The organism is Streptomyces avidinii, from assembly GCF_045161815.1.
Lineage (GTDB): Bacteria > Actinomycetota > Actinomycetes > Streptomycetales > Streptomycetaceae > Streptomyces > Streptomyces avidinii.
In genome coordinates this window covers 3,499,400-3,555,063 of record NZ_CP108863.1, presented here as the reverse complement: position 1 = coordinate 3,555,063, position 55,664 = coordinate 3,499,400, and the positions used below count along the sequence as shown (strand labels likewise).

Here is a 55,664-nt window from a genome sequence, read left to right as displayed (position 1 = left end):
GGCACGCAAACGCCGCCAGATCGACTCCGCGGGCAACCCGGCCGGCCTGACCATCGACCGCTACGCGGCCCGGCGCGCCGTCTACGCCCTACTCGGCGCGGTCGGGGCCTTCTCCATGCTGCTCAACGGTCAGCTGATCCTGGCACTGCTCATGGTCGCCTTCGGCTTCTTCTGGATCGAGGTCGGCCTCTGGTCGGCGATCCGGATCCGCCGCGACCACATCGAGCGGACCCTGCCGGACTTCCTCGACGTCCTCGCGGTCGTGGTGAGCGCGGGGCTCGGCTTCCGTCCGGCGCTGGAGCGGGTGGCGGAGAAATACAAGGGACCGTGGTCCGACGAGATCCGGATCACCCTCCAGCAGATGGCCATGGGCGTCAGTCGCCGTCAGGCTTTCGACGAGCTGCGCCGACGCAACGACAGCGAACAGGTCGCGCAGTTCGTGACGGCCCTCCAGCAGGGCGAGGAGCTCGGCTCCCCGATCGTGGACACGCTGATCGCGATCGCCGAGGACATGCGCCGGACCGACGCCCAGAACGCCCGCCGCCGGGCGGCGCGCGCCGTCCCGCGTGCCACGCTGGCCGTCACGATGTTCATGCTGCCCGGCACGATGATCCTGCTGATCGGTGGCTTCGTGTACGGGGCGAACGTCGACTTCGGCGCGATGTTCGGGGGCGGTTGATGGCTGCGTCGACGCGCGTCCTGATCGCCGATGCCAACCCGGTCGTGCGGGCGGGCCTGACGACCCTGCTGACCGCGGCCCCGGACATCGAGGTGACGGCCTCCGCCTCGGACGGCCGTGAGGCCCTCCACCTGACCCGGCTGCACGCCCCGGACGTGATCCTGCTGGACGTACGCATGCCGGGCGTGGACGGCATCTCAGCCCTGCCGCACCTCGTGCAGCGCGCCCCCGTACTGATGTTGACGTACAGCCAGGAGGCCGAGGTCGTACGGGAGACCCTGCTCCTGGGCGCGGGTGGCTACCTGGTCCATGGCGAATTCACGCCGGACCAGCTGGTCACGGCCGTACGTGATGTCCGTGCGGGCCGCGCGCACTTCAGCCCGACGGCGGCGAGCGCGGTACTCGCGGCGCTGCGGACCTCTTCGCATCCGCAACGAACTGTGGCACAGTCTGTGGAGTGCCACCGTCTCAACCGTCTTGAATTCGGGCTGAGTTCGCGTGAGGAGGAGGTCATGGACCTCATCGCGTCCGGGATGAGCAACCAGCAGATCGCAGCCACCTGCTTCATCAGTGAGAAGACGGTCAAGAACCACATCAACCGGATCTTCGCGAAGCTCCGGAGCGCGACCCGCAGTGAGGCGATAGCGCGTTGGCTGGGAACCACCCGTCCGGGGGTGGCCGGTCATGGGTAGACGGAGTGCGCAGTGGGTCCGTATTTGGGTCCCGGGGCCCTTTGCAACTGCTGGTGTCCGGCCGTACCGTCCGCGAATCGACATCGGCGCCGGCCCTGGAGGGGACCATCATGCAGAAGCCAAAGCTGCTCAAGGCGATCGTCGAACGGCAGAACAGGCGAGGTGGGGATCAGGGTCAGACGGTCTTCGAGTACCTGGGGATCATCGTGATCATCGTGCTGATCATCGGCGCGATCGTGGGTTCGGGACTTGCCGCCGCCATCGCGAACGCCATCACTCAGGCACTGGCGGACATCACGGCCAACTGATGGTCACGGCGCGGGCGCGTGACGAAGGGCAGGCCTTCCCCATCTACGTCGTGGCGGTGACGGGCCTGCTCTTCGCCGCGTTCGCCTTCGTCGTCGTGGGCATGGCCGGCGCCACCCGCAGCGATGCACAGGGGGCCGCTGACGCGGCCGCGCTCGCGGCCGCACGGGAAGCGCGGGACAACGCGTTCGAGGGCATGAATCCACTCACCCTCACGCAGGGCGATTGGGAGAAGATCCTCAGTGGTGATCGCCTGGTTGCGCTGGGAGCCTGCGCGAAGGCCGACACCTTCGCCGCCATGAACGACGCCACGGCCGTTTGTGAGGCGAACATCCCGGAGTTCAAGGTCTCGGTGACCACCAATGGCACCATCGGGGAATCGGTGATTCCCGGCAGCGAGGGAATCCACGGCAAGGCCGAGGCCAAAGCCGTGATCGAACCTCGCTGCTCGCTGAAGCCAGGGCCGGCACCGAGCCCGACGCCGAGCCCGACGCCCCCACCTGGAGGCGGTGGTGCCGGAACGCCTCCCTCCGTCGAATTCCGCTGCAAGGGTGGTGTGGCACTGACGTTTGACCCGACAAAGCCGGGCTCGTTGACCCAGCTGGCGAGAAGACTCTTCAGCGTGCGACTGGCCGATTGACAGCGATCTAGAGACAAGGAAGCGGCGTACATGAGCATTCGGCAGAAGGTGGAGGTCCGTGGGGGAGCGGCCGTTGCGGTTGCGGCGGTCTTGGCCCTCACGCTGGCCGGATGCGGCAGCAATGAGAAGCCGAAGGACTCACAGAAGCCGCCGGCTTCGCAGAGCCAGGGTAGTACGCCCCAGAAGTCGGCCCCGGCGACGGGCGGCAGCGCAGCGCCGGCTGAAGTGATCGCGACGACGCAAGGCCAGTCCGGCATCGTGCTGGAGATCAATTCGGCTGAACGCGACCAGGACGGCTACCTCACCGTCAGCGGGCTGATCAAGAATACCGGGTCCACGCCCTTCGCGCAGACAGCAGCCTGGCGAGGCGATGAGAAGACAGCCAGTCCCGCATCGGTCGCGGGGGCCACCATCGTCGACAACGCCGGGAAGAAGCGCTACTACGTTCTGCGTGACACCGAAGGCAGGTGTGCCTGCACCACCGGCCTCATGGTGATCAAGGCGGGCGAGTCCGTGCCCTTCTTCGCGCAGTTCCCCGCACCGCCGACCAGCACGACAGAGGTCGTCTTCGGTCTGCCGACCTTTGCCGCGGCCACCATCAAAATCTCCGGGTGACCCCATGACCACACGCCATCGCACCACTGCTGCCACGGTCGTCGTCGGTCTCGTCATCGCCGGCGCCCATCTGATCGGCGCGACCAGTGCCCACGCCGACGACGTCACTCCGTCCGTGCCCCCGGGCACAGAACCGTCCGCCTCCGCACCGATACCCGTCAAGGCCGACTCGCCCCGGCTCAAGCTTCCGCAGGGCGGCACGCTCGCGCCGCCCAAGGTGCTCGACCTGGTCGAGGTCGTCGAGGATCTGGGTGGGGAGCAGCGGCGGCAGGAGACCAATCAGACCGTCATGATGGCGCTCCAGTCCGAGGTGCTGTTCCCCGAGGACAGCGCCGTCTTCACCGCCCAGGCGGCCGCCCGGATCCAGGCCATCGCGCAGGAGATCAACCAGCAGAAGGCCACCCGGATCCGGGTGTTCGGGTTCACCGACGACCAGGGCAGTTACGAGCACGGCAAGGAGCTCTCCAAGAAGCGGGCCGATGCCGTGCAGGCCGAGCTGGTGAAGACCGTGACCAACCCGAGTGTCGTCTTCGACGTCCGCGGCTACAGCGAGGACTACCCGATCGCCGACAACAGCACCGAAGAGGGCCGCAAGAAGAACCGCCGCGTCGAGATCACCTTCCCGCGCAGCGACGGTTAGTCAGCTCGCTCGCGGCCGTCGGCGGAGGCGGCCGCGCGAGGCCTCCACGATCGTTCCGAGGACGAGCGACTGGGCCAGTACGCACAGGACGAGCTCGGTGACGAAGACCCACGTCTCGGGTTGGCCCTCCCCGCGGATCGCTCCCTCGACCAGTGTCACGAAGAGGAACAGCGGGAACGCGCCCATCGCGGGGAGCACCCATACGAATCCGGGGTCCGGGGCGAACAGCGTGACGGCCGTCGCGAAGGCCACGGCGGCGCCGACGAGGCCCAGGTAGATCGCCGAGGCGGGGTTCGCGAAGGTCAGGCGGACGAGCGTGCGAGCGGTCATCGGTTCTCCCGGGCGCTGGACTGTCTCCATGGTCGGGAGGATCCGGGGTCCTGTCGTGAGTACGCGTACCCAGAAGGTGCACCCGGCCCGCGGGACAGTGGCAGGACCGCGAGGGTCCGTCCGCCGCTACGTCAGTCACGACGGCCGGTGGGCCCGGAGGAGGACCTCGGCGATCTCGCGCGCCCTGTGGGCCGGCTCCGGGCCCGGCTCCAGGGCTGCCACCACCGTCGCGCCCTCGACCAGGACCAGGAGCTGGTCGGTGAGGTCCTCGCAGCCGGGGCCGGCCAGTTCGGCCAGCAGGGCCCTCAGTTCCGCCTTGTGGCGGCGTACGACGTTCAGCACGGCGGGCGGGCCGTCGGCGCCCAGTTCCCCGTACGCGTTCAGGAACGCGCAACCGCGGAAGTCCGGCTCCGAGAACCACCCCGCGAGCCAGTCGAAGACGGCCAGGACCGGGTCGGGGGCTCCCGTCACCGCTCCGCGGAGGTCGGCCGTCCAGCGCCGGTCGCGGCGTTCCAGGTAGGCCGTGACCAGCGAGTCCTTGGCCGGGAAGGTCCGGTAGAGGCGTTTGAGGGGGACGCCCGACTCGGTGCGGATCCGGTCCATGCCGACGGCCTGGATGCCGTGCCGGTAGAACAGCTCCTCCGCCGTGTCCAGGAGCCGGGTGCGGGCCTCTTCGTCGTCCATGTGGGCAGGGTAGTCCAGATTCCCCTTGCGTGGAGAACGCTCGTTCTCTAGTGTCGAGAACGATCGTTCTCGCCATCGAGAGGTGACCGTCATGACCGACGCCCCCGCCGTACGTCCGCCCCTGCCGCCCTTCACCGAGGAGTCCGCGCGCGCCAAGGTCCAGGCCGCCGAGGATGCCTGGAACAGCCGGGATCCCGATCGCGTCGCCCTCGCGTACACGCCGGACTCGGTCTGGCGGAACCGTGACCGCTTTCTCACCGGCCGCGCCGCGATCCGCACTTTCCTCGCCGACAAGTGGGAGCGCGAGCTCGACTACCGGCTCCGCAAGGAGCTGTGGGCGTTCACCGGCAACCGCATCTCGGTCCGCTTCGAGTACGAGTGGCACGATGCGACCGGCCAGTGGTGGCGCAGTCACGGCAACGAGCAGTGGGAGTTCGCCGACGACGGCCTGATGCGCCGCCGCGAGGCCAGCATCAACGATGTCCCGATCGCCGCCGGGGACCGTCGCCTCGTCTGAGGTTCCTGCCGTGCGGCACACGCCGGGCCCCCCGGCGTACGCGAGTGGCCCTGCTTACACCGAGGCGGAGCCGTGCAGCACCGGTGTGGTCGGGCCGGTGATGCCGACGCTCAGGCCGCCGTGGTCGGCGCGAGCCAGCTGGGCGGCGACCTCGTCGGCCGGGTTCAGGGCGACCAGGCGCCCCGGGACACTGCGCACCCGCCAGCCGGCCCCCTCCAGGTAGCCGTGCGCACGGGCCATCGCCCGGGCCGCCCGGTCTTCGGGGAGCGGTTCGGTGGACCAGGCGTGGTGGACGTAGGTCGTGCCCTCGTGCTCGACCGTACGCAGCTCCGCGCCGCTCGCCGTGGCGTGCCGGACGCGCAGGGAGTCGTAGATTCGGCTGGAGTGCCCGAGCACGCGCTGCAGCGAGGCCTCGTCGGCGGACAGGGCCTGCGGGGAGGCGGAAGCGGACCCTCCGGATGTCGGGAAGTAGCAGGGGGAGGTGACGGTGAGGACGGCGGTGCCGTCGCCGGTCGCCCGGTCCGTGACGCTGTTGGAGATGGTCAACCAGTAGTCGTCGGGCACGGTGGCCATGTGGACCGCCGTGCCGGGATCCGACCAGTCGCCGTCGGACGTGTCACTCGTGAACTTGAAGCCCCGTTCGACCCATGCGTCACGCGCCTGGCGGACAAGCTGTCGCCCGGCGGAGCCCGGAACGCCTTCGAGCCGGTAGCTGATGTGGACCTGCTGACGATCGCTCTTTCCGGGGTCCGCCAGGCAAGCGCCGGCACCGTACCGGCCGTCCCTCTTCGGGGTCGGCTTCGGTGACATGGCGCCGAGCGTCTGCTGAACGATCTCCTCGGCACGGGCAAGAACCTGCTGATCGTCCATCATCACTTTCTTCTGCTCTCCCGGTCCCGCACAGGCCGACAGGGCGAAAACGAGCCCCGTCAGCGCGACAGCCATCCTCCTGCGGCGACTCATTTCGCCCTTCCTGCCACTATGTTTCCCATGTTCGTGAGGGACTCGCCCTGCCAGTACTGCGAGTGCGCGGGCATGGGCTCCCCACCCTCGCCGAGCGATTTGCCGGGAGCCACACCGAAAGTGCGGCCGCCAAAATCGTCCGTGGTCGGGTCCGTCCCGTACAGGATGGAGTGGTCGTCGAGCAGCTCGATCACCCCCGGGGGCCACAGTGGCCCCAGCCATGCACCGGCGACCGCGTTCGGCGACGGAGCGATGTTGATGTAGTCGTTCTTCGCCGTCGCGGCCCACACGTGGTCCGGGGGGACGCCGAGCTCCTTCGCGTGGTCCACGCCGACACCCGGGCTGCCCACGAAGATGACGTTGTCCACCGGCATGTCGGGGTGGTCGGCCAGGGCCTTGCCCGCGACCAGAGTCCCGTAGCTGTGACCGAGCACCGTGGAGTTCACGGGACCATCGGTGTGGGCGGTGTCGACCCCCGTGAGGAAGCGGCTCAGAGGCTCCTTCGCGGTGTTGGCCCAGCTCTCGCTGGCGGCCTCGGGCACGATGCTCTGGGGTGCCTCGTAGCCGAGCCACAGGATCGAAGCGGTCTGGCGACTCGGATCGGCGTCGCGCGCAGTCCGCTGGAGATCTTCGGCACGGGTGAGGTCACCCTCTATCCCAGCCAGGTTCGAGTACGTCCCCGGCACGTACGTTACGACGTTGTCCGCCGTGTCGGGGTTGCCGATCGACACGATGGCCCGGCCGCCCTTGGTGTCGGCGAAGCCCAGGAGGTAGCCCTCGGGCCGTTTGCCGGCCTCGGACTCGGTGAGTCGGTTCTGGACCGACTGCATTCCGTCCAGTCGGCCCTGCATCTCCTTGCGCTTCTCGTCCCACTCCTTCCAGGCCTTCGACTCGATCTGTGCGCCCTTGACCTCGCGGCCGGTGATCGGGCTGATGTACTTCTCGTAGCGGGGCGGCTCCTTGCCGCGCCAAGCGTCCAGTTCCACCTGGCGGGCTCCGTGAGTCTCGGCGAGGACCACCCTGTTCGCCGTGTCGCGTATCTCGGACGGGATGCCGTCGAGGGCGCCGACGCTGGCGGGGTAGAGCGAGACGTACTCGTCCCGCTGCTCCTGGTTCAGGCCGTTCCACCAGGCGGCGTTCTCCGCAGGCGACTTGTCGTGCGGGATGTCGGAGTCCTTCAAGTAGCTGCCCGCGGCCTCGCGGGTGTGCTGCAGGTCCCTGGCCGCGTCGGCCCAGACCGCGTCGTCGACACGCAGGCCGCGTTCCGCCTTCAGCTCGGAGAGGGTGGTGCGGTACCGGGTGTCGATCTCGGCGGCCATCCGGCAGGCGGACGCAATGCGCTCCGCGATGCCCTCCGCCTTGGCCCTGTTCGGGTTCACAACCAGACCACCGTTGGCCCCGGGGGCCAACGGCCCCTGCATTCCGGGGCTCAGAAGCAGTGGGCTGCTCGTCCCCGGGCCCAGCAGCAGCGGGCCGCCGGTGTGCGGTGCGGCCGTGCCCGCCTCGGTGGGCTTGAGGTACGGGCTGGAGGGGGTGCCGGCCGGGTAGGAGACCGAGCCGTCCTGGTGGACGGTGAAGCCCAGGGCCTCGGCGTCCTCCAGGGCCGACCTGAGGCGGCTCTGCGGGGTCGCCACCTCGGTGGCGAAGGCGTTCAGGGCCGTACGGACGAGCCCGCACTCGGCTTGGATGTACTGGTAGTTGCGGGCCAGGCGGGACAGGTCTCCGAGGGCCGCGTCGGCGGCCTTCGCCGTCTGGGTGTCGCGGAGCTTCGCGAGCATCTCGTTCTCGACGCGTTCCTTGGCCGCGTAGGCACGGCTGCTGACTTCGCCCCAGCCGTCGGCGGCCTCCTCGTACTCGGTGCGCTTGAGGTCCTTAAGGTGCTGCCAGGTCATCATCGGGCGCTACCGGCCCTTGTTCGCGCGGTGCTCGCCGTCGGGGTGGAGGGCGCCGAACCCGTCCTTCACCCGGTGGTCGACCTCGCCGAACTCCTTGCCCGCAGACTTCAGCGCGCTCTCCAGCCGCGTGCACTCCGCCCGGACGTCCTCGAGGCGGCCCTTCCAGGACGTGCGGACCTCTCCGAGGATCGCGGGCAGCATGAAGCCTTCGAGGGTGGGGACGACGCCTTCGTGCGCACTGTCCAGCCGGGTCAGGGCCGTGTTGGTGGTGACGGTGAGTTCGGCGGAGACGCCGGAGGCGCTGGTCCACGGACCCTGGCTCACGTCGAGGTCCTTGCTGCCTCCGCCGCCCCCACCGCCCCCTGCGGGGGTGTTCGCCGAAGCCAGGTTCATCCGAGGGGAAGCCTCGAACAGCTTCTCCCACTCGGGGCTGAGCCCCATGCTTTCCTCCCACGTCACACACCATCGGATCCCCCGTACCGTACGGGGGATCCGATAGCAGGACATGAGTAGGAATACCTACCCCGTGGGATCGGCCTGCGGGGTCCTACGCCTGGTGGTGGTGGGCCTGGGTGATCAGGTCCGTGGCGACCTCCAGGGCGGCCAGCCGGGTTTCCTCCGGGTCGCCCTCGACGTGCTGGAGGAACATCATCCCGGCGTGCAGCGTGAACAGCGCGCTGACGCAGCGGACCTGGTCCGTCAGTGGGCCGTCCTGCGTGCGGAGCAGTTCCACCAGCGTGAAGAGCCGCTTCTTCACCGTCTGGCCGATGGGGAGCTCACGCGTCGTCGCCTGGTTCTCCTGCATGAACCGGTACAGGACGGCGCCCGCCGCCATCGCCTCGCTGTAGCGGCGCAGCACCTCGCGCTTGGTCTCCAGGGTGCGTGGCTGGCCCTCGGCCCATGTGATCAGCTCGTCGATGGGCCGCGTCAGGTCCTCGAAGATGCTGATGATGATGTCTTCCTTGGTCTTGAAGTGGTAGTACAGCGCCGCCTTCGTGACCTCCAGCCGCTCCGCGATCTCGCGCAGCGACGTCTTCTCGTATCCCTGTTCGGCGAAGAGCTCCAGTGCGACGTCCTGGATGCGCTGACGCGTGTCGCCACGGCGTCGCTGCGGACTGCTGCTGGACATGGCTCTCCTCGATTACTTACTTGACGCCCGGCTAGTTGCGGGTCTACCGTCCCCATTGTAGTGAACTAGCCGGGCGGCAAGTAAGTGCCGGTGCGGGACGTAGTGCGAGTAGTAGGGCCGTAGGGCCAGGGGAGTGGACATGGCGGACACAGTCAAGCCTGCGGGGACTTCGGAGGAGGTGAAGCCGCGCAGCGTGCGGGTCGTCCTCATGGCCCTCATGATCGCCATGCTGCTGGCCATGCTCGACAACATGATCATCGGCACTGCGATGCCCACGATCGTCGGCGAGCTCGGCGGTCTGGAGCACCTGTCGTGGGTGGTCACCGCGTACACGCTGGCCACCGCGGCCTCCACCCCCATCTGGGGCAAGATCGGCGACATGTACGGGCGCAAGGGGGCCTTCCTCACCTCCATCGTCATCTTCCTGATCGGCTCCGTGCTCAGCGGCATGGCCCAGGACATGGGCCAGCTGATCGGCTTCCGCGCGATCCAGGGCCTCGGCGCCGGCGGTCTGATGGTCGGCGTCATGGCGATCATCGGCGACCTGATCCCGCCCCGTGAGCGCGGCAAGTACCAGGGCATGATGGCCGGCGTGATGGCCCTCGCCATGATCGGCGGCCCGCTGGTCGGCGGCACCATCACCGACCACATGGGCTGGCGCTGGTCCTTCTACATCAACCTGCCGCTCGGCGCGGTCGCACTGGCCATGGTCAGCGCCGTGCTGCACCTGCCGAAGAAGCGGGCGCAGGGGAAGATCGACTACCTGGGCGCGGCGCTGCTGACCGTCGCCATCACCTCCACCGTCCTCGTGACGACCTGGGGCGGCACCGAGTACGCGTGGGGCTCCGCCGAGATCCTCGCCCTCATCGTCGTCGGCGTCCTGTCGACCGCCGCGTTCCTCTACGCGGAGACCAAGGCCGCCGAGCCGGTCATGCCGCTGCACATCTTCCGCAGCCGCAACTTCACCCTCATGTCGGTGATCGGCTTCCTCGTCGGCTTCGCGATGTTCGGCGGTGTGCTCTACCTCCCGCTGTTCCAGCAGTCGGTGCAGGGAGCCTCCGCGACCAACTCGGGTCTGCTCCTGCTGCCCATGCTGCTCTCGATGATGGTCGTCTCGCTGATCGCGGGCCGCGTCACCACCAGCAGCGGCAAGTACAAGGTCTTCCCGATCGCCGGCGGTGCGCTGATGGTCGTCGGAATGTTCCTGCTCGCGACCATGGACACCGGTACCACCCGCCTCGTGTCGGGCCTCTACATGGCCGTCCTCGGCGCCGGTCTCGGCTTCCTGATGCAGATCACCATGCTGGTCGCGCAGAACAGCGTCGAGATGAAGGACATGGGCGTCGCCTCCTCCTCGGCGACCCTCTTCCGTACGCTCGGCGGCTCCTTCGGCGTGGCGCTGATGGGCTCCCTCTTCACCACCCGGGTCACCGACACCATGGCCGAGCGCCTGGGCCCGGAGGCGGCCGCAGCCGCCGGCTCCGCCCAGCTGGACGCCGCGAGCCTGGCCAAGCTGCCGGAAGCGGTACGCGACGCCTACCAGCACGCGGTGGCGGCCGGCACGCACTCCGCGTTCCTGCTCGGCGCGGCCATCGCCGTACTGGGCTTCGCGGCGGCCTGGTTCGTCAAGGAAGTCCCCCTCCGCGGCGCGGGCCCGGCCGCCCCGGCCGGCGCGTCGGACGACGGCAAGGCGGCCCCGGCCGCCCAGGAGTCGCTCGCGCACTGACCGAGCCGCTCGCGCACCGACCGCGCACGCAGCACCGCACCTGCCGGAAGGCGGCGCCACCGGGAACCCCGGAGGCGCCGCCTTCCGGCATGTCCGGGCGCCGCTGCTTCGGGTCGTCCGTCTCCCGCCATGTCGGTGAACCTTCCGGTGTGCGTGCGGACTTGGGGGTCGGCGGGCCGGGGGGAAGGGCTTGCCCCGTTTCCGGGGCGTTCGGGTGGGCAGGTATCCAACCCCATGCAGGACTAAAGTCCCATCGGTCCCATGCGTCCCATTAAGGGGAAGTTGGAGGCTATTTGACTGGAACTTCACGACGGTGATGAACGTCCTGATCCACAGAACGCTCGCAAAGCGGATGGGGAGTGGACAGTTCATGAGTTTCTTGGCGCGTGCGAACAAGAAGGGCGTCCGGGCCGGCGCCGCCGTCGTGGCCTCGGCCGCCGCCGTCGCGGCGACCGTGTGGGGAGTGGCCGCCCTGGTCGGACCGGGCGGCCCCGCCGCCTCCCAGCAGAACGTGGCCCGGCCCGGCGGTCCCGGCCGCGGTGACGACGGCCGGCCCGGGCAGCAGCCGCAGGGGATACCCGAGGGCATAGCCCACGCCTCCGAGAGCGGCGGCAACGCCGTCAACATCACCATCGACGACGGCCCCGACCCCCGCTGGACCCCGAAGGTGCTGGACGTACTGCGGCGGCACGACGTCAAGGCGACCTTCTGCATGGTCGGCCCGCAGGCCAAGGCCCATCCCGACCTGGTCAAGAAGGTGGTCGCGGCCGGCCACCGGCTCTGCGACCACACCATGAACCACGACACCGCCATGGACAAGAAGCCCGTCGCCTACCAGGAGCAGCAGATCCTGGAGGCGAAGAAGCTGATCGAGGAAGCCGCGGGCAGCGGCGCGAAGGTCGAGTACTACCGGGCCCCCGGGGGCGCGTTCACCCCCGACAGCCGGCGCATCGCCGCCGCGCACGGCATGCGCCCGCTCGGCTGGAACGTGGACACCAAGGACTTCGACAAGCCGGGCACGGCCGCCATCGTCAACGCCGTCAAGCGCGAGATCGGCAACGGCCCGACGGTGCTCTTCCACGACGGCGGCGGCAACCGTGCCCAGACCGTCGACGCCCTCGACCAGGTGCTGTCCTGGCTGAAGGAGCAGGGCCGGCCCACCGGATTCCCCGTCCGCACCGCCCCCGATGCCCCCGACGCCCCCGACGCCCCCGATGCACCCCGGGCCCCCGACGCCCCGGACACCTCCACCGCTTCCGCCGCCCCCTGACACGCCGTCCGCCGGGCGAACGGGTGACGGTCGACGAAGCGGACCCGCCCGCGTTGTTCCCTGGTCGGGCACGGACGGCCGCAACGTACGTACCCACGTACGGGACGTACGCCCGCCCGCCCAACCGCCCGACCAGGAGGCTCCCGTGGCCATCGCCCCCGCCAGACTGTCCGACCCGGTGGTCGGCGCCCTCGTCACCGCCGTCAACGCGCACGACAAGGACGCCTTCCTCGCGGTCCTCACCGCCGACGCGACCATGTCCGACGACGGCTCCGACCGCGACCTGCACGAGTGGATCGACCGGGAGATCTTCGACTCCGGCGGCCACATGGACGTCCAGTCCGAGTCCGACGGCGGCCGCACCCTGCTCGTCAACTACCGCAACGACACCTGGGGCGAGATGCGCACCACCTGGCGCTTCGTCATCGCCCCCGGCGGCGGCCGGATCAGCCGCTTCGAGACCGGTCAGGCCTGAGCGCAGCCCGGGAGCCCCATCGAAGGATCCAGCCCGTACGGGGCGGCGCACGCGCTCCCGTACGGGTGAATGCGCGCCCGGCGTCGTTCCGGCCCGCCGGAGGCTCCCGTTGGTCCGGGCATGAAGCGCACCCGCATCGCCGCTCTCGCCCTCGCCACCGCCTCGGCCGCCCTCGCGCCCCTCCTGGGGCAGGCCGCCACCGCCGCGGAGGGCGCGGTGTACCTCCAGGACCCGGCAGGCGGCGAGAAGACCATGAAGTCGATGTGGACCAAGGACGAGATGCACAAGGTGGAGGGGCAGCTCCGCTTCCACCCGGGCATCCAGTACAAGACGGTCACCCGCCCCGGCCCCGCGGCCGCGCCCGAGGTCGAGCGCAAGACCGGCGACCCCAAGACCCTGGCGTGGCTGCCCTCGTACGAGTTCGCGTGGGCGGTGTCGGACTCGTCGGTGGTGAAGAAGGCGGTGACGGTCAAGGAGGGCACGCACCCGATCGTCGTGCACGCCGTGCTGCGCAACGCGGACCGGGCCAAGGTCGCAGAAGTGCGCAAGGAGCTGACCGGGAAGCCGCCGACCGGGCGCGAGAAGGTCGCGGGCGGCAAGCGGATCGCGTGCGACACCGGGGAGTACACGGTGGAGTGGTCGGTCACGCGCTCGGGCTACGGAACGCTCGGCGGCACCCTGCGCTGGAACTCCAGCTGCGAGCAGTACCGGACGGCGTTCGCCGAGAGCCACGGGCCGCAGCGCTGAGGGGCGGGGTGAAGGCCGGCCGCCCCGCGCACCTTGTGGGTGCTCGTCGGGCGACTGGGCCGCGGCCTTGGATCAAGTGCCGTAGTGGCCATGATGCCGCACGGGGTGGTGTGCGGCACGGGTCGAAGGTCCCGTGTCGTGGGACTTCTCAGTGCTTCTTGGAGGCCTGGGAGGCCTGCGAGGCGATGTCCTCCAGGACGGCCTTCGGGTCACCGCTCGGTTCGACGGCGCGCCCGATGTTGCGCTTGATGGTGTCGCTGACGGTCAGCCAGGACGGGTCGTTGACCGGATAGAGCTGGGCTCCGCGCAGCGCGTTCAGGAACTGGGTGTCGTTCTTGTCCAGGCCGCCCCCGGCCGGAGTGCGCGAGGCGGTGACGGTGGACGGCAGCAGGTGGTAACGGTCGGCGAAGTCCGACAGGTTCTTGTCCTGGTAGACGAAGTCCAGGAACTTGCCGATCTCCGCGCGCTTGCCGTTCTGCTTGAAGGCCATCATCCAGTCGGCCACACCGACGGTGGGCGGGACCTCCCCGGTGCCGAGGTTGTCCGAGACGGGCATGGAGACGGTCGCGACTCCGATGCCCTTGGAGCGGGCCTCGTGGGCCAGCGACGGGTAGCCGTTGAGCATGCCGACCTCGCCGCGCAGGAAGGCGGCGAAGGCCTCGGCGCGGTTCAGCCGGGACGGCGGGGTCGGACCCGTCAGCCCGGTGGCGACCATGTGTTCCTTGACCCAGCTCCAGGTGTCGATGTTCTGGTCGGAGGCCAGGCTGTAGTTCCCGCTGCTGTCGGCGTACCCGCCGCCGTTGCTCAGCTCCCAGATCAGCGCCTCGGCGTGCGCCTCCTCGGGGCCGAGCGGCAGGGCGTACGGGTACTTCACACCCTTGTCCCTGAGTGCCTTGGCGTCGGCCTTGAGCTCGGACCAGGTCTTGGGGGCCTCCTTGATGCCGGCCTTGGCGAAGAGCGCCTCGTTGTAGAAGAGGAGGCGGCTGCTCGCCACGAAGGGCAGGCCGTAGAGGGTGCTGCCGACGGAGCCCGCGTCGGCGAGCGGCTGGAGGAAATTCGCCTCGGCGGTGACCGAGAGGAGTTCGTCCGCGGGATAGAGCTTTCCCTGGGCCGCGAAGTCCGAGTAGGACCCCATGAGTGCCATGTCCGGAGCCTTGCCGGCCTTGACCCGGCGGGAGACCTCGCGGTCGATGTCCGCCCACGGCAGGAGCTCGACCTCGACCTTCAGCCCGGGGTTCTGCTCGGTGAAATCGGCCGCCATCTTGTCCCAGTAGGGCTTGGAACTCGTGGCCGGGCCGTCGCCGTATTCGGCGGCGACCAGATGCAGCGTACCGGCGTCACCTGCACTGTCTCCGGGGCCACCACATCCGGCCAGAGGTATCAGCAGACCGAGCACGGCCGTGGTGGCGGTCGTGCCGAAAATTCTTCGTCGCACGGGTGTATTCCCCTGATTTTCTTTTGGATCCCGTTATTACTTATGAGTTGCTCCGGGTTGAGGTGTCCCTCGATGGCCCGTTGGCCGGAATTCTCTCCCGAGGGAGGGGCGGTTGATTGCATTGGGGGCGTACTTGTGGTCAATGCTCCAAGTGCGTCTTTTCCGAATGGTGTTTTCCGATATGTGATCCGCAAAGCGGACGCGCGTAGACATGCCGAAAAGCCCGTTCCGGTCTCGGAACGGGCTTCAGGGTTTTTCGGGGGCGCGCTCTAGTCGGCGAACTCGCCGGCGTACGGGTCGGGCTCGCCCGTCTCCGGATTGCGGCCCTCCTGCCAGCGTCGCTGGGCCTTGCGCCAGTGCACGAAGCTGAGGTGGCCGCCGTCCCAGAAGGTGATGCTGACGGGGCTCACGTCGAACTCGTCGGAGCAGAGCCGGTAGAGGAATTCGGCCATGCCGTACGGGTACACCGCGAAGGAGTCGGCGGTGTGCCGGCCGCAGACCAGGACCGGCCACCGGTCCGGATCGGGGTCGGAGGTGAGCCAGCACAGGATGTCCGACCCGCCGGTGACGCCCCAGGCGATGATCGACTCGGGGTCCACGTCGAAGGCGGACCGGCCGCCCTCCGCCTCCCAGGTCTGCCGGGCGTTGTCGGTCTCCTCGGCCATCCCGGCCGGGTCCCACTGGAGTCCGGGCTTGGGCAGCGGGAGCAGGATGCTGGCCTCGCCGTTGATGGAGCCCGCGCCGAAGCGGCCCATGAACGCGATGAAATCGGCCGGGAAACGGGTCCCCCAGGTGGCCTCCACGGCCGGCCAGTCGATGTCCTCGTCGGCGCCGTGCGTCGCCGGCATGATCTGCTCCAGCGCCTTGATGCGCGCGTTCTCCGTCATGCCGCTCCCCTGATGCCCCAGCTCAACCGCCCCAACCTACTGCCAGTGCGGTGCACCGCCTAGCCGCGCGTGAGACGCCCCGGTACATCCACCTCGACGGTGCTTCCGACCCGCAGGCCCCACCCGGCCGTCGCGCCCGCCGCCGCCTCCAGGACGTGCCGGGCGCGGAGCCGGGGGAGGCCGAGGCGGCCCGGCTCCATCGTGACCACCGCGAGCACGCGGAAGTCGCGGTCGAGGTACGCCACGTCGATCGCGAACCGCATCCGGAAGGTGTGCACGCTCGCCGCGGGGGTCAGCAGCATCGCGCCGTCGATCCCGTCCCGCCCGAGCAGCCCGCGGGTCCGTGCCGCGTACGAGGCCGCGATCTCGACCGGGATCTGCGTGGGGTCCGCGCCGACCCGCAGTACCGCGCGGCCGTCCTGCCAGTGCGCCATGGCGGCCACCTTAGGGGGTGTCCTACCGTCGCCGGATGATGGGTGCGCTCGTGATCGTTCTCGCCGCCGGGTACGGCGCGGCCGCCGGGCTCCTGCTGCCGCGTCCCGCGTACCGGCTCTCCGTCCCGCCGGGCGACCCCTGGCGGGGCAGCTGCCCGCAGGGCCACCGGCTGGCGGGCTGGCCCGGCCCGGCCCGCTGCCTGCCGGGCGCGGAGCCGCCCGGGCCCCCGCACGGGTACGGCCGGCCGGCCGTACCCCTGGCCGTGCTCACCGCGGGGGTCTGCGCCCTGCTCGCGGCCGCCGTCGGGGCGCGCCCGGAGCTGGTGGCCTATGCCGGCCTCGCCCCGCTGTTCGTGCTGCTCGCCCTCGTCGACCGGGCCGTGCACCGGTTGCCCGACGTACTGACCCTGCCGCTCGCCGCGGCGGTCGCCGCGCTGCTGGGGGCGGCCGCCCTCGCGCCGGCCTCCGCGGGGTCCTGGCGGCTCGCGCTGCTGGGCGGCGGCGCGCTCGGGGCCGCGTACCTGCTGCTCCATCTGATCAACCCGGCCGGCATGGGCTTCGGGGACGTCAAGCTGGCGCTCTCGCTGGGGGTCGCTCTTGGGTGGTACGGGTGGGGGGTATGGTCCGCGGGAGCCTTCCTCGGCCTCCTCTACGGGGCCCTCTACGGGCTCTTCCTGGTGCTGCGCGGCTCCGAACGGCGTCATCAGGGCTACGCGTTCGGCCCCTTCATGGCCGCCGGAGCACTCACCGGAGTGCTGCTGGGCGGTTTCGGAGCGTAATCGTGGTGCGCCAATGCACGCAGCATGCTTTACGAAGGGTTATGGTGGAACCCCCCCCTCGGGCCGGTCCGTATCCCCCCCACGGACCGGCCCGTTTTTTGTTTTTCCGCTCCCGCGCCGCACGGCGCGGCAAAAGCGCAGGTCAGCCGCGCTGGGCCCAGATGTTGGTGCCGGGGGTGGAGACGGCGAGGGAGTCGATCTCCTTCAACTCGCCCTCGGTGAGCGGTGCGGAAGCCAGCGCGGCCACGTTCTCCTCCAGCTGCGGCACGCTCGACGCACCGATCAGGGCCGAGGTCATCCGGTCGTCGCGGAGCACCCACTTGAGCGCCAGCTGGGCGAGGGACTGCCCGCGGCGGGACGCGATCTCGTTCAGGCCGGTCAGCCGGCGGAGCACCTCGTCCGAGAGCAGGTCCGGGTTCAGGGACTTGCCCTGCGCTGCCCGCGAGTCGGCCGGGATGCCCTTCAGGTACTTGCCCGTCAGCATGCCCTGCGCCAGCGGGGCGAAGGAGATGCACCCCATGCCGGCGTCCTCCAGGGCGTCCAGCAGGCCGTCCTCCTCCGTCCAGCGGTTGATCATGGAGTACGAGGGCTGGTGGATGAGCGGGCGCACGCCCATCCCGCGCAGGATCCGCACGGCCTCGGCCGTCTGGTCCGCGGTGTAGGAGGAGACGCCCACGTAGAGCGCCTTGCCCTGCTGGACCGCGGACGCGAGGGCGCCCATGGTCTCCTCCAGCGGGGTCTCCGGGTCGAAGCGGTGCGAGTAGAAGATGTCGACGTAGTCCACGCCCATCCGCTTCAGAGAGGCGTCGAGCGAGCTGAGCAGGTACTTGCGGCTGCCCCACTCGCCGTACGGCCCGGCGTGCATCAGGTAGCCGGCCTTGGTCGAAAGGATCAGCTCGTCGCGGTGGGACGCGAAGTCCTGCGCAAAGATCTTGCCGAAGTTCAGCTCGGCCGAGCCGGGCGGCGGACCGTAGTTGTTCGCCAGGTCGAAGTGGGTGATCCCGAGGTCGAAGGCCCGGCGGAGGATCGACCGCTGGGACTCCAGCGTCCTGTCGTCGCCGAAGTTGTGCCAGAGGCCGAGGGAGATCGCGGGAAGCTTGAGGCCGCTGTGGCCGGTGCGCCGGTACTCCATGGAGTCGTAGCGCGAGGGCTCTGCCCGATAGGGATTGGTATCAGTCACGTTGTCCTCCCTATCACGGAGTTGTGACGGACCGAGTTGGGTACCCCCTCCCGCCGCGCAGTAATGTGGCGCACTCGGGGGGACCGCATTTCGCACGGGGGCACTGCACGGAGGGGCTGGAAGATCGTGAAGCTGCGCGACCTGGTGTACAGGCTTTATGCACGCCGGGTGGAAGGCCGCCTCGACCATGACGCGGCGCCCAAGCACATCGGCGTCATCCTGGACGGAAACCGCCGCTGGGCGAAGGCGTCCGGAGGGACGACGGAACAGGGCCACCAGGCCGGAGCGGACAAGATCTCCGAGATGCTGGGCTGGTGCACCGAGACGGACGTCGAGGTCGTCACCCTGTGGATGCTCTCCACGGACAACCTGGACCGGCCCGAGGTCGAGCTCCGTCCGCTGCTCAACATCATCGAGAACACCGTGCGGGGCCTGGCCTCGGACGGCCGCTGGCGCGTCCACCACGTCGGCAACCTCGACATCCTGCCCGCCCGGACGCAGACCGTGCTCAAGGAGGCCGAGCAGGCCACCCACGACATCGACGGGATACTGGTCAACGTCGCCGTCGGCTACGGCGGCCGCCAGGAGATCGCCGACGCGGTCCGCTCGCTGCTGCTGGAGCACGCGCGGAAGGGCACCTCCTTCGAGGAGCTCGCCGAGATCCTCGACATCGACCACATCGCCGAGCACCTCTACACGCGCGGCCAGCCCGATCCCGACCTGGTCATCCGCACCAGCGGCGAGCAGCGGCTGTCCGGATTCATGCTCTGGCAGAGCGCGCACAGCGAGTACTACTTCTGCGACGTCTTCTGGCCCGCCTTCCGCAAGGTCGACTTCCTGCGGGCGCTGCGCGACTACGCGGCACGTCACCGGCGCTACGGCACCTGAGTCGCCGCAGGGGGCGTCCTGCCCCCTCGGTCCCGGCACCCCCTCCCCTCGAAGCCTTCACCAGGGATTCACCGAGCGTCCGTCATATGCCATGGCATGGCCTGGCCTGTTCGGGGAATATCCCTTTCAGGTCGATGCCCGATCCACGGGTGTCGAGTCTCAGCGGACGGCATGGGGTCGTCCGCCCGGGAGGCCCTTTGCACCAGGACGCACGTGCGGTTCGCACGGACGGTCGGGAGGGCCGGAAATCGGCCCTGGCATGGGTGCCGATGACCGGTCCGGTCTTCATGGCCCGACCTCTTCCGAGGGGGTACGTCCTTCCGTGGTGACCAGCACAAAGAGCCGCCTGCAAGACAGGCGGACCTACGTCCTCGACACCAGCGTCCTGCTGGCAGACCCCAATGCGATCACCCGCTTCGACGAGCACGAGGTCGTGCTCCCGATCGTGGTGATCACCGAGCTGGAGGCAAAGAGGCACCATCCCGAACTCGGCTATTTCGCGCGCCAGGCCCTGCGCCTGCTCGACGACTTCCGGGTCCGGAACGGTCGCCTGGACGCCCCCATCCCGCTGGGCGATCTGGGTGGCACCCTGCGTGTCGAGCTCAACCACTCCGACCCGGGCGTCCTGCCCGCCGGCTTCCGGTTGGGGGACAACGACTCGCGGATCCTCGCGGTCGCCCGCAACCTCCAGGCCGAGGGCTACGACGTCACGGTGGTCTCGAAGGATCTCCCACTGCGCATCAAGGCCTCCTCCGTGGGCCTGATCGCCGAGGAGTACCGCGCGGAGCTCGCGATCACCGACGCCGGCTGGACGGGCATGAGCGAGCTCGCCCTGTCCGGGGAGCAGGTGGACCTCCTCTATTCGGAGGACCGCCTCTACGTGCCGGAGGCCGCGGAACTGCCCGTGCACACCGGACTGGTCCTGCAGTCCGAGCGTGGCAAGGCCCTGGGCCGGGTCACGGCGGACGGCAACGTGAAGCTCGTACGGGGTGACCGCGAGGCCTTCGGGCTGCACGGCCGCAGCGCCGAGCAGCGCATCGCGCTGGACCTCCTTCTCGACCCCGAGATCGGGATCATCTCGATGGGCGGCCGGGCCGGCACCGGCAAGTCGGCGCTGGCGCTCTGCGCGGGGCTGGAGGCGGTGCTGGAGCGGCGGCAGCACCAGAAGGTGATGGTCTTCCGGCCGCTGTACGCGGTGGGCGGTCAGGACCTCGGCTACCTGCCCGGGGACGCCTCCGAGAAGATGAGCCCCTGGGCGCAGGCGGTCTTCGACACCCTCTCGGCGGTCGCCGGGCGCGAGGTCATCGAGGAGGTGCTGAACCGCGGGATGCTGGAGGTCCTGCCGCTCACGCACATCCGCGGGCGCTCGCTGCACGACGCGTTCGTGATCGTGGACGAGGCGCAGTCGCTGGAGCGCAATGTCCTGCTGACCGTTCTGTCCCGGATCGGGGCCAATTCGCGGGTCGTTCTGACCCACGACGTCGCCCAGCGGGACAACCTCCGGGTCGGCCGGTACGACGGAGTCGTCGCCGTGGTCGAGAAGTTGAAGGGCCACCCGCTCTTCGCCCACATCACGCTGACTCGTTCCGAGCGGTCGCCGATCGCCGCACTGGTCACCGAGATGCTCGAAACGCTCTGACCCGATCCGGCCGCATCCGGCGGTCGAATCGGTCAAAAACCTCATAGCGGGAAGGTGAGTTGGCGCCGCCCGGCAAAGGCCCGAGAGCCTAGCCGGGCGGCGTCGTGCTGCACAGGTCTTTGCTCGAATCAGCGGCGACATGCCAGGTGTGACCTTTAACACGCAACAGAGAATTGCCTTGCGGTGTCGGGTTCCGGCAGAGTCTGGTTTCCGTCAGGCCCCGCATACGGCACACCTGTATCTCCCGTGAGATACGCGCAGCACCACAACTCCACAGTCGATCGCCGTATGCCGCCCGGAGTTTCACGCGGCAGCCCCCGCGAGGGAGTTGCCCACGGGCCCGCGCCTCCAGTGACCGTAGAACCACGGAGGCCAGAGTCGAGGGCACTTTTGCGCCCGCGCGGTCACTGCGGACGCTGCTGGAAGGACACCGTGTGAGCCGGATCTCGGTCCGGGGGTTCGCCGTGGCTTCGGCCACCGCGGTCACCACCGTCGGCGCAGTCGTGGGCGTTGCCACCGGCGACCCCACGAACGATCTCGAGACGACCGCGTCCGGCGCGACTCTCCTCGCCGACATCCCGGTCGGCGACCAGGCGCAGGTCCAGAGCGCGTCCCTGACGCAGCAGGCCGACGCCATCGCGCACGCCGCCGATGTCGACGCCAAGCGTTCCACCGAGGAGGCCGCCCGCCTCCAGGCCGCCGAGGACGCCAAGTCCAAGAAGGCGGAGGCCGAGAAGGAGAAGGCCGAGGCCGACGCCAAGGCGAAGCGGGAACGTGAGGAGAAGGAGCAGGCCGCCAGCCGCTCCAGCCGCGACGCCGGCGACTTCGCGCTCCAGAGCTCCTACACGGTCGCGCAGGTCAAGGCCATCGCCCAGCAGATGGTTCCGGCCGGCCAGTTCCAGTGCTTCTCGAACATCATCAACCAGGAATCCACCTGGAACTACCTGGCCGTGAACAAGTCCTCGGGCGCGTACGGTCTGGTCCAGGCGCTGCCCGGTTCGAAGATGGCCTCGGCCGGCGCGGACTGGCGCACCAACCCCGCGACGCAGATCAAGTGGGGTCTGAACTACATGGAGGACCGCTACGGCAGCCCCTGCGCCGCCTGGAGCTTCCACCAGAACAACGGCTGGTACTAGCGGGCCCGCGGCAGCGACACCGCACCGCACCGCTGCTCAACCCGGGGGAGCCCCGCACCGTCCTACGGTGCGGGGCTCCTCGCGTGTACGGTCTTCGAGGTGAGCCCGTAGAGCGGGGCGGGGGAAGGAAAGCGACATGGCGAAGAGGGAAGGCTGGCTCGGCCGGCTCGGGAACAGGCTGAACCGGATGGAGGCGCGGCTCGCGGAGCGGCGCGCCGAGGTCGAGGCCGAGACCAGCGGCGACCTGCCGGGCCCCGGCGGGCCGGGGCGGGCGCCCGCAGGCCGCGCGGCGTCCTCCGGGGCCGCGGTGTCCGGTGCGTCTTCCGGGTCCTCCGGGTCCTCCGCGTCCGGTACGGCGACGGCCGTTGCCGCGCCGCCCGTTGCCGTACCGGTGGCCCCCGCGCCCCACCTTGCCGCACCGGCCGTGCCCACGCGGCCCGACCCGGCGAGCGTCGTCCCCTGGGGGATGCGCGTCGCCGCCGAGGCCAGCTGGCGGCTGCTGCTGCTCGCCGGGATGCTGTGGGTGCTGATGAAGGTGATCAGCGAAGTCCGGTTGGTCGTCCTGGCCTTCGCCGCCGCCATGCTCGTCACCGCCATGCTCCAGCCCTTCGTGGTGCGGCTGCGCCGGCTGGGCCTGCCGCGCGGTCTGGCCACGGCCGTCACGGCGATCCTCGGCTTCGTGGTCATCGGGCTCGTCGGCTGGTTCGTGGTCTGGCAGGTCATGGAGAACCTCGACGACCTCTCCGACCGGGTCCGCGACGGCATCAACGAGCTCAAGCTCTGGGCGCTGGACAGTCCGTTCCACGTGACCGAGAAGCAGATCAACGACATCGCGAAGAACCTCAGCGAGACCATCGGCACCAACACCGAGCAGATCACCTCCGCCGGACTGCAGGGCGTGACGGTGCTCGTCGAGGTGCTGACGGGCATTCTGCTCGCCATGTTCTCCACGCTCTTCCTGCTCTACGACGGCAAGCGCATCTGGACCTGGGCGCTGGGCCTGGTCCCGGCCGCCGCCCGGGCCGGAGTCGCCGGTGCCGGTCCGCGCGCCTGGCGCACGCTGACCGCGTACGTGCGCGGCACGGTCATCGTCGCGCTCATCGACGCCATCTTCATCGGCCTCGGCATCTACTTCCTGGACGTGCCGATGGCGGTGCCGCTGGCCGTCTTCATCTTCCTGTTCGCCTTCATCCCGCTGGTCGGCGCGGTGGTCTCGGGAGCCCTCGCCGTGGTCGTGGCGCTCGTGACGCAGGGCGTGTTCACCGCCCTGATGGTGCTGCTGGTGGTGCTGGCGGTGCAGCAGATCGAGGGCCACGTGCTCCAGCCCTTCATCCTGGGCCGGGCCGTACGGGTGCACCCGCTCGCGGTGGTGCTGTCGGTGGCCGCCGGCGGCATGATCGCGGGCATCGGCGGAGCGGTGGTCGCCGTACCGCTGGTGGCCGTCACCAACACGGTGGTGGGCTACCTGAAGGCGTACTCGCGCGACCAGCACCACCTCGGGGCGGGCATGATCGGCCCGGCCCCGCACGGGTCGACGGCCCTGGGCGGGGTGCCGGACCGCGAGGTCACCACGCCATAGCCCCCCGGGCCCGGTGGAGGAACCCGCGGAACCTGACATTCCGTCGATCAAGGCTGCGATGATCGAACGCATGCGCGCTCTGATGGCGGCGCTCGGAAACAGGAACCCCGGGGGGACAGTCGTGATCACCGATCCGGAGCTCGGCGAGGAGTGGAAGACCGAGCCCATGGAACAGGCGTCGGCGCCGTCGGGGAGCGCGCGGGAGCCGACGGCGGGCGGTCCCGGCCCGCGCCCGTGGAAGTGGGCGCTGGGCGGCGCCGTGGTGGCATCGGCGGTGTGGGCCGGCGGGCTGTACGCCGTCGGGGGCCCGCCGGGCGACCCGGAGATCGCCTACCGGGCGTCGAAGAACCTGTGCGAGGACTTCGCCGCCCGGACGCTGGGCGGGATCGCCGGGGACCTGCACAAGCTGCGACCGGTGAACCACGAGAGCAGCAACCGGGCCGTGGACGGTGCCGTGTGCTCCCTGTCCAATATCGAGGGCGCGCAGGACTTCAGCGTGACGGCGCGGGTCGACCTGCACAAGAAGGCGGACCCCTCGGTCGAGTTCGACGCACCGCCCCTCGGGCTCATGGCCAACGTCGGCGCGGTGCACACCGAAGCGGTCCCGGGCCTGGGCGAGCGGGCCGCGATGATCGGGAGCGCAGGCGACCAGTTCATGCGCCTCAAGGCGGTGGACGGCGGTGCGGAGTTCAGCATCGAGGTCTCGGCCTTCACCTTCGGGGAGCGGCACGGCCGGCCCGCCACCGACGCCGACGCGGTCAAGGCGGCGATGGCCGAGGACCTGCGCGAACTGATCGCAGCACTCAGGAAGTAGGGGGCGGACATGATCGGGGAGCCCGAGCTCGACGGGGAGCGGTGGTCGGCGGCGGGCCGTGCCGAGGCCCCGCAGGACGTGGTGGTGGGCGAGCCCTTACGGGGCCGGGCGCGGCCGTGGCAGTGGGTGGCGGCAGCGGTGGTCGTCACCTCCGCACTGTGGGCGGGCGGGCTGTACGCCTTCGGGGACCGGCTGGCCGCGCCGGAGATCCGCTACCGGGTCACGGAGAACCTGTGCGATCAGTTCACGGCCCCGGCGCTGGACGGGGAGCTGGGCGGCCTCACGAAGACCGAACCGCGGGCGGGCAGCCGGCATCCGGCGCTGGAGTGGGCGTCGTGCGACCGCGAGAACGACAGGGCGGTCTCCCTCGGGACCGCGCACACCTCGGCCACGGTCGAACTGCACAAGAAGACCGATCCGGCGGTCGAGTTCGCACTCGACGTTCCGGGCAACCGGGTGTTCTTCGCCGGTGGCGACGGTCGGTGGGAGCCCTTGCCCGGCATCGGCGAGCAGGCCATGGTCACCAACCCGGTGACCGATGACAGCCTGCGGCTGCGGGTCCGCGACGGCGGCGCCGTGTTCACCGTCGATGTGATGATCTACCGGGCGACCGGCGGTGACGACCCCGACCCCACTCTGGCACCGCTGCCGCACCCCGGACGCGATGCGCTGCTGGCGGCGGCGGTCGAGGACACGCGGGCGCTGATGGCCGCGCTGCGCAGGAGCTGACAGCACGAGGGCCCCGCGACCGGGAACGGTCACGGGGCCCTCGTGGCGTACGGGGTGCCGTTACTCGGCGGCGAGGGCGGCCTCGGCGTCGAGGGTGACGGCGACGGCCTGGATCACGGAGGCGATCTTGAAGGCCTCCTGGATCGTCTCGCGGTCGACGCCCGCCTTGCGCAGGACCTGCTCGTGCGAGTCCAGGCACTGGCCGCAGCCGTTGATCGCGGAGACCGCGAGCGACCACAGCTCGAAGTCGACCTTCTCCACGCCCGGGTTGCCGATGACGTTCATCCGCAGGCCCGCGCGCAGGGTGCCGTACTCCGGGTCGGAGAGCAGGTGCCGGGTGCGGTAGAAGACGTTGTTCATCGCCATGACCGCGGCGGCGGACTTGGCGGCGGTGTACGCCTCCGGCGAGAGGTTCGCCTTGGCCTCCGGCTCCAGCTCACGCAGGACGAGCGGCGAACGGGCGGCGATCGCGCAGGACAGGACGGTGCCCCACAGCTGCTGCTGCGGGAGGTCGCTGTTGCCGATGACCGAACCGAGGTTCAGCTTCAGGTCCTTGGCGAAGTCCGGTATGGCCGACTTCAGCGAGTCGAGGGACATGCGTCACTCACCGGCCAGCAGCGCGCCGGCGTCGATGGTGCTGTCGCCCTTGTTCCAGTTGCACGGGCACAGCTCGTCGGTCTGCAGGGCGTCGAGGACCCGCAGGACCTCCTTGGGGTTACGGCCCACGGAACCGGCGGTCACCATCGAGAACTGGATCTCGTTGTTCGGGTCCACGATGAAGACGGCGCGCATCGGCAGGCCGTCCTCGCCCAGGATGCCCAGCTCGGTCGACAGCTCGCGCTTGATGTCGGACATCATCGGGAAGGGCAGGTCACGCAGGTCGGCGTGGTCCTTGCGCCAGGCGTGGTGGACGTACTCCGAGTCGAGCGAGAAGCCGAGGATCTGCGCGTCGCGGTCGGCGAACTCCTCGTTCAGCTTGCCGAAGGCGGCGATCTCGGTCGGGCACACGAAGGTGAAGTCCAGGGGCCACGCGAAGATGACCTTCCACTTGCCCTCGTAGGTCTTGTGGTCGATCTGCGCGAACTCGCTGCCGGCCTCGAGCGAGACACAGGCGGTCAGGTCGAAGGTGGGGAACTTGTCACCAACAGTGAGCACGCGCTCTCCTTATGCAGTGGAAAATGACCCTTTTGGGGGTTTTCCGATGGGGTTGGACTGATCTCACATGCTGACACACCTGCATTGATTACAGAAATAGCTAGTCTTGTGCTGGGTGATCGGAGGTACCTATCAGTGGCTGTCAGTAGTAGGGGAACGAAGCAACCGACGCTCGCGCAACTGCGCGCCTTCGCGGCGGTCGCCGAGCACCTGCACTTCCGGGACGCGGCCGCGGCCATCGGGATGAGCCAGCCGGCGCTCTCCGGAGCCGTCTCCGCACTGGAGGAGGCCCTCGGCGTGCAGCTGCTGGAGCGCACCACCCGCAAGGTGCTGCTCTCCCCGGCGGGCGAGCGGATCGCGGCGCGGGCCCAGGTGGTGCTCGACGCCATGGGCGGGCTGCTGGAGGAGGCCGAGGCCGTACGGGCCCCCTTCACCGGGGTGCTGCGGCTCGGGGTGATCCCCACGGTGGCGCCGTACCTGCTGCCGACCGTGCTCGGGCTGTTCCACCGGCGCTACCCGCGGATGGACCTCCAGGTGCACGAGGAGCAGACCGCCTCCCTGCTGGAGGGGCTGGGCGGCGGGCGTCTGGACCTGCTCCTGCTGGCGGTGCCGCTGGGTGTCCCCGGGGTCACCGAACTGCCCGTCTTCGACGAGGACTTCGTCCTGCTCGCGCCCCGCGAGCATGCGCTGGCCGGGCGCCGTGACATCCCGCTGGAGGAACTGCGGGGGCTGCAGCTCCTGCTGCTGGACGAAGGGCACTGCCTGCGCGACCAGGCCCTCGACATCTGCCGGGAGGCGGGACGGACGACCGGCGCGGACGTCACCACGACCGCCGCCGGGCTGTCCACGCTCGTACAACTGGTCGCCGGGGGACTGGGAGTGACGCTGTTGCCGCGTTCCGCGCTGCGGCTGGAGACCGCCCGCAACGAGTACCTGTCCACCGGCTACTTCGCCGAGCCCGCACCCTCCCGGCGGATCGCCCTGGCCATGCGCACCGGGACCGCCCGGCAGGAGGAGTTCGGGGCGATCGCCGCCGCACTGCGCGAAGCCGTACGCCCGCTCCCGGTCTGGCCCACCGACTAGGGGATCGGCGGAGTCACAAGGAACGGGCGTACGGGGTCCGGGGTCCGGGGTCACGCCGCGCGCGTCACTCCGTACGCAGGCCGTCCGGGCGCATCAGCCGCAGCAGCGGAGGCAGGCTGAGCAGGGTCACCACGACCACCACGCCCGCCCCGGCCGCCGTCATCCCGAGCACCGACGCCCAGTCGATCCGCAGCGGCTGGGCGGCCATGCTCATCAGGACGGCGCCCAGCCCCACGCCCGCCCCGGCCGCCAGCAGCAGGCCCAGCACGATCGGCACGGCCGTCTGCCACAGCACCGACAGGCTCAGCGTGGAGCGCTTGGTGCCGAAGGCGACCAGGGCGGAGAGCAGCCGCTTGCGCTCGCGCAACTGCTCCAGCTGGGAGACGAGGAGGCTTCCACCGATGAGGACCAGTACGGCGGTGGCGCCGAAGAACAGCCCCGTGCGGATCGAGGAGTAGCCGGCGGCTTCCCTGGTGTTCCGCAGCGTCATCGCCGTGACGAACGGGTCCGCCTTGAAGACGGCGTTGCGCGCCCGGTCCAGGGCGTCCGGACCGGACTCGTCGACCTGGACGAAGATCCGCGCGTCCGGGAAACTGCCGATCTCCTTGGGCGCCGCCGACGGGGTCACGAGCAGGCCGCTGCGCAGCTGCCCGGTGGGGTCCTCCCGGCTGGCGACCGTGCGGGCGTCCGCCGGGACCTTCCACTTCGCCGTACCGGGCCGGTCGGTCGTCCCGGACGCCGACGCGGATCCGTACCCGTATCCCCTGACGTTGCCGACGAACAGCTCGTCGCCGGGCTTCGCCGTGGCCCCGTAGACGTCGTCCCGGGAGGGGGAGCCGGTCACGACGAAGGCGTCGCCCTCCTTGCAGGAGCCGAGTGTCGCGACCTCGCCGAGCGCGTCGCAGGTGCCGATGGTCACCTGGACCGTCTCCTCGTCGGCGGGCACCTGGTGGGCGGCCTGCGCGGAGGTCAGCGGGACGGCGCGGGTGACGCCCGGGACGGCGGAGATCCGCTGCGCGAGGTCGTCCATGGGCGTCTGCGATTCGCGGTTCACCATGACCGCGACGGCGGCCCTGCCGGGGTCCTGGCCGGTCGACTTGGTGTAGTCGCCCTCGACGCCCGCGAAGAGCATCTGGAGGGCGATGGCGCCCGCGACGGCCACGGCGATGCCGTTGACGAGGCGGGCGGCGGCGCCGCTGTTGACCTGGAGCCGGCGCACGGCCAGCTGCCAGGAGACCGGGCCGCCGGACATGTTCGCGACGAATCGTTCCAGCAGCCAGGGGATCAGCACGGTGATCCCGACCAGCAGCAGCACCACGCCTCCGGCGACCTGCCACTGGTTGAACCTGCCGTGGTTGTTGCCGCGGCCGCCCATGGGCAGGAGCAGGCCGAGTCCGACCAGCGGGAGCAGCAGCCGCCACCAGATGCGGCGCCGGGAGGGCTTGGCCGTACGGACGACGCCCAGCGGCTCGATGACCACACCGCGCAGCGCGAACAGGGTCACGGCCACGGCCGCCGCGGGCACCGCGAGGGCGACGAGGACGGCGAGCCAGGGCGCCGGGTCCAGGTCGGCGGGGAAGACGCTGCGCTGCTGGAGGCTGAAGCTGCCGACCAGGGAGCGGCCGACGGCGAAGAATCCGGTGCCCAGCACCAGTCCGATCAGAGAGCCGGCCAGTGCCTCGCCGGCCGCGATCCGGCGCACCGTCCTGCTGTCGGCGCCGACCAGCCGCAGGGCGGCGAGCCGCCGGTCGCGCCGCTCCCCGCCGAAGCGGACGGCGGTGGCGATGAACACGGCGACGGGCATCAGCAGGGCGACGAACGTCAGGACCACCATCAGCATGAGCACGGGGTCGAGGCCCTCGCGGTCCGCGTCGTGGCCGAAGCCGGTGACGCGCTGGACGCGGAAGTCCTCGGGGCCGTTCTTCCGGAGGGTGTCGCTGCCCAGGTAGAAGAGCAGTTCGCCGGGGCCGACCAGCCCCGGGGCGCCGACGATCTCACTGACCCGCGCGTCGAGCCGCTCGCGCAGCAGGGCGCCGTCGGAGGACTTCAGCAACGCGTCGAGCGCGGGGGAGAGGGCCATCTCGCCCGGGCCGGGGATCCGCTTCAGACCGGGCGGCAGCGGGGCGTCCGGGCCCTCGGCCCGGATCATGTTCCCGTCGATGTCCTTGTTCCGGTACGTCTGGCCGATGCGGGCGATCAGCAGGGTGTCGGGCCCGGGGGCATCTGCCCGCTCGGAGTTCAACGTCGACCGTGCGTCGCCGCGCTCGTACCGCTGGGCGAGGGCGCCGGGGATCGCGGTGCTGATCAGCAGCAGGGCGACGCCGAGACCGACACCGACACCGGTGAGCAGGGTGCGGATCCATCCCTGGCGGCCGCCGCCGAAGGCGAAGTGGGTGCCCATGCCGAGATCGCGGGCCCAGACCTGGAGCCGGCTCATACGATCCGCTCCATGTCGCGGGATTTGCCGTCGCGTACGACGATCTCCCGGTCGGAGTAGGCGGCCACGCGCGTCTCGTGCGTGACGAGCACGACGGCGGTGTTCGCGGACCGGGCGGCCTCCGTGAGCAGCTGCATGACGAGTTCGCCGTTGAGCGAGTCGAGGGCCCCGGTGGGCTCGTCGGCGAAGATCACCCGGGGGCCGGTGACCAGGGCGCGGGCAACGGCCACGCGCTGCCCCTGGCCGCCGGATATTTCGCCGGGCCGCTTGGCCGCGAGGTCCTCCACCTGGAGCTGCTCCATCCGGTGCAGGGCGGTGCGTTCGGCCTCCTTGCGCTTGACGCCGGTCAGGCGCAGCGGGAGGGCGACGTTCTCCACGCAGGTCAACTCCGGTACGAGCTGGCCGAACTGGAAGACGAAGCCGAAATCGGTGCGGCGCAGCGCGCTGCGCTCGGCATCGCCGAGGGAGGTGAGCTCGCGGCCGGCGTAGGTGATGGAGCCGGAGTCGGGAGGGACGATGCCCGCGAGGCAGTGCAGCAGCGTCGACTTGCCGGAGCCGGACGGGCCCATGACGGCGACGATCTCGCCGGGGTGGATGGAGAACTCGGCTCCGTCGAGGGCCTTGGTGGTTGCGAATGCCTTGCGCAGGTCCGTCGCGGCGAGGAGGGAACCGGCCGGGGGCATCATCGGCGGACCTCCCGCGCGAGCTGGTCGAGGCGGGCCGCGGTGAGCTCCAGCCACCGCAGGTCCGCCTCCAGGTGGAAGAGGGCGTGGTCGCAGACGAGCTGGTCGGCGATGTCGCCCTTGCGCTTGCGCTGGGTGAGGATGCGCATGAGGCGCAGGTGCTCGGCGCGCTGGGTGTCCAGCAGCTCGTCGGCGCGGCGGCCGGTGAGCAGGGCGAGGACGACCTTGGTGTAGAGGGTCGAGTGGAGGTAGGGCTCCGGCTTCTCGGGCTGGGCGAGCCAGGCCTCGACGTCGGTGATCCCGGCGTCGGTGATGGCGTACCGCTTGCGCTCGGGGCCGCCGCCGCTTTCCACGGCGTCGACCTCGACGAGGCCGTTCTTCAGGAGCCGGGACATGGTCGAGTAGACCTGCCCGTAGGCGAGGGGCCGGTCGTGGCCGAACTTTTCGTCGAAGGTCCGCTTGAGGTCGTAACCATGGCGCGGGCCGGCCTCTAGGAGGCCCAGGAGCGTGTGACCGATGGACATGGCTGCGACTCTACACCGTGTGTATACGCGGAGTGTATAGAGAGCGAGTCGTGCCGTCCGGGCATGCGTACGCCCCGGTGGCGCCGGGTTCTCCGGCCCCACCGGGGCGTACGGGTCACTCCGTGGGCTTGGGGGGCCGTCCCCGGCGCGGGATGGGGCCGGGGGCCGAGGGGAGGCGGCCGGCCTCGGCGAGGGCCCGGCGGAGCAGGAACTCGATCTGCGCGTTGGCGCTGCGCAGTTCCTCGCCCGCCCAGCGGGCCAGTGCGTCGTACACCTGCGGGTCGAGCCGCAGCAGTACCTGCTTGCGCGCCTGCCGGCCCGCCGGTTTCTCCTCGCCGCCGGGGGTCACTGGTAGAGGGTCCCCGTGTTGACCACCGGCTGGGCGGCGCGGTCGCCGCACAGGACGACCATCAGGTTCGAGACCATGGCCGCCTTGCGCTCCGGGTCCAGGTCCACGATGTCCTGCTCCGCCAGTCGGGTCAGTGCCAGCTCGACCATGCCCACCGCGCCCTCCACGATCTGCTTGCGGGCCGCCACGACCGCGCCCGCCTGCTGGCGCTGGAGCATCGCGGAGGCGATCTCCGGAGCGTACGCGAGGTGCGTGAAGCGGGACTCGATGATGTGGACTCCGGCCGCGTCGACGCGGGCGTGCAGTTCGACCGCCAGCTTCTCGGTGATCTCCTCGGCGTTGCCGCGCAGCGACAGGCCGCCCTCCTCGTGGGCGTCGTAGGGGTACTCGATGGCGATGTGCCGGACGGCCGCCTCGGTCTGGGTCTCGACGAACTCGGTGAAGTCCTCGACCTCGAAGGAGGCGCGCGCGGTGTCCTCGACCCGCCACACCACGACCGCCGCCAGCTCTATCGGGTTGCCGTAGGCGTCGTTGACCTTCAGGACGGCCGTCTCGTGGTTGCGCACCCGGGTGGAGATCTTCTCGCGGGAGGTCAGCGGGTTGACCCAGCGCAGGCCGTCGGCGCGGATGGTGCCCCGGTAGCGGCCGAACAGCTGGACGACGCGGGCCTCGCCCGGCGCCACCGTGTTCAGCCCGCACATCGCGATCACGGAGGCGAGGCTCAGCAGTACGCCGGCCGCGATCAGGAGCGCCTTGGCCAGGGTGGCCGTGACCACCGAGCCGGCCGCGATCACGCCCGCGCCCGCCAGCAGACCCACCAGACCGAGCAGCAGCGCCAGGCCGCCGCCGACGCTGTGCGCGGTGAACTCCCTTACTCCGCTTGGGTTGGCGTTTTCGTTCGTCATGGTTTGCCCCGTTTCTCAGCACACGGCCGGTCGGACCGTCTAGCAAAGTGATATCACTTTTTTGCGCTTCGGCAACCCTTCGGCTTAGGTGAGCGTCGGTTCCAGTGATGTGGGTGCTGATTCTCACGTCCGAAATGACCGGAATTAGTCACGGTTGGCCAACTTTTGACACAGCCTGCGGTGTTAGCTTTCTGAGCTGACGTCGGGGGGGCAATCGAGCGGAGCGGGAACGATGGGCCGAGCAGAAGTGCGTAAGGCGCAGCAGCGGCGCGGTGCGCGGCGTGCGCCGAGCGGACGCGCGCAGGGCGCCGAGGGAAGCGGAAGTACCGGCAAACGCACCGGCATACGCCGCTTCTTCACCTGGAAGAAGGTCTTGGGCACGTTCTTCGGGCTGGCCCTGCTCGGCATGGGCGCGCTGGTCGCCCTGTACTTCTACGTGGAAGAGCCGGACCCCAACAAGCAGGCTCTCCAGCAGAGCAACGTCTACAAGTACGCAGACGGCACGATCATGGCCAGCAAGGGCAAGGTCAACCGCGAGATCCTGCCGATCGACAAGATCCCGATGGACGTCCAGGAGGCGTTCATCGCGATCGAGAACAAGTCGTTCCGCAAGGACCAGGGCGTGGACTTCAAGGGTCTGGCCCGCGGTCTGTGGAACACGGCCACCGGCCGGGGCAAGGCCGGCGGCTCCACGATCACCCAGCAGTACGTCAAGAACTACTACCTGACCCAGGATCAGACGGCGACCCGCAAGCTCAAGGAGCTGGTGATCTCCCTCAAGGTCGACCAGCGCATGAAGAAGCCCGAGATCCTGGCGGGTTACCTCAACACGAGCTACTTCGGGCGCGGCGCCTACGGCATCCAGGCCGCGGCCCAGGCCTACTACGGCGTCGACGCCGGGCAGCTGACGCTGGAACAGGGCGCCTACCTCGCCACCCTCGTACAGGCGCCCAGCCAGTACGACTGGTCGACCGCCAGCGACGAGACGAAGAAGCGGATCAAGATCCGCTACGACGCGACCCTCGTGAACATGGTCGACATGAAGAAGCTGGACGAGGCCAAGCGCCAGACGCTGAAGTTCCCGGAGCCGCAGCCGCCGCAGCCGCCGATGGGCATGGACGGCCAGAAGGGCTACCTGGTCCAGGCCGCCGAGGCCGAGCTCAACTCCCAGGGCGTCGAGCGGAAGCTGATCGACGCAGGCGGCTGGACGTTCACGCTGAACATCGACCCGAAGAAGCAGGCCGCGCTGGAGACGGCCGTCCAGGAGGAGCTGGAGTCCAAGCTGGAGCGCACGAACGTCGAAAAGCGCCCCATCGACCAGCGCGTGCAGGCAGGCGCCACCTCCGTGGACCCGAAGACCGGCCACATCGTCGCGATGTACGGCGGTACGAGCCTGAAGGACCACTGGTCGAGCAACGCCCTGCGCAAGGACTACCAGCCGGGCTCGACCTTCAAGCCGGTCGTGCTGGCCTCCGCCCTGGAGAACGGGTCGAAGACCCAGGACGGCAAGCCGATCACGCCGAACGCGCTCTACGACGGCACCAGCAAGCGCGCGGTCGTCGGCAGCGACATCCCGTTCGCCCCGCAGAACCAGGAGGACCACAGCTACGGCACTCCGATGATGACGGTCCAGGAAGCCACCAACTTCTCGGTGAACTCCGTCTACGCGCAGATGATCGTGGACGTGGAACCGCCGAACGTGAAGAAGACGGCCCTGGCCCTCGGCATGAAGGACCGCGACGGCTGGCCCGAGGACAAGCCGGCCATGTCGCTCGGCACCATGAGCGCCAACACCGTGGAGATGGCGGCCGTCTACGCCACCCTCGACAACCACGGCAAGAAGGTCACGCCGACCATCATCAAGAAGGCCGAGCACAAGGACCGCGTGGTCGAGCCGGCCCAGCCCATCGGTGCCCAGGCCATCAGCCGCAGGACCGCCGACACCGTCACCAAGGTGCTCACGGGCGTCGTCAACGACGACGGCGGCTCCGGCAACAAGGTCCGCAGCAGCGCCTACGAGGCCGCGGGCAAGACCGGTACCACCGAGTCCAACGTCTCCGGCTGGTTCTCCGGCTACACCCCGGAGCTGGTCACCGTCGTCGCGATCTTCGGTGAGGAGCCCGGCACCGCCAAGCAGGTCACCCTGACCGGCACGGCCGGCCTCGGCCGCCTCGGCGGCTCCAGCTTCCCCGCCTCGATCTGGAAGGCGTACACCCTCGCCGCCCTCAAGGGCGCGGACACGGGCAAGTTCCAGCTGAGCGAGGCGGACATGGGCGCCGTCCAGACGCCGTCCCGCAGCGCCTCGCCGACGCCGTCGCCGAGCCCGTCCTCCAGCGCGCCGGCCGCCAGCAGCAGCCCGTCGCCGTCCCCGTCGACGTCCCCGTCGCCCAGCGCCACCAAGTCGGGTACGACGCCGTCCCCGTCGACGTCCCCGTCGCCCACGGCGACCAAGAGCGGCGGTCCCAAGCCGCCGGACCCGCCGCTGATCCCCGAGCACTAGGGACACGGACAGACAGCCGCCCCGCAGCCTTCCTCGAAGGCTGCGGGGCGGCTGTCCTTGTGCCGGTCGCGGGATCAGCGGCGCTCGGGCGTCCCCGGCAGCGACAGCTCGAACCAGACGACCTTTCCGCTGCTGAGTCGCGTCGCGCCCCAGCGGCGGGCCATCCGGTTGACCAGGAACAGGCCGCGGCCGCCCTCGTCGGTGTCCCGCGCCCGGCGCTGGCGGGGCAGCTGGGGCGAGTCGTCGCCGACCTCGCAGCGCAGTACGTCCGTACGCAGCAGGCGCAGCGTCACGGGGCGTTCCGCGTACCGCACGGCATTGGTGACCACCTCGCTGACCAGCAGCTCCAGCGAGTCGCTCAGCTCCTCCAGGCCCCAGCGGGTCAGGGCGCGGCGGGCGAACCGGCGGGCCCGGCCCGGGGCGGTCTCCTCCGGGTCCAGGAACCAGTACGCGACGTCGCTGGGCGCGATCCCGTCGAACCGGGCCGCCAGGAGCGCGATGTCGTCGTCCCGGTCGCCGGGGCCGAGCATGTCCAGGACGTCGTCGCAGAGCGCCTCCAGCGGCGGCGGGTGGTCCAGGCCCGTCAGCTGGGCGGTCGTGGCCAGGCGCTCGCGCAGCTGCTCGATGCCGGTCCACACGTCCCGCAGGCGCGACTCCACCAGGCCGTCGGTGTAGAGCAGCAGGGTGCCCCCGGCGGGCGCGTCCAGCTCCACGGCCTCGAAGTCCACGCCGCCGACGCCGATGGGGGCGCCGGGGGGTACGCGGAGCACCTCGGCGCGGCCGCCCAGGTGCAGCAGGACCGGCGGCGGGTGGCCCGCGTTGGCGATGGTGATCCGGTGCGCGACGGGATCGTAGACGGCGTACAGGCAGGTGGCCATGCGGTCGGAGCCGAGGCGCTGCGCCTGCTCGTCCAGGTGGTGCAGGACCTCGGCGGGCGGCAGGTCCAGTTGCGCGAGGGTCTGCGCGGTGGTGCGGAGCTGACCCATGATCGCGGCGGAGGTCATGGAGTGGCCCATGACGTCGCCGACGACGAGCGCGACCCGGCTGCCGGGCAGCGGTATGGCGTCGTACCAGTCGCCGCCGACCCGGGCCGTCTCGGCGGCGGGCAGGTAGCGGGAGGCCAGCCGTACCCCGGTGGGCTGGGGGAGGCTGTCGGGCAGCATGGTGCGCTGCAACTCGTCGGCGATGTACGCCTCACGGCCGTACAGGACCGCCTTGTCGATGCCGAGCGCGGTGTGGGTGGCGAGCTGGGCGGCGACCAGGAGGTCGTTCTGCTCGAAGGCGGGACGCTCGGGACTGCGCAGGAAGACGGCCGCGCCGATCACCCGGCGGCGGCCGCGCAGCGGTGCGAGGACGGCCCGGTTGCCGCGCGGCAGCGGGTGGTCGACACCGAGCAGCTCGGGCAGTGCGGCCCGGGCGGCGGCGGAGGAACCGAAGACGGGCCGTACGCCGCGCAGCACCTCGGCGAGCGCGCCGCCCGGCCGGATCTCGCACAGCTCGGCCGCGGGCAGGTCACCCTGCGGGCCGACCAGCGGCAACTGGCTGAAGTCGAGCTCGCCGGTGGCCCCCGCGGCCCCGGCGAGGTCCATCCCCGCGCCGATGGTGCTGCTGATGTCCGTCAGGTCGTCGATCGGCCGGAGCCGGTCGGTGCGCCGGAGCCTTAAAACGACCGGGCCGACGGGCCGCTCGTCCCCGACGGGGAGCGGGTCGCGCAGGTAGACGAGGATCGCGTCCGAGAAGGTCGGCACGGTGGCCCGGCACAGGCCCAGCACGATCTCGTCGAGGTCGATGCCGCGGGCGATCCGCCGGGTGGCGGCGCCGACGAACCGCAGCCGGTCCCCCTCGCGGCGCGCGGCGGTCACCTCTCCGGAACCCCCGGCCGCTACGGAGCTCCCACCACCCCCGTGGTGCCCGGCTCCGCCGTCACCGCTCGCGATCGTGCCGGCCGCGGGGCCGTTGCCGTCGTCGCTCATGTCCTCGCTCCCGCCGCGCGGGCGTGGGGCCTCGGCGGGAGCACCGTGCCCGGCCGCGCCGATCGACGCGTCGAGGGAGCTCGCACCGGGCCGGGGGCGGGCCGCGCCCTCGCCGGGCTCCGCCGCGGCCGGTACCTCGCCGGGGGCGGCCGCGTTGCGGCGCGGCCGGGGCAGCCCGGCGCTGCCGCCCGCGCCCGCGCCCGCCGCGGAGCGGGCGGCGCGCGCGTCGGAGGCCGCCGCGGCGGCCGCGCCGCCCGGCTCCGCCGCCGGGCCGGCGCCGGCGTCCGCGGCATGCGTGCGTACGGCCTCGGCGGCGGCGATGGGCGCCTTGCCGTGGCCGGCCTCGTCCGTACCTCCGCCGGAGGCGACGGGCTGCGGGCCCTCCTGGGAGGTGGGGTACTCCGTCACGCGTGGATTTCCGTCCGTTTGCGCTCGATGTGCGCTGCACACAACTCGGTCAGTCGCGGTATACCCGCTCAGCGGCCCGGGCACCATCGCCCCGAGGTTCCTCGCCCAAACTTCTCCCCCAACCCGCGGCCGGGAGGTGCCCCTGACGGACCCTCGCCCCCTCGTCGCCTCTCGTCGTGCGTCGACCTCCGGTCAAGTCCCGCGTGCGGCACACCACTTGCAAAGCGGCGCATCCACCGCGCCGCCCCGCGCGCGTGACCTCGTGGAGGACGATCCTACGTTTGAACCCCGGGGGCGCATCAAGGGTCTCATGAGGTCATATGCGTCGGGGTGTGGTCCCAGTCCTCCGGCAGGGCCGGAATCCTCCAGGCCGGATCCGGCCGCCAGTCCTCCCAGCCGCCCGAGAACGGCGCCCCCCATTCCTTGATCACCTCGACCGCGGCGCGGCCCGCCTCCCTTACCCCGGCGGCCTGCTCACGGTCCATCAGACCGGACCGCTGCGCCTGCGCGAACTCGTCCGCGTCCAGCCACTTCCAACTGCGGTCCGGGTGGACGGCGATGTCCAGGAAGTGGTCCACGGAGTCCACCCCTCCGGCCCATCGCGAGCGCGGCTCCTCCAGGTTCACGTACCAGTTCTTGAACTGCCAGCCGGGGCCCCAGAACAGCCACACCGACCACGGGTCCCCGGGCCGGGCCAGTTTCAGGACACCGGTGCCGAACCACCGCGACCGTACGGTGGTGCGCGCCGCCGTGTACCGGGTGGCGAGCGGTTCCTCGTGGACGGGGGTGCCGTCGGCGAGCACCGGCTTGACGCATTCGGTGCCGGGGGCCATCCACACCGCCAGCAGCTCGTCGGTGTCCTGGACCACCGTCACCGGGCGGCAGATGTGCACCGGGCCCACCAGCCCCGGGGCGTGGTCGCGGTAGCGCCACAGGACCTGCTCCCCGGGCGCCCAGCGCGGGCCCTGCGCGGGACCGCCCGGCGCGCTCCGCGCCGGGCCGCTCCCGGGCTTGAAAGTACCTGTCATGCGCAGATCTTAGGGCGGGGGTCCCGGCGCCCGCTGCGGCGCAGGTCACCGGTGGGTTCGACAGCGAGAAACGACCGAATCCGGCCCCCGCCCGGAGGTGCGGCCGGACGGGTCAGGGGCGCGTCATGCGCAGGACGTCCAGGGCCTCGTCGAGCTGCTCCAGAGTGAGGGCCCCGCGCTCCACGTAGCCGGCCTCCAGGACCACCTCCCTGATCGTCTTCCGCTCGGCGAGGGACCTCTTGGCGACCTTGGCGGCCTCCTCGTAGCCGATGTAGCGGTTGAGCGGGGTGACCACGGAGGGCGAGGACTCGGCGTATTTCCTGGCCCGCGCCTCGTTGGCGGTGATTCCGTCGATCGTGCGGTCGGCCAGCAGGCGGCTCGCGCTGCCGAGCAGCCGGATCGATTCGAGGAGGTTCCTGGCCATCACCGGGAGCATCACATTGAGCTCGAAGTTGCCGGCCGCGCCCGCCACGGCAACGGTGGCGTCGTTCCCCATGACCTGTGCGGCGACCATCAGGACGGCCTCCGGGACCACCGGATTGACCTTCCCGGGCATGATCGAGGAGCCCGGCTGGAGATCCGGGAGATTGATTTCGGCCAAACCGGTGCGCGGTCCGGAAGCCATCCAGCGGAGGTCGTTGGAGATTTTGGTGAGGGAGACGGCGACGGTGCGGAGCATTCCGGAGGTTTCCACGAGTGCGTCCCGCGCCCCCTGGGCCTCGAAGTGGTCGCGGGCCTCGGTCAGCGGCAGTCCGGTCGCGTCGGCGACCTCGGCGATCACCGCGGCGGAGAACCCGGGCGGGGTGTTGATGCCGGTGCCCACCGCGGTGCCGCCCAGCGGCAGCTCGGCCAGCCGCGGCAGGGCTGCCCGCAGTCGCTCGACGCCGTAGCGGATCTGGGCCGCGTAGCCGCCGAACTCCTGGCCGAGGGTGACCGGGGTGGCGTCCATCAGGTGGGTGCGCCCGGCCTTGACGACCTGCGCGAACTCGGCGGCCTTGAGCTCCAGGGCCGCCGCCAGGTGCTCCAGGGCCGGAATCAGCTCGCCGGTGACGGCGGCGGTGGCGGCGATGTGGATGGACGACGGGAAGACGTCGTTGGAGCTCTGCGAGGCGTTCACGTGGTCGTTGGGGTGGACCTCGCGGCCCAGGCGCTCGGTGGCCAGGGTGGCGATCACCTCGTTGGTGTTCATGTTGGACGAGGTCCCGGAGCCGGTCTGGAAGACGTCCACGGGGAAGTGGTCGTCCCAGCGGCCGTCCGCGACCTCGGCGGCGGCCGACCGGATCGCGTCGGCGACGTCCTGGTCCACCACGCCGAGCTTCGCGTTCACCGCGGCGGCGGCGGCCTTGATCCGGGCGAGGGCCTCGATGTGGGCGCGCTCCAACCGCTGGCCGGAGACGGGGAAGTTCTCCACCGCGCGCTGGGTCTGGGCGCGCCACTTGGCGTGCCGGGGCACCCGTACGTCGCCCATGGAGTCGTGCTCGATCCGGAACGCATCGGCCTGCTGCTCGTCTGTCATTTTCCTGACCTCCTCAAAAAGTTGAGCAATTGTCTTGTTCGAAGTGTTCCCAACTCCCCTACCGGCCAGTAAATACCGGGGGTAACACCGACATCCGGGGAGGCCCTTCATGGCACGTGCCCGTACGAGACCCATGCTCAGATCTACCTTCGCCGCCGTCGCGGCGATCGCGGCCGCCCTGGGGGGTGTCACCGCCATCACCCCCATGGCCCAGGCGGCGCCCGCCTCCGGGGCCGTGACGCCCCTGTCGCCCGAGCTGGAGGCCATCCGGGCCGCGGAGGCCACCAAGATCTACGGCGACCCGGCCGTGCGCCCGCTGAACGAGCGCAGAACAGGCCTGATCTCGCTGGGCGACAGCGAGATTTCGGGCGAAGGAGTCGGCAACTACGACCCCGCGACCAACACGCCGAACAACCAGTGCCACCGCTCGCCGGACGCTGCGATCCACCGCACCGGCATCCCGGCCGACCTGACCTTCAACGTCGCCTGCTCCGGCGGATACACCGGGAACATTCGGATCGGCGGCAGCAAGCAGTACGCCGACGAGCTGGTGCAGAGCGACAACCTGGCCGTCAAGGCGCGCAACACGAGGATCAAGATGGTCCTGCTGGTCGCCGGGGCCAACGACGACCTGCAGTTCGGCCCCGTCATGACCGACTGCGTCACCCGCTGGGTGCTCAGCCAGGGCACCTGCGAGCCCAAGTACGGGCCCGGCTGGCAGGCGCGCGTCGACGGCCTGAAGCCCAAGGTCGAGGCCACGGTCGCCGACCTGAAGACCGTCATGCGCGAAGCCGGTTACGCCGACTCCGACTACAAGCTGGTCGTGATGGGCTACCCCAGCCCCATCGGGCCCGACTTCCACGACAACCCGAGCTTCCCCGGCAAGCTTCCCGGCGGCTGCGCCGGCTACGACTCCGACGCCACCTGGGGCCGCAACTACGCGGTGCCCACCTTCGAGAAGGGCATGCGCGCGGCGGCCCTCGCCTCCGGCGCGATCTACCTGGACAACTCGCGCCTCTTCCACGGCCACGAGGTCTGCATGGAGGACACCTGGGCCCGCGGCCTCTACCTGGACCTCGGGGACCACTTCCCGTGGGACGAGAACACCGCCCGCCAGTCCTTCCACCCCAACTACCGGGGCCACGGCGCCTTCGCCTCCTGCCTCACCCAGCTCTACAACTCGGGCCTGCGTGAAGCCTCCTGCGCCGACCCCGCGAGCACCGGGACCCCTGTGCTGCAGGTCGGCGCCTGGGACGACCGGTTCAAGCCCCTGAAGAACGAGGCGACCGGCAACTGCCTCGACTCCTTCGGCGGCTCCAGCGCCAACGAGACCAGGATCGTCGGATGGGACTGCCACGGCGGCCGCAACCAGGGCTGGTGGTACGACAGCGTCCGTAAGTCCGTCCACATCGAACTGACCCAGGACCGCTGCATCGACGCTCCCGGCTCCGCCTACGGCTCCGGTACAGGGCTGATCATCTGGAACTGCCACGGCGGCGCGAACCAGCAGTTCGTCCGCGACGGCGCCACCCTGCGCCCCGCCGCCGCCCCGGGGATGTGCCTGACGGTGGCCGCGGCGCACGAGCCGCTGCGCCTGCAGACCTGCAACGGATCCGCGAACCAGCGCTTCGCATAACCGCCCCGCACCACCAGACCCCCCACGCCCGGCCGGCGCACCCCGGCCGGGTGTCTCCGTGCCGGTCACAAGGAGTGCAGGTACTCCCGCACCTCGCGGGGCCGGTTGGTGATCAGGGTGTCCACGCCGAGCCGCAGGCACAGCTCCACGTCCTCGGGCTCGTCGACCGTCCACACCCGCACCCGCAGCCCCTTGGCCCGCAGCCGGGCCACCAGCCCCGGATCCTTGCGCACCAGGTCGATGCCCGGCCCCGCGTGCCCCGCGAACGGCGGCCGGGCGGGCCGCAGCCGCCGCTCGATCAGGTAGACGGCGGGCAACCCGGGCGCGAGCCGGTTCAACCTGGTCAGGGCGTTGCGCGAGAAGCTCATCACCTCGACCAGGCCGGCCGAGCCGTCGGCCAGCCCGTGGTCCTTCAGGACCCGTACGAGTTCGGCCTCCAGACGGCCGCCGGCGCGGGTGGGGTGCTTGGTCTCGACGGCCAGCCCGACGGGCCGGTCGGCGGCCAGCGCCTCCTTGAGCAGGTCCTCGAAGAGCAGCACCGGCGCCCCGCGGTGCTCCGCGCCCTTCCAGCCGCCGAAGTCGAGCGCGGACAGCTCCTCGTAGGTCATCGCGGACACCACCCCGCGCCCGTCCGAGGTCCGCTCCACCCGCCGGTCGTGCACGCAGACCAGCTTCCGGTCGGCGGTGAGCCGCACATCGCATTCGAGCGCGTCGGCCCCGTCGGCGATGGCCTGCCGGTAGGCGGCGAGGGTGTGCTCGGGGTGCTCGTGGGAGGCCCCGCGATGGGCGATGACGCGCACGTCGCGGGCGGTGAGGGGCTGCATCTGCGTCATGCCCCAGACGTTATCGGGATGCGTGGGACGCCCCGGTACCGCATCCTGCCCGGATGGCCGAACAGCAGATGTACGCGGTCCTGCACTGCGAGCCGTGCGAGGAGTGCGTCCAGGAGGACTGGCAGTTCATCGAGGACGGCGAGCTGCGCTGGAGGGGGTACGAACACTGTCCGCGGTACGAGGTCTACGCCTGCGACGACGGCCGGGGCGTACCGCCGCCGCGGGTGCGGGAGCGCATCGTGGCCGCGGAGGGCACCGTCCACCTGCCGGTCGGCGGGCCCGACGGGGTGCCCATCGCGCTGCTGCGCCGGGTGTACGGGCTGACCATCGCCGAGGTCGTCGCCGCGCGGAGGACGGGGTACCGGGCCACCCCCGTCGAGGCCCGGTACCTGCTGTCTCCGACGCCGTGACTACGACTTCGGTTGCGGGGCCAGCGGGGCCGGCGTGACCTTGTAGCCGCCCTTGGTGACCTCCGTGAAGGGGGCCGGGGCCATGCAGGTGCCCACCGTGCCCTCGGCGACGGTGCCGTCCGGCTTCACGTCGACGTTGACGACGGCCCAGGAGAACCCGACGCGGTCCGGCTCGCCGTGCTGGCCGTCCTGGACGCTGATGCCGATCCGCTTGCCGTCCCAGCCGACGTTCGAGGTCTTGACCACGGCGGTGAGGCTGGCGGTCCTGCCGCCCGTGACCAGGCAGTCCACCTCCGCCTCGGCGGTGGCGGTGAAGCCGGACTCCGTGAAGTAGTGGGAGATGGTCACCCGGCCCCGGGCGTCCGTCGGCAGGCCCTTCTCGGCCCCCGGGAACGGCCTGGTCCACGGGGTCGACACGGCGTCGACCGTGAAGCGGATGTCGTCCTTGGCGGAGTAGGGGAAGAAGATCGTGCCGCCCCCGTGCACGGAGGCGGGCTTCGGCGCGGCCTGCGCAGCCGGGGTGGCGGGGGCGGCCGGAGCGGGGGCCGCCGCGATGAGGGTGGCCGCGAGCGCGGCGGCGGTTCCGGCGAGGATGAGGGCGCTCCTACGGTTCTTCATGGCGAACTCCCGTGTTCCAAAGGCTGTTTGGTTACGGGAAAAGCCTCGCCGGGAGCCCGCCGTCCTGCCATCTGCCGATGGGCGGACATGCGCGAGGGCTCCTCCCCCGTTCGGGGGAGGAGCCCTCGGTCACGCGCGCTACAGACCCGGTCCGCGGACCGGGGTGTGGGTGAACGTCGGCTCAGGGGCCGGGTTCTGGAAGAAGTCGTTCGGCTTGTTCTGGTCACAGGAACTCCCGTAACCTCCGGCCATGATCAAGCATCCAAGGGTCCTGGGGAACGTCCGTCTGTCCATCCTGAAGGACGACACCACCAGCCCCGAGAAGCAGCGTCATGCCGTGGAGCACTGGGCTGCCGGTCCGGCCGTCGGCGGCCGGATAGTGGGCTGGGCGGAGGACCTGGACGTGTCCGGGGCGATGCATCCGTTCAAGCGTCCCGGCCTGGGTCCCTGGTTCGCGGAGCGGGCGGACGAGTGGGATGTCTTGGCTGTCTGGAAGCTCGACCGACTCTCCCGCCGTGCTGGCCATTTCGCCGAGATCGTTGATTGGTGCCGTGAGCACGGTAAGGCGATCGTCTCGGTCAGCGAGAGCATCGACATGAGCACCCCCATGGGGAAGATGTTCGCTCAGATCATCGCGGCGTTCGCCGAGGGTGAGCTGGACACCATCCGCGCCCGCGCGCTCTCGGGCTCTCAAGCCCGTAAGGCCAAGGGTGTTTGGATCGGTGGTGTGGAGCCGTTCGGATACCACTTCGAGCGGCAGGAAGGTGGCGGGAAGAAGCTCGTTCAGGACCCCACCTACGCGGAACTGTTCCGCGAGATTGTGGAGCGCCTGAAGGGTGACTGGTCTTCCTACAAGATTGCGGTTGATCTGAATAAGCGCGGTGTCCCTACGTGGAGGGATCATCTGCGCATCGCGAAGGGCGAAGAGCCAAGGGCTGTCGCCTGGACGGCAAACGCTATTCGCGCCATAGTGATGAATCCTACGGTGGCCGGTATTTACACACACAAGGGCGAGAACGTCGTAGATGAAAACGGCGAGAACGTCCGCATTACCGATGACGCCCTAATGGAGTTTGCGGAGTGGTCCGACTTTGTCGCCGCGCTCAAGAGCGACCGCCAGGTGAGGCGCGCTACGCCTTCGCGGTCGATGCTCGGTGGTGTGGCTATCTGTCAGAGTTGTGGTGCGCGAATGTCTTCCAATAAAAAGGTGAAGCCGAATGGTACCGTGCACCACTACTACGGCTGCAACAACGTGAATACCGGTACGTGTTCTGCCCCTAGCCGTATCCGCAGGGATGACCTCGACACGGCTGTTGGATCGTTTGTGAAACTCACCCTTGGGTCGCTGCCTGTCATGGAGCGTGCCGGAAATTCCATCAGTGAGGCCAAGACTGAACTTTCCGAGGCCGAGGCCACCTTGGATCGCCTCGAATCTGATTACCTCGCCGGACGCCTCAAGACCGATGTTCAGATTGAGCGGTACTGGGGGCAGCATGAATTCCAGTCGAAGAAGGTCGAGCGACTGAGGGAAGAAATTAAAGCGGCCGAGAATGTCCCGGCGTGGAAGGAAACGGGGCGCACCTACTCTGAGGAGTGGGTCACCAAGGATGACGAGCAGAAGCGCGTCTTCCTGCAACGGCACGCGATTACGGTGACCGTAGGAAGCGCGGAGGACGGTTCCCGACGCGTGCTCGTCCGCGTACCTGAGGTGGCCGAGATCGCCGATGAAACGGGCCTCCACGTCCCTGAGGGATACGAATGGACCTCTCCGGAGGCCGAGTTCATTCTTCCAGCCCGGAGGGCGTACACGCGGAAGTAGCTAGATAGATCCATCGCAGCTCCACTGATCCCCGTTGCATCTAGACGCGACGGGGGTCTCTTCATGCCCTCGCCGTTTAAACGGCTCCATTCATTGCGTTCGAGCGCTGTCCTTGAAACCGCCACCCCTTCGGGGGTACAACTCCATCACCGCCCGAACCAGGAGAGGACACGTCGGTACCCGTATGGCTAATCGCTCCGATGCCGCTAAGGCACGACACGGCATATGGGTCTTTACCCTGGCCACGGCCGATGCTCCCGGGCCCGACGCTCTCAGAACTCACAGGCTCACGCGCAAAGATGCGTGGCCCAACTTCACGCGCTTCCTCATAGCCCTCGGTACCCGCTGGGGAACCTGGGGCGAGGACATACGGCCTTCCCTCGACCGAATCCAAGAGGCAACCGGTATCGACAGGTCGAAGGCCAGCCGATGGCTGCACACAGCTGTGGACCTCGGCTATCTCTCCGTGGCCCGTCACGGGTCCCGAGGAGTCGCCACTACCTATCGGATCAACATCCCGGGCGAAAAGGCGGAGAAAGCCCCTCACGGCCTTTCTGGCACCCCTGGGGCACCCAGGCCGGCTGAGGTAGCCGAAAGGCGCCCTGCGGGCATTCCAGGGCCGCCTAGCGAGCACTCGTCGAATGAGGCTCGCACGCTCGGTTGGGATGACCTGAGTTTCGAAGCCCGGGCGGTGTTCCTGTCACCCCCGGCCGAGCGGCAGCAGCAATGGAAGCCGGAGTACGGCTGCTACGACGCGGCCGTTAAGGCGGCCGTGGCCCATAACCCGTATCTCCCTGTGTAGCCCCCCCTGTCTCACAGGGGGTGCCCTATGAGATAGAGGAGTAGTGCCGCTGTGTCATAGCGGCGGTGCTGCTGTCTCACAGCTACGCCTTCGCTGCTTCACACTCCCGGGCTTTCTGAGATGTAACTAGTAACTAAGAACTACAGACCCCTTTGGGGTCTGTTAGCTCCTCGCAAGCTCGCAGCTATCCCCTGGCCGTTCGAAGAATCAGGGCAGCCAGGCTCCCTGACGGGGCCTGACTCGGCCAAGGCTGAAAGCTCGAAGCCTGCGAGAGCAGAGCGAAGATCTTAGTAAGAGACTCCCTTCGGCCAGGAGCCTCAGGAGCCTTCAATGGCCAAGGCCAGCGAACGACTCCCGAAAAGGAGGCGGAGTTGAAAAGGGTGCCCCCCCTTGGCGGGGGAGCCCAGGCCGGCCGAGGAATGGCCTACGCGGCCCGCAGAGGCCGCAAGGAATCGACTTGCAATCAATTCCTCTCTATCGGTCTCCAGGCTCCTCTAGCGTCCGTGTAAGGCCGCACGGGTGTCTTCATCACCCGGGGGCGCCTCTCAAACTCTGAGGCTGACCACTTCTGCACCCGCCTCCTTCCCTCCGTGTGAGCGTGCGGGGGTTCGCCTGGGTTCGTGGGAACGCGTGACGATTCCTGACGCTGCGTATCGGATCTCAGTAATGCGTGACGAAACCCGCTCGCCAACGGGCCTATTACCTATGCAGGAACCCGAGGGGGAACCTGCCACATACTCCCGCACGCCGTGATGGTGTTCGGGGCCGAGGGAATGGTCACTCCTTCATTGCTGGTGCCGGAGCGAGTCTGGCGCGGCTTGCTGCCGAGGGGCAGGTCATTCCGGCGGGTCAGATGGTTTGGGGTGAAGTCAAGTTCACCGCAAAGAAGATCGGCGAGATTCAGTGGGCCAGCACTGAGGTGCTGGAGGATTCCGCGCTGGATCTTCGGCGGATCATCGCTGACAATCTTCTGCGTGACGCTTCGCTGAAGTTTGATGCCGACGCCTTCACCGGCTCGGGCGCCAACCCGATCAAGGGCGTGGTTTCTCAGGGAATCACGACGGCCCTGGGGGCTGGAAAGGTCACGGTGACTTACGATGACCTGGCGGACGCGGTGGCCCGCATCGAGGCCACTAACGGGCGCCCTTCGGTCGTTTGGGCCTCTACCGATATGGCTGCGGCGCTCCGCAAGGAGAAGGCGACTGGGTCGGGTATCTATCAGGGTGGTCAGCCGACTGATTCCCCGGCTACCACTGCATGGGGTCTTCCCATCCTGGTGAGTAGCTTCCTTGCGGCCAAGACCGTTGTAGTTGCTGACGCTTCTCGAATCGTTGTCGGTGTCCGTCGAAATGCTCAGGTGAGGGTCAGCGAGGATGCTCGATTCGACTCGGATCAGGTCGGCTTCAAGCTGACGATGCGCATGGCTGGCGTTTCCCTCGCCGAACCTGCTTCCGTGCAGGTGGTGAAGGCGGCAGTCAGTTAATAGCAGCCGTTCAGACGAAAGAACCCCCCCCAGTGCCTTCTGGGGGTTCTTTTGTGTTTACCATCCGCTATGCAGAGTAGTGAACCAATAAGGGGCTGTTCGGGGAGTCGAGCCACGCCCGTCCGCCGTTGCTGTCTGCCGTCAGGCCGAACCGATCGAAGCCGGGTCGCCCGTGCTCTTCCCACCAGCGGTAAGCGGCTTCTGTCTCCTCCCACAGCCTGCGGGGGCCAGACTGGACGACCGCGTACTCCTGCCGCTCCGGCTCATAGTCGGCCGAGGCCCACGACTTCCTGTCGGTGCTGTACGTCCACAGCGTGTAGGCGCCACCGTCGTACCGCTCTACCGTCCAGAACGCCCCGGGCATGCGGAGCCCGATCACGAACTGTTCCAACCATCCGCCGACCTCGGCGGGGGAGAGCGCCGTCGTGCTCCTGTCGCCGTCTGCGGGCCATTCCTGGCCCTTGAGGTACACGTCATGCGGGGGCTTGTTCTGTCGCTGCTGTCGCAGGCGCATGAAGGCGCTGGAGCGGGTGAAGTGGCCGCTCGCCGTGCCGTCGCCGTTCACGGTCAGGCGGGCGATGGCTTCGCCGCCGTACTCCGTCCCCCAGGGGGCGACGACGACCCCGCCGGTAACGGTCTGCTCGACCCATGCGGAGGGAACCTCACCGATTGAGCACGTCGCAATGACGCGGTCGTACGGCGCACTTCCCGCGTAACCCAGCCGGCCGTCTCCCACGATCACCAGGGGGGACAGACCAGCGGCCCGAAGGTTTCTGCCCGCACCCTTGGCTACCTCGGGGTCGAACTCGATGGAGACCACGTTCCCGGGCCCTAACCGGTGCGAGAGGAGACCTGCATTCCAGCCCGTACCCGTACCGATCTCAAGGACCCGATGCCCGTCCCTGACGTCGAGATCGGCCAGCATCGAGAACACCATGTGTGGTTGGGAACTGGAGCTGCTCGGGGTCGTGCCGAGGCCGTCACCCGCATGGTTACCGTCGTCCCACTGCGTCGTGAGAGGGATGTCGGAGAACACCGCGCGGAACCAAGCATCGGGGTCCGCGGTGCGGTCCACCAAAGGGTTCTGTCGGGTGCCGTCAGGGATGCCCGGCCAAATGCGGTCGGGCACGAACAGGTCTCGGGGGACTGCCTTGTATGTCGGCAGCCAATCGGAATGCAGAGCGCCCGACTGGACGAGCGCGGAGGCGAGCCCCTGGGGGCCCGCCTCGTCTGTGCGCGCGGTCATCCGACCTACTTCTTCGCGGGGCCGGAGCCGTCGGAGGAGTTGCCGCCGCTACCGGTGTCGGTGCCGCCGCCTCCGTGTCCGCGCCCGCTGCTGCCGTCGTCCTGCTGACTGCCGCCCTGGCCGCTGCCCGTACCGCCGCCGTGCTTTCCGCTCACTGGTTCCTCCTTGGTAGTCGGCTTGATGAACGTGCTACCCGCCCCGTGAGGAGCGGGGGTCTGCGCTGGACTGTGCGCCGTCAGGCGCGTGCTCCTCGGGCGACTATCAGCGCCATGGTGAGGGTCCACGCGACCGCCCCGAGGGTGACCAGGACGGCACGAAAGCGTGAGGGCTGCGCACCGCCGTCTTTCACTCGTCCACCCGCAGGACGAGTGCCACGTCCGTGAACTTCCGGGTGAATGCGTCGTGCCCGGTCAGTCCGGTGTGGGCCATGCACTGACGGTCGACGTCGGCCACATCGGAACTCTCGGACGACTGCCAGCAGCATTCACGCTGTTGGCAGGGCGCAGCCACGTTCACTTGGCCTTCGGGGTGTCTGATGATCCGGTGCTGCGCGTACCGGAGAACGCGTCTCACCGGCGGGCCCCCTCGGGCAAGCAGCTGGTGTGCCAGTAGGCAACGGCGGGATTCCCGTCCGACCGCCCGAGCATCCCCCGTCGGGCAGGCCGATCGAGCCGGATGGGCTTCTTGCATGCGGGGCACGTCTCACGCTTCTCCGTGTAGGTCACGTACTCCCACGCCTGTTCCGCCGTCTGCCCGGTGCCCGCCATGGCGTCCTCCCGATCGCTCCCGAAGTCGATGGAACGAACCTAGGGAGCCGATGGCATGAGACTCCACAAACTTGCATGACCTTGCACGCCAATTCGCATGGCTGATAGCGCTACTGACGCCGTATCGGCTGTTCAGAGAGGCTCATGCAAGCCCGAGCAAGCACCTATACCAGGGAGCCAGCCATGGCCGTACAGTTCGTCGGCATCGACCCGAACACGGACCGGGACCACTGCCCCACCGTGTGGGCGGACGCGGAAGCTCAGGAGATCTTGTTGCAGGGATGGAAGCCGAGCGTCAAGACTCAGGCGGAGTGTGAGGCGAGCAGTCCGGCGAACGGGCCGGTCCCCGACAACGAAGCCATCGTGAGGATTCCGGCCCGGATGATCCCGGTGATCAGGGAGGCGTGTGATGCCGTCGAGCGTGCCCAGCTTCGCTGAGCTGCTTGGCCAGTGCGAGCGATCCGCTGTCCATCTGGAGCTGCGCGACTCCTACGCCCCGACTGATCGGTTCGAGGCGTGGAAGCGCGGTGAGCGGATCAACTGGGAGGACCGCGAGTCCTGGTGGCATCCCTACGATCAGTTGATCAAGGACACTGTGGCCCGGGGCGTATCTGTCCGCCGGGCCCGGGTGGTCTCCGAGCCGGTATCGGATTACATCCGCTGGGAGCACTACGTCACCCACGCCAACGTCACGGCGGGCGAGGCAGTCCGGTGGCTGCCACGCCGCCGGGCAACGAGCATCCCCCTGCCGGGAAATGACTTCTGGCTGTTCGACGGCGCTCTCCTCCGTGTGCACCACTTCTCCGGCGACGGAGCAGTGGTCGAGGACGAGATCATGTCCGACCCGGAGACCGTAAAGCTGTGCTCCGCTGCCTTCGAAGCAGTCTGGGAGCGAGCGGTTCCACACCACCAGTACGAGATCTGACGAAAGCCAGTTCCATGCCCCCACACCCGTTCTCAAGCGTGCAGAAGGCCCGCGAAGACCTCGCCGGCCGTCTGCGCGAGATCCGAAGGGATGCGGGCATCAGCGGGCGGGAGCTGGCCGTCAGGTGCGGCTGGTCGGAGTCGAAGTCGTCCCGGATCGAGAACGCCAAGACACCACCTTCGGATGCAGACATCGGGGCGTGGTGCCGAGCCTGCTCCGCCGACTGCCAGATCCCCGACCTGATAGCGGCAAACAGACAATCAGCCGATGCGCACGTTCAGTGGAGACGACTTCAGCGGAGCGGTCTCCGCCGCCTGCAAGAGTCCACGGGGGACCTGTATCAGCAGACCAAGGTGTTCCGGGTCTACGTCTCGGACGTGATCCCCGGATTCCTCCAGACACCTGGATACGCCAGTGCTCTGCTGTCGTCCATCGCAGGCTTCCGGGGGACCCCGGACGATGTGAGTGACGCCGTGGCGGCCCGCATACGACGAAACGCGGTGCTGAGCAGCGGTGCCCGACGGTTCTGCTTCGTGCTGGAGGAAGCCGTACTGCGGTACCGGATGTGCAGTCCGGAAACCATGGCAGCCCAACTTGGTCACCTGCTCGGGGTGATGGATCTCCAGAACGTCGCCGTGGGCGTCATCCCGTTCTCGGCGCAACGGACCGTATGGCCCATGCCAACCTTCACGATCTTCGATGACGCCAGGGTGCACGCGGACACGCTGGACGCCGCTTCCACGCTCACTCAGCCGAGTCAGGTCGAGCTGTACGCCCGGGCCTTCGACCGGCTCTCACAAGGGGCTGTGCGGGGCGCTGCGGCACGTTCCCTCGCAGCGGGTGCGTTGGCATCCCTGGACTGAGCGCGGTCGCATCCAGCCGGGCGCGAGACCACTGATAAAGCAGAGAGCCCCCGGCGGATGCCAGGGGCTCTCGACAGGTGCTGCTACCGGGCTCAGCCGAGGCCGGGACCGCGCACCGGGATGCTGGTGAACGTCGGCTGCTCGGGTTCACGCGAAGTGAAGAAGTCGTTGCCCTTGTCGTCGACCACGATGAAGGCCGGGAAGTCCTCGACCTCGATCTTCCAGACCGCCTCCATGCCGAGCTCCTCGTACTCCAGGACCTCGACCTTCTTGATGCAGTCCTGGGCGAGGCGCGCCGCCGGGCCGCCGATCGAGCCCAGGTAGAAGCCGCCGTGCGCACCGCACGCGTCCGTCACCTGCTGGGATCGGTTGCCCTTGGCCAGCATGACCTTGGAGCCGCCCGCCGCCTGGAACTGCTCGACGTAGGAGTCCATACGGCCGGCCGTGGTCGGGCCGAAGGAGCCCGAGGCGTAGCCCTCGGGGGTCTTCGCCGGGCCGGCGTAGTAGACCGGGTGGTCCTTCAGGTACTGCGGCATCTCCGCGCCCGAGTCCAGCAGCTCCTTGATCTTGGCGTGCGCGATGTCGCGCGCCACGACCAGCGGGCCGGTCAGCGACAGCCGGGTCTTCACCGGGTGCTCGGTGAGCGTCGCCAGGATGTCGTCCATCGGCTGGTTCAGGTCGATGGAGACGACGTCCTCGGCCTCGTTCAGGTGCTCGTCCGTGGTGTCCGGCAGGAAGCGCGCCGGGTCCGTCTCCAGCTGCTCCAGGAAGACGCCCTCGGCGGTGATCTTCGCGGTCGCCTGGCGGTCCGCCGAGCAGGACACGGCGATCGCGACCGGGAGCGACGCACCGTGGCGGGGCAGGCGCACGACGCGGACGTCGTGGCAGAAGTACTTGCCGCCGAACTGCGCGCCGATGCCGATCTTCTGCGTCAGCTCGAAGACCTGCTGCTCCAGGGCCTCGTCGCGGAAGCCGTGGCCCAGCGGGGAGCCCTCGCGGGGCAGCTCGTCCAGGTAGTGCGCCGAGGCGTACTTGGCGGTCTTCAGCGCATGCTCGGCGGAGGTGCCGCCGACCACGATCGCCAGGTGGTAGGGCGGGCAGGCCGCCGTACCGAGGGAGCGGATCTTCTCCTCCAGGAACTTCATCATGGAGGCCTCGTTGAGGACCGCCTTGGTCTCCTGGTAGAGGAACGACTTGTTGGCCGAGCCACCGCCCTTGGCCATGAAGAGGAACTTGTACGCGCCGCCGTCGGTCGCGTACAGCTCGATCTGCGCGGGCAGGTTCGAACCGGTGTTCTTCTCCTCCCACATGGTGATCGGAGCCATCTGCGAGTAGCGCAGGTTCAGCCGCGTGTAGGCGTCGTAGATGCCGCGCGACAGCGCCGCCTCGTCCCCGCCCTCGGTGAGCACGTTCTGGCCGCGCTTGCCCATGACGATCGCCGTGCCCGTGTCCTGGCACATCGGCAGGACGCCGGCCGCCGCGATGTTCGCGTTCTTCAGCAGGTCCAGGGCCACGAACTTGTCGTTCGAGGAGGCCTCGGGGTCGTCGATGATCCGGCGCAGCTGCGCGAGGTGCGCGGGGCGCAGGAAGTGCTGGATGTCGTGGATGGCCTCTTCGGCGAGCTTGCGCAGCGCCTCGGGCTCGACCTTGAGGAACGTACGGCCGTCGGCCTTGAAGGTCGAGACGCCCTCCGAGGTCACCAGCCGGTACGGGGTGGTGTCCTCGCCCAGGGGCAGCAGGTCGGTGTACGCAAACTCTGGCATGACGGCAGTCATTCCTCACTCGGCAGACGGCGCTGGCGACCAATTGGCAGCGCGGTTAACCAGCGTAGGACCTCCCGCCGGAGGTGTGTCTGTGAGGTAAGGCTCACTCGGCAGTATCGCGATCTATCGTGTCTGGCTATGCTGGGCGCCGTGGACCTGGAAAAGCACCCTGCCGCCGCCCCCGTACCCGCGCCCGCCGAGCTGCGCGCCTCCGACGCAGACCGGGACCGGATCGCACAGATCCTCGGCGACGCCCTCGCCGAAGGCCGGCTGACGGCCGAGGAGCATTCCGACCGCCTGGACACGCTGTACGCGGTGAAGACCGTCGGCGAGCTGGAACTGCTCGTACGGGATCTGCCCGCGCCCGGCGGCGTCCATGCCTCGCCCGCGTACGCGTCGCCCGCCACCGGTCCCGCCGAGACCATAGTGGCCGTGTGCAGCAGCTCCGCCCGCAAGGGCCGCTGGCGGCCGGGACCGCACACCCGCGCCGTCTCGGTCATGGGCGACATCAACATCGACCTGACCGAGGCGGTCTTCGAGCAGCAGGTCACCGAGATCAACGTGACCTGCGTGCTCGGCAACGTCGAGGTCCTGGTCCCGGAGAACGTCACCCTGCGCGGCTACGGCAGCGGCGTCCTCGGCAACTTCGAGGTGCGCGGCGAGGGCCGCGGTGAGACCGATCCGCAGGCCCCGGTGGTGATCGTCCGGGGCTTCGCCCTGCTCGGCAACATCGAGGCGCGGCCCAAGGTGGGCGCCCGCCTGGTGGATCTGGCCCGCAAGCTGCGCAAGCGCCTGGAGGGCTGAAACCGGCCGGGACGGGCCGGGCCGCGACGGGCCGGGACCGGCTGAACCCGGGGGCCGACACGCCGGTGGATCCGGCGAGAACCGGCCGCGTATCCGCACGGCACGACCTGGTGCTGTGACCGGAAAGGTCCACCGGGTCGCGACGCCCGGCACGGCAAACCTTTCCGGTCGCGGCACCAGGCCGTCTCTTCCGGATCTTGCCGGGCCCGCGACGCCCGGCACCGCACCCGGCTGCGTTGTCGGGGTGCCCGAGTACGTCCAGTACAAGGGCGCACCTCCGCCTTGCCGGGCACGGCACCGGACGCCGCGGACTCGGCCGACAAGATCCGAAAGAGACGGAGACGGCCTAGGGTCCGCGTCATGACCATGACCCAGTGGGAACTGCTCGACGAGGCGTACGCGACGCTGCGCGAGGCCGTCGAGGGGGTGCCGGCCGACGGCTGGGACCGCCCGACCCCGTGCGCGCAGTGGAACGTCACCCAGGTCCTCCAGCACGCCGCGGGCGACCAGCTCGCGTACGCCGCCCGGCTGACCGGCGGTTCCGGGCCCGCCGAGGATCCCTTCGCGCCCTCCGGCGCCCTGGCCGGCCCCCCTGCGGGCCTGCTGGACCCGGCGCTCGCGGCCGCGGCCGAGGCCTTCTCGGCGGTGGCCCCCGGCGATCCGGACGTGGCCGTGCCGCTGCCGCCCTTCGCCGTACCGGCCGGGACGGCCGTCGGAGCCGCCGCCCTCGACGCCGCTGTGCACGCCTGGGACATCGCCGTCGCCACGGGCCGGCCGCCCGGCCTGACCGACGCTCTGGCCACCGCCCTGCGCCCGGCCGCCGACGTCCTCGTCGAGCCCCTGCGCGGCTTCGCCTACGGACCGGTGTTCCCCCTCGCGCCCGGCGCGGACCACGGCGCCGCAGCGGAGCTGCTGGCCTTCCTCGGACGGGATCCCGGGTGGGCCGCGCCCGTGGCATGACGGCCCGCCCGGCGGGGGTCTCGTTTCGGACGAACCGCCACCGCCCCGTGGCACGGGGTGCATAGGGGCGCGTGCAGCGGGTAGGGACAGGTGCGTCGTCTCTCGCTCACGTATACGTCGTCAGGAGTAGACCGTGCCGCATCCGCCGCATCAGTCCTTGCAGGTAGCCGCCGTCCAGAGTTTTCCGGGGCCTGCGGCGGCCGTGCCGCAGCCGCGGGTTCCGGCGAGGGCGGAGGACGGCCCATGGCACGCGGAGGCGGTGTGCCGCCGCGACGAGGCGGGGCTCTTCTTCGCGCCGTCCAAGGAGCCGACCGCGGCCCGGCTCTCCCGTGAGGAAGCAGCCAAGCGCGTCTGCGCCCGCTGCCCGGTGATGGTCGCCTGCCGGGAGCACGCGCTGCTCCAGCCCGAGCCGTACGGGGTGTGGGGCGGTCTCACCGCCGCCGAGCGCCGGGTGGTGCTGGCGCGCATGCGGCGGCGGGCCGCCGAACTGCGCCAGGCCCCCGGGGCCGGGCCGATCGCCGCGGCGGGCTGAGCCGGTCGCGGGCGCCGGATGCCGCAGCGGATGCACGAGAGGGGCGGTCCCCCGCCGCACGCGGTGGACCGCCCCTCTCGTTTCCCGCCGTGCCTAGTGGGCGCGGTCGAAGTCGATCGCGCTGTACGCGCGCAGCTTCGACAGGCGGTGCGTGGAGTCGATCTGCCGGATCGTGCCCGACTTCGAGCGCATGACCAGCGAGGACGTCGTCGCGGTCTCCGAGCGGTAGTGGACGCCGCGCAGCAGCTCGCCGTCGGTGATGCCCGTGGCGACGAAGAAGACGTTCTCGCCGGACACCAGGTCGTTCGTGGTCAGGACGCGGTCCAGGTCGTGGCCGGCGTCGAGCGCGCGCTGGCGCTCGGCCTCGTCCTTCGGCCAGAGCTTGCCCTGGATGGTGCCGCCGAGGCACTTTATGGCGCACGCCGAGATGATGCCCTCGGGGGTGCCGCCGATGCCGAGGAGCAGGTCGACGCCGGTGCCCTCGCGCACGGCCATGACCGAGCCCGCGACATCGCCGTCGGAGATGAACTTGATGCGGGCGCCGGTCTCGCGGATCTCCTTGACGATGCCCTCGTGGCGGGGGCGGTCCAGGATGACCACGGTGACGTCCTCGACGGCCATGTTCTTGGCCTTGGCGACCCGGCGGATGTTCACCGAGACGGGGGCGTTGATGTCGACGAAGTCGGCGGCCTCGGGGCCGGTGACCAGCTTCTCCATGTAGAACACCGCGGACGGGTCGAACATGGTGCCGCGGTCGGCGGCGGCCAGGACGGCGATGGCGTTCGGCATGCCCTTGGCGTTCAGGGTGGTGCCGTCGATCGGGTCCACGGCGAT

At 69.8% G+C, this 55,664-nt stretch carries 56 protein-coding genes (2 of these 56 running past the window's edge); 30 read left to right on the top strand and 26 right to left on the bottom strand.

Features of this window, described 5'->3' with window-relative positions:
• The 6 genes from OG373_RS15475 to OG373_RS15450 form a co-directional block, all read left to right on the top strand.
• Positions 1–679, top strand: partial view of a DUF5936 domain-containing protein gene (locus OG373_RS15475; RefSeq protein ID WP_405444062.1) — the 3' portion only. The gene continues 212 nt to the left of window position 1, outside the view; 679 of the gene's 891 nt are visible here — the last part of the coding sequence; its start codon lies beyond the left edge, outside the window; it ends in the stop codon at positions 677–679.
• Positions 679–1,371, top strand: coding sequence for a response regulator (locus OG373_RS15470; RefSeq protein ID WP_405438898.1), 693 nt, complete (start codon positions 679–681; stop codon positions 1,369–1,371). Before OG373_RS15475 ends, OG373_RS15470 begins: the two co-directional genes overlap by 1 nt.
• A gap of 110 nt (positions 1,372–1,481) precedes the next feature.
• Positions 1,482–1,679 (top strand): hypothetical protein, encoded by a 198-nt coding sequence (locus OG373_RS15465; protein ID WP_405438897.1) that lies wholly within the window; start codon positions 1,482–1,484, stop codon positions 1,677–1,679.
• Positions 1,679–2,317 carry a pilus assembly protein TadG-related protein gene (locus tag OG373_RS15460; protein WP_405438895.1) on the top strand — a complete coding sequence of 213 codons (639 nt, stop codon included), beginning with the start codon at positions 1,679–1,681 and terminating at the stop codon, positions 2,315–2,317. The genes OG373_RS15465 and OG373_RS15460 overlap by 1 nt, the downstream gene beginning before the upstream one ends.
• Positions 2,318–2,347: 30 nt before the next feature.
• Positions 2,348–2,932: a hypothetical protein gene (locus OG373_RS15455; RefSeq protein WP_405438893.1), complete on the top strand. Its 585-nt coding sequence runs from the start codon at positions 2,348–2,350 to the stop codon at positions 2,930–2,932.
• A gap of 4 nt (positions 2,933–2,936) precedes the next feature.
• Complete coding sequence (locus OG373_RS15450) at positions 2,937–3,572, top strand: OmpA family protein (RefSeq protein ID WP_405438891.1); 636 nt, start codon at positions 2,937–2,939, stop codon at positions 3,570–3,572.
• Here OG373_RS15450 and OG373_RS15445 read toward each other — a convergent pair whose 3' ends face one another.
• Positions 3,573–3,902 (bottom strand): SCO4225 family membrane protein, encoded by a 330-nt coding sequence (locus OG373_RS15445; RefSeq protein ID WP_405438889.1) that lies wholly within the window; start codon positions 3,900–3,902, stop codon positions 3,573–3,575.
• Positions 3,903–4,037: 135 nt separating this feature from the next.
• A complete protein-coding gene (locus tag OG373_RS15440) occupies positions 4,038–4,586 on the bottom strand; it encodes a TetR/AcrR family transcriptional regulator (RefSeq protein ID WP_405438887.1) in 549 nt (182 codons plus the stop codon).
• Between the two features lie 91 nt (positions 4,587–4,677).
• Here OG373_RS15440 and OG373_RS15435 point away from each other — a divergent pair, with 91 nt between their 5' ends.
• Positions 4,678–5,103 (top strand): nuclear transport factor 2 family protein, encoded by a 426-nt coding sequence (locus OG373_RS15435; RefSeq protein ID WP_405438885.1) that lies wholly within the window; start codon positions 4,678–4,680, stop codon positions 5,101–5,103.
• 54 nt (positions 5,104–5,157) lie between these two features.
• On the opposite strand, the gene OG373_RS15430 is transcribed toward OG373_RS15435, so the two are convergent.
• From OG373_RS15430 to OG373_RS15415, 4 genes are all read right to left on the bottom strand, one after another.
• Entirely contained in the window at positions 5,158–5,973 is an 816-nt protein-coding gene (locus OG373_RS15430; protein ID WP_405438883.1) for a hypothetical protein, read from the bottom strand.
• 89 nt (positions 5,974–6,062) lie between these two features.
• Positions 6,063–7,958 carry an alpha/beta hydrolase gene (locus OG373_RS15425; protein ID WP_405438881.1) on the bottom strand — a complete coding sequence of 632 codons (1,896 nt, stop codon included), beginning with the start codon at positions 7,956–7,958 and terminating at the stop codon, positions 6,063–6,065.
• A gap of 9 nt (positions 7,959–7,967) precedes the next feature.
• Positions 7,968–8,402 carry a hypothetical protein gene (locus OG373_RS15420; RefSeq protein WP_405438879.1) on the bottom strand — a complete coding sequence of 145 codons (435 nt, stop codon included), beginning with the start codon at positions 8,400–8,402 and terminating at the stop codon, positions 7,968–7,970.
• 106 nt (positions 8,403–8,508) lie between these two features.
• Positions 8,509–9,090, bottom strand: coding sequence for a TetR/AcrR family transcriptional regulator (locus OG373_RS15415; protein WP_405438878.1), 582 nt, complete (start codon positions 9,088–9,090; stop codon positions 8,509–8,511).
• Positions 9,091–9,229: 139 nt separating this feature from the next.
• On the opposite strand from OG373_RS15415, the gene OG373_RS15410 reads away from it, so the two are divergent.
• The 4 genes from OG373_RS15410 to OG373_RS15395 all read left to right on the top strand — a co-directional run bounded on the left by OG373_RS15410 (position 9,230) and on the right by OG373_RS15395 (position 13,308).
• On the top strand, positions 9,230–10,816 hold the full coding sequence (locus OG373_RS15410; protein ID WP_405438876.1) for an MDR family MFS transporter: 1,587 nt from the start codon (positions 9,230–9,232) through the stop codon (positions 10,814–10,816).
• A 370-nt stretch (positions 10,817–11,186) separates the two neighbouring features.
• Positions 11,187–12,086: a polysaccharide deacetylase family protein gene (locus OG373_RS15405; protein ID WP_405438874.1), complete on the top strand. Its 900-nt coding sequence runs from the start codon at positions 11,187–11,189 to the stop codon at positions 12,084–12,086.
• Positions 12,087–12,231: 145 nt separating this feature from the next.
• On the top strand, positions 12,232–12,561 hold the full coding sequence (locus tag OG373_RS15400; protein WP_398676464.1) for a nuclear transport factor 2 family protein: 330 nt from the start codon (positions 12,232–12,234) through the stop codon (positions 12,559–12,561).
• Positions 12,562–12,681: 120 nt separating this feature from the next.
• The gene (locus tag OG373_RS15395) at positions 12,682–13,308 is read left to right on the top strand and encodes a hypothetical protein (protein WP_405438873.1); all 627 of its coding nucleotides are present in this window, start codon (positions 12,682–12,684) and stop codon (positions 13,306–13,308) included.
• 148 nt (positions 13,309–13,456) lie between these two features.
• Here the strand turns inward: OG373_RS15395 and OG373_RS15390 are convergent, their stop codons facing one another.
• The 3 genes from OG373_RS15390 to OG373_RS15380 all read right to left on the bottom strand — a co-directional run bounded on the left by OG373_RS15390 (position 13,457) and on the right by OG373_RS15380 (position 16,064).
• Positions 13,457–14,743, bottom strand: a complete 1,287-nt coding sequence (locus tag OG373_RS15390) for an extracellular solute-binding protein (RefSeq protein ID WP_405438871.1) — start codon at positions 14,741–14,743, stop codon at positions 13,457–13,459.
• A 269-nt stretch (positions 14,744–15,012) separates the two neighbouring features.
• Positions 15,013–15,630 carry an SMI1/KNR4 family protein gene (locus tag OG373_RS15385; RefSeq protein WP_405438869.1) on the bottom strand — a complete coding sequence of 206 codons (618 nt, stop codon included), beginning with the start codon at positions 15,628–15,630 and terminating at the stop codon, positions 15,013–15,015.
• A gap of 59 nt (positions 15,631–15,689) precedes the next feature.
• Entirely contained in the window at positions 15,690–16,064 is a 375-nt protein-coding gene (locus OG373_RS15380; protein WP_405438867.1) for a DUF192 domain-containing protein, read from the bottom strand.
• Positions 16,065–16,102: 38 nt separating this feature from the next.
• Here OG373_RS15380 and OG373_RS15375 point away from each other — a divergent pair, with 38 nt between their 5' ends.
• Entirely contained in the window at positions 16,103–16,843 is a 741-nt protein-coding gene (locus tag OG373_RS15375) for a prepilin peptidase (protein WP_405444061.1), read from the top strand.
• A gap of 142 nt (positions 16,844–16,985) precedes the next feature.
• Here the strand turns inward: OG373_RS15375 and mgrA are convergent, their stop codons facing one another.
• Positions 16,986–18,023 (bottom strand): L-glyceraldehyde 3-phosphate reductase, encoded by a 1,038-nt coding sequence (gene mgrA / locus OG373_RS15370; protein WP_405438866.1) that lies wholly within the window; start codon positions 18,021–18,023, stop codon positions 16,986–16,988.
• Positions 18,024–18,149: 126 nt separating this feature from the next.
• Between mgrA and OG373_RS15365 the strand changes: the two genes are divergently transcribed.
• The 6 genes from OG373_RS15365 (at position 18,150) to OG373_RS15340 (ending at position 24,808) form a co-directional block, all read left to right on the top strand.
• On the top strand, positions 18,150–18,911 hold the full coding sequence (locus tag OG373_RS15365) for an isoprenyl transferase (protein ID WP_405438865.1): 762 nt from the start codon (positions 18,150–18,152) through the stop codon (positions 18,909–18,911).
• Positions 18,912–19,233: 322 nt separating this feature from the next.
• On the top strand, positions 19,234–20,550 hold the full coding sequence (locus tag OG373_RS15360; protein WP_397729317.1) for a PhoH family protein: 1,317 nt from the start codon (positions 19,234–19,236) through the stop codon (positions 20,548–20,550).
• 434 nt (positions 20,551–20,984) lie between these two features.
• The gene (locus OG373_RS15355) at positions 20,985–21,686 is read left to right on the top strand and encodes a transglycosylase SLT domain-containing protein (RefSeq protein WP_397729316.1); all 702 of its coding nucleotides are present in this window, start codon (positions 20,985–20,987) and stop codon (positions 21,684–21,686) included.
• A 136-nt stretch (positions 21,687–21,822) separates the two neighbouring features.
• Positions 21,823–23,265 (top strand): AI-2E family transporter, encoded by a 1,443-nt coding sequence (locus OG373_RS15350; protein ID WP_405438863.1) that lies wholly within the window; start codon positions 21,823–21,825, stop codon positions 23,263–23,265.
• A 70-nt stretch (positions 23,266–23,335) separates the two neighbouring features.
• Positions 23,336–24,079, top strand: a complete 744-nt coding sequence (locus OG373_RS15345) for a hypothetical protein (protein ID WP_405438861.1) — start codon at positions 23,336–23,338, stop codon at positions 24,077–24,079.
• Between the two features lie 9 nt (positions 24,080–24,088).
• A complete protein-coding gene (locus tag OG373_RS15340) occupies positions 24,089–24,808 on the top strand; it encodes a hypothetical protein (protein WP_405438859.1) in 720 nt (239 codons plus the stop codon).
• A 60-nt stretch (positions 24,809–24,868) separates the two neighbouring features.
• Here OG373_RS15340 and OG373_RS15335 read toward each other — a convergent pair whose 3' ends face one another.
• Both OG373_RS15335 and OG373_RS15330 read right to left on the bottom strand, forming a co-directional pair.
• Positions 24,869–25,405 carry an alkyl hydroperoxide reductase gene (locus OG373_RS15335; protein ID WP_030712103.1) on the bottom strand — a complete coding sequence of 179 codons (537 nt, stop codon included), beginning with the start codon at positions 25,403–25,405 and terminating at the stop codon, positions 24,869–24,871.
• 3 nt (positions 25,406–25,408) lie between these two features.
• Positions 25,409–25,963 (bottom strand): peroxiredoxin, encoded by a 555-nt coding sequence (locus tag OG373_RS15330; RefSeq protein WP_030385790.1) that lies wholly within the window; start codon positions 25,961–25,963, stop codon positions 25,409–25,411.
• A 135-nt stretch (positions 25,964–26,098) separates the two neighbouring features.
• Between OG373_RS15330 and OG373_RS15325 the strand changes: the two genes are divergently transcribed.
• On the top strand, positions 26,099–27,046 hold the full coding sequence (locus tag OG373_RS15325; protein ID WP_189972135.1) for a hydrogen peroxide-inducible genes activator: 948 nt from the start codon (positions 26,099–26,101) through the stop codon (positions 27,044–27,046).
• A gap of 64 nt (positions 27,047–27,110) precedes the next feature.
• Here the strand turns inward: OG373_RS15325 and OG373_RS15320 are convergent, their stop codons facing one another.
• The 5 genes from OG373_RS15320 to OG373_RS15300 form a co-directional block, all read right to left on the bottom strand.
• Positions 27,111–29,483, bottom strand: coding sequence for an FtsX-like permease family protein (locus OG373_RS15320; protein ID WP_405438857.1), 2,373 nt, complete (start codon positions 29,481–29,483; stop codon positions 27,111–27,113).
• On the bottom strand, positions 29,480–30,169 hold the full coding sequence (locus OG373_RS15315) for an ABC transporter ATP-binding protein (RefSeq protein ID WP_405438855.1): 690 nt from the start codon (positions 30,167–30,169) through the stop codon (positions 29,480–29,482). Before OG373_RS15315 ends, OG373_RS15320 begins: the two co-directional genes overlap by 4 nt.
• Positions 30,166–30,690: a PadR family transcriptional regulator gene (locus OG373_RS15310; RefSeq protein ID WP_397729310.1), complete on the bottom strand. Its 525-nt coding sequence runs from the start codon at positions 30,688–30,690 to the stop codon at positions 30,166–30,168. The genes OG373_RS15315 and OG373_RS15310 overlap by 4 nt, the downstream gene beginning before the upstream one ends.
• Positions 30,691–30,805: 115 nt before the next feature.
• Entirely contained in the window at positions 30,806–31,090 is a 285-nt protein-coding gene (locus OG373_RS15305; RefSeq protein ID WP_397729309.1) for a hypothetical protein, read from the bottom strand.
• Complete coding sequence (locus OG373_RS15300; RefSeq protein ID WP_405438853.1) at positions 31,036–31,944, bottom strand: SPFH domain-containing protein; 909 nt, start codon at positions 31,942–31,944, stop codon at positions 31,036–31,038. The genes OG373_RS15305 and OG373_RS15300 overlap by 55 nt, the downstream gene beginning before the upstream one ends.
• Before the next feature lie 232 nt (positions 31,945–32,176).
• On the opposite strand from OG373_RS15300, the gene OG373_RS15295 reads away from it, so the two are divergent.
• Entirely contained in the window at positions 32,177–34,444 is a 2,268-nt protein-coding gene (locus OG373_RS15295) for a transglycosylase domain-containing protein (protein WP_405438851.1), read from the top strand.
• 74 nt (positions 34,445–34,518) lie between these two features.
• Here OG373_RS15295 and OG373_RS15290 read toward each other — a convergent pair whose 3' ends face one another.
• From OG373_RS15290 to OG373_RS15280, 3 genes are all read right to left on the bottom strand, one after another.
• Entirely contained in the window at positions 34,519–36,825 is a 2,307-nt protein-coding gene (locus OG373_RS15290) for a SpoIIE family protein phosphatase (RefSeq protein WP_405438849.1), read from the bottom strand.
• Between the two features lie 308 nt (positions 36,826–37,133).
• Positions 37,134–37,853 (bottom strand): DUF402 domain-containing protein, encoded by a 720-nt coding sequence (locus OG373_RS15285; protein WP_405438848.1) that lies wholly within the window; start codon positions 37,851–37,853, stop codon positions 37,134–37,136.
• A 112-nt stretch (positions 37,854–37,965) separates the two neighbouring features.
• The gene (locus tag OG373_RS15280; RefSeq protein WP_405438846.1) at positions 37,966–39,369 is read right to left on the bottom strand and encodes a class II fumarate hydratase; all 1,404 of its coding nucleotides are present in this window, start codon (positions 39,367–39,369) and stop codon (positions 37,966–37,968) included.
• A 109-nt stretch (positions 39,370–39,478) separates the two neighbouring features.
• Between OG373_RS15280 and OG373_RS15275 the strand changes: the two genes are divergently transcribed.
• Positions 39,479–41,005 (top strand): ricin-type beta-trefoil lectin domain protein, encoded by a 1,527-nt coding sequence (locus tag OG373_RS15275; RefSeq protein ID WP_405438844.1) that lies wholly within the window; start codon positions 39,479–39,481, stop codon positions 41,003–41,005.
• Positions 41,006–41,070: 65 nt separating this feature from the next.
• On the opposite strand, the gene OG373_RS15270 is transcribed toward OG373_RS15275, so the two are convergent.
• Positions 41,071–41,838: a glycerophosphodiester phosphodiesterase gene (locus OG373_RS15270; protein ID WP_405438843.1), complete on the bottom strand. Its 768-nt coding sequence runs from the start codon at positions 41,836–41,838 to the stop codon at positions 41,071–41,073.
• Between the two features lie 53 nt (positions 41,839–41,891).
• On the opposite strand from OG373_RS15270, the gene OG373_RS15265 reads away from it, so the two are divergent.
• The gene (locus OG373_RS15265) at positions 41,892–42,248 is read left to right on the top strand and encodes a hypothetical protein (RefSeq protein WP_405438841.1); all 357 of its coding nucleotides are present in this window, start codon (positions 41,892–41,894) and stop codon (positions 42,246–42,248) included.
• On the opposite strand, the gene OG373_RS15260 is transcribed toward OG373_RS15265, so the two are convergent.
• Positions 42,249–42,866 (bottom strand): hypothetical protein, encoded by a 618-nt coding sequence (locus OG373_RS15260; protein ID WP_405438840.1) that lies wholly within the window; start codon positions 42,864–42,866, stop codon positions 42,249–42,251.
• A gap of 250 nt (positions 42,867–43,116) precedes the next feature.
• Between OG373_RS15260 and OG373_RS15255 the strand changes: the two genes are divergently transcribed.
• A complete protein-coding gene (locus tag OG373_RS15255) occupies positions 43,117–44,685 on the top strand; it encodes a recombinase family protein (protein ID WP_405438838.1) in 1,569 nt (522 codons plus the stop codon).
• A 1,472-nt stretch (positions 44,686–46,157) separates the two neighbouring features.
• Complete coding sequence (locus OG373_RS15250) at positions 46,158–46,970, top strand: phage major capsid protein (RefSeq protein ID WP_405438836.1); 813 nt, start codon at positions 46,158–46,160, stop codon at positions 46,968–46,970.
• Between the two features lie 67 nt (positions 46,971–47,037).
• Here the strand turns inward: OG373_RS15250 and OG373_RS15245 are convergent, their stop codons facing one another.
• Both OG373_RS15245 and OG373_RS15240 read right to left on the bottom strand, forming a co-directional pair.
• Positions 47,038–48,216 (bottom strand): protein-L-isoaspartate(D-aspartate) O-methyltransferase, encoded by a 1,179-nt coding sequence (locus OG373_RS15245; protein ID WP_405438835.1) that lies wholly within the window; start codon positions 48,214–48,216, stop codon positions 47,038–47,040.
• Between the two features lie 5 nt (positions 48,217–48,221).
• Positions 48,222–48,371, bottom strand: coding sequence for a hypothetical protein (locus OG373_RS15240; protein WP_266996804.1), 150 nt, complete (start codon positions 48,369–48,371; stop codon positions 48,222–48,224).
• Between the two features lie 795 nt (positions 48,372–49,166).
• Between OG373_RS15240 and OG373_RS15235 the strand changes: the two genes are divergently transcribed.
• From OG373_RS15235 to OG373_RS15225, 3 genes are read left to right on the top strand one after another with little or no spacing between them, the layout of a single operon-like run.
• Complete coding sequence (locus OG373_RS15235; RefSeq protein ID WP_405438833.1) at positions 49,167–49,421, top strand: hypothetical protein; 255 nt, start codon at positions 49,167–49,169, stop codon at positions 49,419–49,421.
• Positions 49,393–49,908: a DUF6879 family protein gene (locus tag OG373_RS15230; RefSeq protein ID WP_405438832.1), complete on the top strand. Its 516-nt coding sequence runs from the start codon at positions 49,393–49,395 to the stop codon at positions 49,906–49,908. The genes OG373_RS15235 and OG373_RS15230 overlap by 29 nt, the downstream gene beginning before the upstream one ends.
• Positions 49,909–49,922: 14 nt before the next feature.
• Complete coding sequence (locus OG373_RS15225) at positions 49,923–50,771, top strand: helix-turn-helix domain-containing protein (protein ID WP_405438830.1); 849 nt, start codon at positions 49,923–49,925, stop codon at positions 50,769–50,771.
• 92 nt (positions 50,772–50,863) lie between these two features.
• Here the strand turns inward: OG373_RS15225 and OG373_RS15220 are convergent, their stop codons facing one another.
• On the bottom strand, positions 50,864–52,534 hold the full coding sequence (locus OG373_RS15220; protein ID WP_405438828.1) for a fumarate hydratase: 1,671 nt from the start codon (positions 52,532–52,534) through the stop codon (positions 50,864–50,866).
• 150 nt (positions 52,535–52,684) lie between these two features.
• On the opposite strand from OG373_RS15220, the gene OG373_RS15215 reads away from it, so the two are divergent.
• From OG373_RS15215 to OG373_RS15205, 3 genes are all read left to right on the top strand, one after another.
• On the top strand, positions 52,685–53,338 hold the full coding sequence (locus OG373_RS15215; protein ID WP_405438826.1) for a DUF1707 domain-containing protein: 654 nt from the start codon (positions 52,685–52,687) through the stop codon (positions 53,336–53,338).
• A gap of 360 nt (positions 53,339–53,698) precedes the next feature.
• The gene (locus OG373_RS15210) at positions 53,699–54,298 is read left to right on the top strand and encodes a TIGR03086 family metal-binding protein (protein ID WP_405438824.1); all 600 of its coding nucleotides are present in this window, start codon (positions 53,699–53,701) and stop codon (positions 54,296–54,298) included.
• Positions 54,299–54,431: 133 nt separating this feature from the next.
• Positions 54,432–54,830 carry a WhiB family transcriptional regulator gene (locus OG373_RS15205; protein WP_405438822.1) on the top strand — a complete coding sequence of 133 codons (399 nt, stop codon included), beginning with the start codon at positions 54,432–54,434 and terminating at the stop codon, positions 54,828–54,830.
• 93 nt (positions 54,831–54,923) lie between these two features.
• On the opposite strand, the gene glpX is transcribed toward OG373_RS15205, so the two are convergent.
• On the bottom strand, positions 54,924–55,664 hold the 3' portion of the coding sequence (gene glpX, locus OG373_RS15200) for a class II fructose-bisphosphatase (protein WP_030712049.1). Its footprint extends 291 nt past the window's final position; the window shows 741 of its 1,032 coding nt (coding positions 292–1,032); its start codon lies beyond the right edge, outside the window — the gene reads right to left on this strand; it ends in the stop codon at positions 54,924–54,926.

Excerpts from the sequence above, each read along its gene's own strand:
- OG373_RS15470 (WP_405438898.1), top strand. The coding sequence starts at position 679 with ATGGCTGCGTCGACGCGCGTCCTGATCGCCGATGCCAACCCGGTCGTG.
- OG373_RS15465 (WP_405438897.1), top strand. The coding sequence starts at position 1,482 with ATGCAGAAGCCAAAGCTGCTCAAGGCGATCGTCGAACGGCAGAACAGG.
- OG373_RS15460 (WP_405438895.1), top strand. The coding sequence starts at position 1,679 with ATGGTCACGGCGCGGGCGCGTGACGAAGGGCAGGCCTTCCCCATCTAC.
- OG373_RS15455 (WP_405438893.1), top strand. The coding sequence starts at position 2,348 with ATGAGCATTCGGCAGAAGGTGGAGGTCCGTGGGGGAGCGGCCGTTGCG.
- OG373_RS15450 (WP_405438891.1), top strand. The coding sequence starts at position 2,937 with ATGACCACACGCCATCGCACCACTGCTGCCACGGTCGTCGTCGGTCTC.
- OG373_RS15445 (WP_405438889.1), bottom strand. The coding sequence starts at position 3,902 with ATGACCGCTCGCACGCTCGTCCGCCTGACCTTCGCGAACCCCGCCTCG.
- OG373_RS15440 (WP_405438887.1), bottom strand. The coding sequence starts at position 4,586 with ATGGACGACGAAGAGGCCCGCACCCGGCTCCTGGACACGGCGGAGGAG.
- OG373_RS15435 (WP_405438885.1), top strand. The coding sequence starts at position 4,678 with ATGACCGACGCCCCCGCCGTACGTCCGCCCCTGCCGCCCTTCACCGAG.
- OG373_RS15430 (WP_405438883.1), bottom strand. The coding sequence starts at position 5,973 with ATGGACGATCAGCAGGTTCTTGCCCGTGCCGAGGAGATCGTTCAGCAG.
- OG373_RS15425 (WP_405438881.1), bottom strand. The coding sequence starts at position 7,958 with ATGACCTGGCAGCACCTTAAGGACCTCAAGCGCACCGAGTACGAGGAG.
- OG373_RS15420 (WP_405438879.1), bottom strand. The coding sequence starts at position 8,402 with ATGGGGCTCAGCCCCGAGTGGGAGAAGCTGTTCGAGGCTTCCCCTCGG.
- OG373_RS15415 (WP_405438878.1), bottom strand. The coding sequence starts at position 9,090 with ATGTCCAGCAGCAGTCCGCAGCGACGCCGTGGCGACACGCGTCAGCGC.
- OG373_RS15410 (WP_405438876.1), top strand. The coding sequence starts at position 9,230 with ATGGCGGACACAGTCAAGCCTGCGGGGACTTCGGAGGAGGTGAAGCCG.
- OG373_RS15405 (WP_405438874.1), top strand. The coding sequence starts at position 11,187 with ATGAGTTTCTTGGCGCGTGCGAACAAGAAGGGCGTCCGGGCCGGCGCC.
- OG373_RS15395 (WP_405438873.1), top strand. The coding sequence starts at position 12,682 with ATGAAGCGCACCCGCATCGCCGCTCTCGCCCTCGCCACCGCCTCGGCC.
- OG373_RS15385 (WP_405438869.1), bottom strand. The coding sequence starts at position 15,630 with ATGACGGAGAACGCGCGCATCAAGGCGCTGGAGCAGATCATGCCGGCG.
- OG373_RS15380 (WP_405438867.1), bottom strand. The coding sequence starts at position 16,064 with ATGGCGCACTGGCAGGACGGCCGCGCGGTACTGCGGGTCGGCGCGGAC.
- OG373_RS15375 (WP_405444061.1), top strand. The coding sequence starts at position 16,103 with ATGGGTGCGCTCGTGATCGTTCTCGCCGCCGGGTACGGCGCGGCCGCC.
- OG373_RS15350 (WP_405438863.1), top strand. The coding sequence starts at position 21,823 with ATGGCGAAGAGGGAAGGCTGGCTCGGCCGGCTCGGGAACAGGCTGAAC.
- OG373_RS15345 (WP_405438861.1), top strand. The coding sequence starts at position 23,336 with ATGCGCGCTCTGATGGCGGCGCTCGGAAACAGGAACCCCGGGGGGACA.
- OG373_RS15340 (WP_405438859.1), top strand. The coding sequence starts at position 24,089 with ATGATCGGGGAGCCCGAGCTCGACGGGGAGCGGTGGTCGGCGGCGGGC.
- OG373_RS15335 (WP_030712103.1), bottom strand. The coding sequence starts at position 25,405 with ATGTCCCTCGACTCGCTGAAGTCGGCCATACCGGACTTCGCCAAGGAC.
- OG373_RS15320 (WP_405438857.1), bottom strand. The coding sequence starts at position 29,483 with ATGAGCCGGCTCCAGGTCTGGGCCCGCGATCTCGGCATGGGCACCCAC.
- OG373_RS15315 (WP_405438855.1), bottom strand. The coding sequence starts at position 30,169 with ATGATGCCCCCGGCCGGTTCCCTCCTCGCCGCGACGGACCTGCGCAAG.
- OG373_RS15310 (WP_397729310.1), bottom strand. The coding sequence starts at position 30,690 with ATGTCCATCGGTCACACGCTCCTGGGCCTCCTAGAGGCCGGCCCGCGC.
- OG373_RS15300 (WP_405438853.1), bottom strand. The coding sequence starts at position 31,944 with ATGACGAACGAAAACGCCAACCCAAGCGGAGTAAGGGAGTTCACCGCG.
- OG373_RS15295 (WP_405438851.1), top strand. The coding sequence starts at position 32,177 with ATGGGCCGAGCAGAAGTGCGTAAGGCGCAGCAGCGGCGCGGTGCGCGG.
- OG373_RS15285 (WP_405438848.1), bottom strand. The coding sequence starts at position 37,853 with ATGACAGGTACTTTCAAGCCCGGGAGCGGCCCGGCGCGGAGCGCGCCG.
- OG373_RS15280 (WP_405438846.1), bottom strand. The coding sequence starts at position 39,369 with ATGACAGACGAGCAGCAGGCCGATGCGTTCCGGATCGAGCACGACTCC.
- OG373_RS15275 (WP_405438844.1), top strand. The coding sequence starts at position 39,479 with ATGGCACGTGCCCGTACGAGACCCATGCTCAGATCTACCTTCGCCGCC.
- OG373_RS15270 (WP_405438843.1), bottom strand. The coding sequence starts at position 41,838 with ATGACGCAGATGCAGCCCCTCACCGCCCGCGACGTGCGCGTCATCGCC.
- OG373_RS15265 (WP_405438841.1), top strand. The coding sequence starts at position 41,892 with ATGGCCGAACAGCAGATGTACGCGGTCCTGCACTGCGAGCCGTGCGAG.
- OG373_RS15260 (WP_405438840.1), bottom strand. The coding sequence starts at position 42,866 with ATGAAGAACCGTAGGAGCGCCCTCATCCTCGCCGGAACCGCCGCCGCG.
- OG373_RS15255 (WP_405438838.1), top strand. The coding sequence starts at position 43,117 with ATGATCAAGCATCCAAGGGTCCTGGGGAACGTCCGTCTGTCCATCCTG.
- OG373_RS15245 (WP_405438835.1), bottom strand. The coding sequence starts at position 48,216 with ATGACCGCGCGCACAGACGAGGCGGGCCCCCAGGGGCTCGCCTCCGCG.
- OG373_RS15235 (WP_405438833.1), top strand. The coding sequence starts at position 49,167 with ATGGCCGTACAGTTCGTCGGCATCGACCCGAACACGGACCGGGACCAC.
- OG373_RS15230 (WP_405438832.1), top strand. The coding sequence starts at position 49,393 with ATGCCGTCGAGCGTGCCCAGCTTCGCTGAGCTGCTTGGCCAGTGCGAG.
- OG373_RS15225 (WP_405438830.1), top strand. The coding sequence starts at position 49,923 with ATGCCCCCACACCCGTTCTCAAGCGTGCAGAAGGCCCGCGAAGACCTC.
- OG373_RS15220 (WP_405438828.1), bottom strand. The coding sequence starts at position 52,534 with ATGCCAGAGTTTGCGTACACCGACCTGCTGCCCCTGGGCGAGGACACC.
- OG373_RS15210 (WP_405438824.1), top strand. The coding sequence starts at position 53,699 with ATGACCATGACCCAGTGGGAACTGCTCGACGAGGCGTACGCGACGCTG.